We start from the raw sequence: 56,541 nt of genomic DNA, 5'->3' as shown, positions 1-56,541 counted from the left end.
GCGGCGAGTGACCGTGTCCGTGAACACCGGCCCGCCGAGCATCGCCCGCGCGAGGAAGGCATCCACCCCGTACGGGTCTTCCGTCCCAGCCGCCGCACGGACGACCTCGCCGGAGATCCGGATCACGCCGAAGAGCGTCCCGCATCGCAGGAGCGCGACACCGGACTCCCGCCATTCGCTCCGGGCCCAGCTGCTGTCGTCGGCCGCCGACAGCAGCCAGTGCTCCACGGCGAGCGCGCGTCCGGTGGCTGCCGCGATGTACCTATCCTCGGCCTCTTCGTACTCATCGAGGGGCGTGGCCATCGTCACCGGACCTCCCGCAGCGGCGAGGCCAGGAGGCGACTCCGTTCGTCCTCCGGCAGGAGGTACGCCCGTACGAGCATGCTGTCGATGCCAGTGGGGTCGTACACGAGAACGGGCGGCACGGTGGTCGGCCACAGGTGCGGGGCCCGGCGATGACGCGCCAGCGCGAGGATCGAGCCCCACATCCCCGGTGACGGGCAGGCCCCAGTCGGATACGGGCCAGGCTCCGGTGCCACTCCCACACAGTCCCTGTGGCTGGGAATCCGCGGGCCGCGCAGGAGGGCTCTCGCCCTCTTGAGCGCACGTGATACAAGGTGCATTGTCGATCTGCTCCGATCAGGTCGGCCACGCCCCGGGCCGTGACAGCGGCGCCGGGGTTCGACACTTGTTGCGGAGAACCACCGTCACGTGCCAACCGCCCTGAGGAACAGGTCGTTTGGGGAGCCGAACACTTCACTGGCGGGGGACATTTCCCCTTACCTCTCACAGTCGGTCATCATGTGACTACGGTGTATTACCTCGGATTTCCTGGTCCCTCACGGGAGAGAGCTGATGCCCGACCAACCGCAGCCGAATCTCACGTTGCGTCGGCTGATGCGCGAGTACGGATTGACGCAGGAGGGCTTGGCGGAGGCCGTGAACGACGCCGAAGAACGACGGACCGGCGTGCCCGGCAACTGCACCGCACGGCACGTCCGCCGCTGGCTCAAGGGCGAAGTGTCCTGGCCGCACCTGCGCACCCGTGTTCCGCTGGAGAACGTATTCGGTCGTCCCGCGGGAGACCTCGGGTTCAGGGCTCCCGTCGGGCGCAGTCCCGGAGTTACCGTGCGGGCAACACCTACCGCGCCTCCCCAGGAACCGCCCGTGCAACGCCGTCAGTTCATCCTCGGACTCACCGGAAGTCTGCTCACTCTGCCTCCGCTCCCGGAGTCGGGGCGGCTAGGTATGTCCGACGTCGGCCGTATCCAGGCCACCGGCGTCAAACTGCACCAGATCGACGACATCCACGGGGGAAGCCACCTCTCGGACATCGCCGGGCGATACATCGCGTACGTCGAAGACGCCGCCCATCGCTGCACGTACGGAGAAAAAGTCCAGGAGCGCCTGTACAAGGCACTCGGAGAAATGGCCACCAGCGCGGGATGGTTCGCGTTCGACGCCGGGCAGCAGGGCAAGGCCCTCCGCTGGTGGGATGCCGGGCTGCGTTACGCGCTCTTGGGTCGGGACAAACTCCTCCAGGCACGGATCTGGTCGTCGATGTCGCACCAGGCATGGCAACAGGGGCACGGTGGCGAAGCCGTGTCGATCGCCCGTGCGGCGTTGGAGGAGACGAGGGGCCGTCGCGACGGGCAGTTGTCGTCTCTGCTTCACACCAGAGTTGCCCAGGGGCACGCCATCCAGGGCGAGGCCGGACGGTGCGGGCGTTCGCTGCTGCGGGCTGAGCAGGAGTTCGACCAGGAACCCGGTGAGCCGCAGCGATGGCTCACGTTCTACAACTTCGGCGAGGTGTCCGCCACGGCAGCCTTGTGCTTCATGGACCTGCGCCAGTACGGCAAGGCCCTGGATACCTCCCGGTTATCCCTCGACATCGTGGAGTCGAGCCCGTTGCGCCGTAATCGGCTCGCCGCACATGTGCGACTCGGACGGGCCTTGGCGGGAGCCGGGGAGCTGGAAGAAGCCCTGGCCGCCGGGCATCACGCGCTCACCCTGCTTCCAGACGTACGCAGCCCTCGGATCAGCATGCGCATGCGGCAGTTGCGTGACGACCTGATCGAACGCGGTGTGCCTGGCGCCGTGGACTTCTCCGAACGATACGAGGCGGTGGCCACATGACCGTAGATCTCCTGACGACCAGCTACTACACCGGCGAGCGGTTGGCCGAGATCCGCGGGACCATCCTGGACGTGTACGCCGACGTGTACGCGGAGGACATCGCCACCAATCCCTTCTTCTCCATGGGACGCTTCGAAGAGCGACTGGAGGGCCACGTGTCGGCCGGGGGCTGGGGCTGTGTCATCGCCGAAGTCGACAGTGAGGTGGCCGGGTTCACCTACGGCTTCACAGCCCGCGATGACGCCTCCACCTTCAAACTGTGCGAGAACATGCTCCGCGAGAAGTGGCGCAAGCGCGGCATCTCCCGTGTGATGCACGACGACTTGATGAGCCACCGACAGGAAGAGCGGGCAGAGCTGCTGGTGCGTGGGGAGCGTCCGCGTCTTCGCGCCCTGTATGAGAGCTGGGGTTACGAGCACGCCGGGGAGAAACTTCCTTTCCCCGACGCCCCGTTGTACGACGTCATGGTGCTTGACCTGCGCAGCGCCTGATGTGATCCGCAGCCATGACGACTCACCCCGAGACCATGCGGAACCACTGGTGGTGGCGGCCCGGTTGGAGCGTCGGGCGCCGGTTCCATACCTGGCATCTGACCTTCGAGGGGCAGGAGGACGTGCACCGCCTCGCGGCCGAGTACCGGTCCGCGCTCGCCTCGCTCGGAGAGGTCCTCACGCCCATCCCCGACCGATGGCTGCACCTGACCATGCAGGGCATCGGCTTCGTCGGCGAGGTCGAGGAGACAGACGTACGGGCCGTGGCCGACGCCGCCCGGCGGCGGCTCGCGGACGTGCCCGCCTTCGGTCTCCGGATCGGGCCGGAAGTCATCGACCCCGAGGCCGTGCTGCTCCACGTCCACCCCGACGGACCCGTCCGGGAGGTCAGGACCGCGATCCGGGCGGCGATCGGGGACGTGTTCGGACCAGGTCAGGTACCGGAGACGGCCGAGGGCTTCACCCCGCACGTGTCGGTGGCCTACAGCTCCGGGTGACGGACCCGCCGAGCCGATCGCGTGGGTCCTGTCCGAGTTGAAGACAACAGCTGCTCACGTTCGCATCGCCACAGCCGAGTTGATCATCATCCACCGCGACAACCAGATGTACGAGTGGGACACCTATGCCACGGTGCCGCTCGGCTGATCCCCTGCCACGGGCAGTCGCTCTGAGCTTCAAGGTGACGAACAAGTCGGACTGGCGCTCTGCGACCCATGCCATCGGCCGGGGTGCCTCGGCCCGCCAGCCCAACTCCCGCGCGAGCGGCCATACTGGTGCGCGATGTCGCGGCGAGGGGACGTGCAGCGCGTGGGTGAGACGGGGATGCCGGAGCGGATCGGTGGCTATGCCGTCGAGCGGCGGTTGGGTGCCGGTGGCATGGGGACGGTCTATCTGGCTCGGTCCCGGGGTGGGCGGGCCGTGGCCGTCAAGGTGGCTCGTCCGGAGCTGGCCGCCGACCGGCACTTTCGGGAACGGTTCCGTGCGGAGGTGGATGCCGCCCGCAGAGTCGGCGGTTTCCACACGGCTCCGGTGGTGGACGCCGACCCGGAGGCGGAGGCGCCCTGGCTGGCCACGGCGTACATCCCCGGCCCCACCCTGTCCGGGCTCCTTGAGGAGCAAGGACCCATGGACGAGCGGCGGTTGAGGCTGCTGGGGGCCGCGCTGGCGGAGGCGTTGCAGGCCATCCACTCCTGTGGCCTCGTCCACCGGGACCTGAAACCCGGGAACATCATCATGGCCGAGGACGGCCCCCGGGTCCTCGACTTCGGTATCGCGCGGGCTGTGGAGTCCACCCGGATCACCTCCACCGGGGCGGCCTTCGGCACCCCCGGTTTCCTCGCCCCGGAGCAGGCGCAGGGCCTCGAAGTCACCGGCGCCGCCGATGTGTTCGCGCTCGGCGCGGTCCTGGTCGCGGCGGCCGGCGGCAGTGCGTTCGGCGAGGGCACACCCATGGGGCTGATGTACCGCTCGGTGCACGAGCCCGCCGATATGTCCGCCGTACCGCAGGACTTGCGCCCCCTGGTCGCCGAGTGTCTGGCCAAGGACCCGGCCGGGCGGCCCACCCCCGAGAGGCTCTTGGACCAACTCGTACCCGGCCCGGCACCGGACGCGCCCACCGTGGCCACCCCCGCGGAGCCGCCCGTACCGACCATGCCGTTGGGGTCCCGGGAACGGGGCGCCGGAGACCGTCCTGAGGCGGGCCCAGTCACCGCGGACGCCTCCGGCCGTGCCGGGCGTTCACCTGGGCGCGCCTTCGTCATGGCCCTCGTGGCCGCCGGCGTGGCGGCTGCGCTGATCGGCGGCGGGGTCTACCTCACGCAGAACGACAACCGCGCCGGCACTCCCTCCGCCTCGCCGTCCGACACCCCCTCCCCGTCCAAGACCCCGCAGGCGTCGTCGCCCCCTTCGGAGACCGGCGCTCCGACCGGCGAGATCTCCGACGCGCCCAAGGACAGGGTCACGGTGGTGGTCAGCGCCGAGAACGAACGGAGTTGGGTCTCGGCCAAGGACGTCGACGGCGAGCTGCTCTACGACGGTTTGCTCAACGAGGGCGAGACCAAGACCTTCACGGACGAGGAGCGCATCGACCTCGTCCTCGGCGACCCCGGTGCCGTCCGCCTCGTCGTCAACGGCAAGGAGTACCAAGGCGGGTTCCAGCCCGGCCAGGTGGAGCGCTTGACGTTCACCAAGAGCGACTGAGCAAGGCGGACTGGGCCGGGCGAAGCCCCGCTCACGTACCGTGACGCTCCAGCGCGCGCCCTCACCGGGTCCGTCTTACGTTGGCCGAGTAGCCACCCCACCCAAGGAGGAGCCATGGCCGACAAGGGCCGTGCGGACAAGATCAAGGGCAAGGCCAAGGAGATGACCGGCAAGGTCACCGGTGACCGCGAGCAGCAGGTCGAGGGCAAGCTCGAACAGGCTCGCGGCGAGGCCAAGAAGACGAAGGGCAAGGCGCAGGAGCGTGCGCAGGAAACGAAGCGCTCCGTGAAGCGCGACCGCACCTGACCGCGTCCGGCGTGACTGGTGGAAGGGGGCTCCCGTGATCGCGGGAGCCCCCTTCATATGGCCGATGGCCGATGGCCGTATGACCGTGGCCAGTGGCCGCGGGACCGTGTGGCCGTGGCCGCGTTGGTCGCATCGCCGCGGGACTGGGTGGCCGTGGCCGCATGTACGCATGGCCGCGGCCAGTAACCGCATCCCCGTGGCCATGGCCGCATGGCCGCGTGGCCACATCGCCGCACCGCCCGGTGGCCGTGGCCGCCATCACCGGGGCGGTCGGCCATCGCGGCGGGCGGGCGTCAGGGCGGGCGGGCATCGGAGCAGGCAGGCATCGCGGCGGGCGGGCGTCGGGTCAGGGCGGGCGTCGGGTCAGGGCGGGCGTCGGGTGAGGGTGGGCGTCGGGTGAGGGTGGCCGGATCGCGGGTACTCGGTGCGCATGGCTGTTCGGTCGCGGGTCGGCGGGCCGCCGCTGCCTGAGGGCAGGGGTGGGGTTTCCGGTGCCGTTGTCGAGGGGTTGCGGGGGGCCGGGCCGCTGCCCGGTGAGCGGGCGGTCGCGGGGGGCGATCCGTTCGGGGACGATCTGCAGCTGGCGCTGTATCTCTGCTACGAGCTGCACTACCGGGGGTTCGCGGGCGTCGACGACGACCGGGAGTGGGATCCGGAACTGCTGCGGCTGCGGGCGGCCCTGGAGTGGCCTTTCCTCGAAGAACTGCGGGCGGTCGCGACGCGGCACAAGGGCGCCGAGGAGGCGCTGGACGAGCTGCTCGTGGAGCCCCCGGAGGGGGAGGGAACCGGTGTCAGTCACTTCCTGGCGGACGAGGGCGAGCTGTGGCAGATCCGTGAGTACGCCGCCCAGCGCTCGCTCTACCACCTGAAGGAAGCCGACCCGCACGCGTGGGTGCTGCCCCGGCTGTGGGGGCGGGCGAAGGCGGGGATGGCCGCGGTGGAGTACGACGAGTTCGGCGGCGGCCGGGCCGACCGCGTACACGCGCGCCTCTTCGCCGACCTCATGACCGACCTGGGCCTCGACCCGGCCTACGGCCGCTACGTGGACGCCGCCGGCGCCGAGGCGCTCGCGCTGGTGAACCTGATGTCCCTCCTCGGCCTCCACCGCGCCCTGCGCGGCGCCCTGGTCGGACACTTCGCGACCGTCGAGATCACCTCCTCCCCCGCCTCCCGCCGGCTCGCCACCGCGATGCGGCGGACGGGGGCCGGGGCGGCCGCCGCGCACTTCTACGACGAGCATGTCGAGGCCGACGCCGTACACGAGCAGGTCGTACGGCAGGAGGTGGTGAGCGGGCTGCTGGAGCAGGAGCCGCATCTCGACGCGGACGTGGCGTTCGGCGTGGACGCCACGTCGTATCTGGAGGACGCGCTCGCCGCCCGGCTCCTCGGGGCGTGGCGGGACGGCAGGTCGTCGCTGCGTACGCCGCTCACCTCGACCACGACTGTCTGACGGACCTGGAGGCACCTGCCCGTGACCCTGCCGCTCTCCCTGCCCGGCGTCTACGCCCCTCAGGACGACACCGACCTCCTGGTCACCGCCCTGGGGCGGGAGCCGCTCGCCCCGCGGGCCGACGTGCTGGACGTCGGCACGGGGACCGGGGCCGTCGCGCTGGCGGCGGCACGGCGTGGCGCCCGGGTCACGGCCGTCGACATCTCCTGGCGGGCGGTCCTCAACACCAGGGTCAACGCCGTGCTGACGCGGCTGCCGCTGAGTGTCGTACGGGGGAACCTGCTGGACCCGGTGGCCGACCGGTCCTTCGACCTGATCCTGTCCAATCCGCCGTACATGCCCGTGCCAGGCTCGCGCAGTACCGACGGCCGCCCCGCCCGGGGTGTCGCGCGGGCGTGGGACGCCGGGCGGGACGGCCGTCTCGTACTGGACCGCCTCTGCCGGGACTCGCCCGCCCTGCTCCGGCCCGGCGGGGTGCTGCTCCTGGTCCAGTCCACCCTCAGCGACGAGGAACGGACGCTCGCGCAACTGCGGGCCGCGGGGCTCCGTACGGACGTCGTGGACCGCCGTCGCGTCGCCTTCGGGCCCGTCCTGCGGTCGCGGGACGACTGGCTGCGCGGCCGGGGACTCCTGGACCGCGGCGGTGACGAGAAAGAAGAGCTGGTGATCATCCGTGCCGAACGTCCCCGCGGAAGCCGCTGAAACCGCTGAAACCGCTGAAACCGCTGAAAGCACTGAAACCACTGAGCGCCGTCGTATCACCGCTGCCCAGGCCGAGCGCCGTCGTATCACCGTCCAGCGCCCCGGCCCGCTGCTGGTCGAGGGGCCGGTCGAGGTCACGCTGGAAGACGGTACGACCGTGTCGTCGGACCGCTTCCGGGTGGCCCTGTGCACCTGTCGCCGCAGCCGGATCCAGCCGTGGTGCGACACCAGCCACCGGCGCCGTGCTCAGTCGCCCATGCCGTCCATGCCGCCCAGGTGCCGCCCAGGTGAGGGAGAGCCATGAAGCAGAAGTCGTACTGGATCGAGACCGCGCCGCAGCACAGCCCGTACCCGGCGCTCGACGGCGATCTCATCGTCGATGTCGCCGTCGTCGGGGCCGGGATCGCGGGGATCAGCACCGCGTGGGAGCTGGCCCGGAGGGGGCGGCGGGTGGCGTTGCTGGAGGCGGGGCGGGTCGCCGCCGGGGTCACCGGGCACACGACCGCCAAGCTCACCGCCCTGCACACGCTCGTCTACGAGCGGCTGCGGCGGACCCGGGGCCCTGAGGCCACGGAGCTGTACGCGCGCTCGCAGACGGAGGCGATCCGGCATGCCGCCGCGCTGGTGGAGGAGCTGGGGATCATGTGCGACTGGGAGGAGGCGGCGGCCTTCACGTACGCCGAGGACGAGGGGCGTGTCGAGGAGTTGAGGGCGGAGGCGGCGGCCGCCCGGGAGGCCGGGCTGCCCGCCGAGTACGTCACGGGGGCGGAGACGGGGCTGCCGTTCCCGGTGGCGGGGGCGGTGCGGGTGACGGGGCAGGCGCAGTTCCATCCGCGTAAGTACCTGCTGGCGCTCGTCGACGATCTGGTCCGGCAGGGCGGCGCCCTCGTCCATGAGCGGACGCGGGTCACGCGCCTCAAGGAGGGCACGCCATGTCGGCTGACGACCGAGGCGGGGTTCACGGTGACCGCCGGGGACATCGTCGTCGCCACGCACTACCCGGTGTTCGACCGGGCGCTGCTCTTCACCCGGCTCTCCCCGCGCCGCGAACTCGTGCTCACCGCGCCGATCCCGGCAGAGGCCGACCCGAGCCCGGCCGGTGCCGACCCGCACGGCATGTACATCACCCCCGAACAGCGCACCCGCTCACTGCGCACCGCCCCGTACGCGGACGGGCGGCGGCTGCTCGTGGTCACCGGGGAGCACTTCATGCCGGGCACGGGCGACGACGTCGGCGAACGGTTCGAGCGTCTCGCCGACTGGGCCGTCGAACGCTTCGGCCCGCTCGACTTCACCCACCGCTGGGCCACCCAGGACAACGACTCCACCGACTCCGTACCGCTCGTCGGCCCCTTCCACCCGGGCAGCCGGCACACGTGGGTGGCGACCGGGTTCGGGGGCTGGGGCATGAGCGGCGGCATCATGGCGGGCCGGCTCCTCGCCGAGCAGATCACCGGGCACAAGGCGCCGTGGAGCGATCTGTACGATCCGCGCCGGGTGCTCAGCGCCGTACGGGAGGCACCGAGCTTCCTCAAGCACCAGGCCCAGGTCGCCCGCCACTTCGTCGGCGACCGGCTCTCCCCGGCCTCCGACACCTCCGTCGACGCCATCGCCCCGGGGGACGGCGCGATCGTCCGTGCGGGCGGCCACCACTGCGCGGTCCACCGCGACGACAACGGCACCCTCCACGCCGTCTCCGCCCGCTGCACCCACCTCGGCTGCCTCGTCGCCTTCAACCCCACCGAACGCACCTGGGAATGCCCCTGCCACGGCTCCCGCTTCGACCCGGACGGGAACATCCTCCAGGGGCCGGCGACGAAGCCGCTGGAACCACGGGACGTCTAGGGTCCCCGAAGGTCAGGCCCGCGAAGGCCAGAAGAGCAGGCCAGAAGAGCAGGTCAGAAGAGGAGGACGACCTTGCCACCCAGGCCCCCGCCTCGAAGCGCTCGTGGGCCGTGCGTACCGCCGTCACCGGGTGGTGTTCCGCCACGCGTACCCGCAGCCGACCGGCGTCAACCAGCTCCACCAGCTCGGCGAGGTCCTTCTTGCTCTCCTGTACATAGCTCTTGGTGGCACCGGGTACGGCGGGCAGGGGCTCGTCGGCGATCGAGACGTAGAGCCCTCCCCCGGCGAGCGCCGGGGAGACGTCCACGCCCGCGGTGTCGAGTACCGCGTCGTACGTCTCCTCGGGCAGGTCCGCGGGGAGGGCCACCACGGACTCGGCGCCCAACTCCCTTACTTCTTCGACGTGTTCAGGCCGGGACACCAGCCCGTCGACGGTCGCTTCCGGCCCGTCGCGCAAGCTGGACCGCCAGGGCGCCCACCGCACCCGCCGCCCCGGTGACCAGGAGGCGGCTGCGGCTGCTCAACTCCAGCTTGGCGAGGGCCTGCACGGCGGTGGTCCCGGCCAGCGGCAGCGTGGCCGCCTCCGCGAGGCTCAGCGTGGTGGGCGCGTGGGTCACGAGGTGTTCCGGCAAGGCGACCAGCTGCGCCCAGGTGCCGCGTCCCGTGGCCATCTGCGCGGACATGGCGATCACCCGGTCGCCCACGGCGAACTCGGCGGACGAACTCGCGACGACGATGCCGGCCAGGTCCCAGCCCAGCGTCATCGGGAACTCCGGGCCCACGTCCCAGGCGCGGGTCTTCCAGTCCACCGGGTTGAGGCTGCTCGCGACCGTCCGGACCAGCACTTCTCCCGGGCCGGGCACCGGCTCGGCGATCTCCCGGACCGAGAGCACCTCCGGACCTCCGTGGACGTCGATCTGCACAGCGAGCATGACGGGGACTCTCCTTGTGGGCCGGAACAGCGCCGCGGAAATCGCGGAACTCGGTGCCATGCCGGAACGCCAAAGTCTGACATCGGTGTGAGAGTCAAGTCGGCGAGAGGCGGATCCATGCGCATCGGCGAGATGGTGCGACGCACCGGGGTCAGCGAGCGACTGCTGCGCTACTACGAGGAGCAGGGGCTGCTGACACCCGAGCGGCTGCCCAGCGGCTACCGGGTGTACGGCGAGCAGGACGTCGAGACGGTCCGCCACGTCCGGACGCTTCTCACCGCCGGACTGACCACGCAGACGATCGCGAAGGTGCTGCCGTGGGTCCGCGAGGAGGACGAGCGCCTGGTCCCGGTGTGCTCGGAGCTGGTCGCCTACCTGCGTCGGGCGCGGGAGCGGATCACCCACGCCATCGAAGACCTGGAGGCGTCGCGCACCATGCTCGATTCCGTCATCGGCGCGGGAGACGCGGCCGTGCCGGCCGCCGACCGTTCTCGGCTCACCGAGGCCATGGGCGAGGTCCGCGCGATCCCGGGCGACGGGCGGCGCCCCCGCGGAGTACGAGGGGCTGGTGGCGCGGATCGTCGCGGAGTTCGCCGAGGACCGTGATCCGCTGCTGGAGCGGGTGCGGATCGCCGAGCCGGACGGACGGCCGGCGGGGTGCGTGATGTGCGTACGGGACGCCGCGCCGGGGGCCGCGCGGCTGCGGCCGCTGTTCGTCGAGCCGGACGCGGCGGGGGCCGCGCGGCTGCGGCCGCTGTTCGTCGAGCCGGACGCGGCGGGGGCCGCGCATCGGCGACCGGCTCGTGGCGGCCGTCGCCGACTTCGCCCGCGAGGCCGGCTACCGCGAGCTGGCCCTGTGGACGAACTTTCGTTCGGCGTGGATGCGGTGGGCCGGGACCGGCGGCCGGGCCTCCCCGGCACGACGGACGGTGGAATGACAGGGGATGCCGAGTAGGGTCCGAAGGCATGAAACTCGCCTTCTCCACCCTCGGTGTCTCCGGTCTCCCCATCTCCGACGTCGTACGGCTCGCCGTCACGCACGGCTATCACGGCGTCGAGTTGCGCGCCCACCCCGAGGAGCCGGTGCATCCGGGCATCGACGCCGCCGAACGGGCCGACGCGGCCGCCGAGTTCAAGGCGGCGGGGGTGGAGATCCTGGGGCTCGCCGGATACGCGCGGGTCGCGGCGCCCGGCGACGACGGACCGGTACTGGACGAGATCCGGCACCTGCTCGACCTGGCACGGGACTTGGGCGCGCCCTTCATCCGGGTCTTCCCCGGCGCCGACCTCGACGGCGGGCAGCGCCCAAGGGAGGCCGACGCCGTCGCCGCCCGGCGGCTCGGTACGGCGGCGGAGGAGGCGGCCGACCACGGCGTACGGATCCTGCTGGAGACCCATGACTCGCACCGCACCGGCGCCGACGCGATCCGCATCCTCGGCCAGGTCGGCCACCGCAACGTCGGCTCGCTCTGGGACGTGATGCACACCTGGCTCGGCGGCGAGCAGCCCTCCGAGTCCTACGCCGCCCTCGCCCCCTTCCTCGGCTACGTCCAGGTCAAGGACATCGCCTCCGCCGACGACACGACCCCGCTGCCGCTCGGCGCGGGCGTGCTCCCCCTCGCCGAGTGCGTCGAACTCCTCTCCCGCAAGGACTGGGACGGCTGGCTCTGCTGGGAGTACGAGAAGCGGTGGTACGAGGGGGCGGCGCCGCTGCCCGGGCTGCTGGGGGCCGGGCGGGAGCACCTCGGGCGGTTGCTGAACGACGCGGCATAGGACTGACGCGGCGTAAAACCATGACCTGAGCTTGAATTATCAAGCTGGGCAAGGATTTTGACGACGAATCAACCCCCAGTCACACAAAGTCGATCAGCAGCCGGACAGATACCAACAGCAAACTCTTGGAAAACGGAGCGCACCGGCGCACCCCTGTACCAGACTTACCCCCCGCACAACGGCCCCAACTAGTCCGGTCTCGGGGGGATTTGGCATATGCAAGGCACGGTCGACGACTTCAGCTACGGTGCGGTCACCCCGGTGGCCGCCTACATCATGGCCTGCCTCGGCGCGGCGCTCGGACTGCGCTGCGTGGTCAGGTCCGTCTACAACGCACAGTCCTGGAAACCCGGTTGGCTCGCGTTAGGCGCGGCCTCGATCGGCTGCGGCATCTGGACGATGCACTTCATCGCCATGATCGGCTTCCGGGTGAAGGAGAGCCGGATCCACTACGACGTCGGCCTGACCGTGCTCAGCCTCGTCGTGGCGATCTCCGTCGTCGGCATCGGGGTCTTCGCCGTGGGGTATCGCGGTGTCAGCACGGCCACGCTGTGTGCCGCCGGCAGTGTCACCGGGCTCGGTGTGGCCGCCATGCACTACCTGGGCATGGCGGCCATCCGGATGAACGGCTACATCCAGTACGACATCAGCGTCGTCGCGCTGTCCATCGTCATCGCCATCGTGGCCGCGACCGCGGCGTTGTGGGCGGCGGTGTCGATCCGGGGCTTCCTGACCAGCCTGGGCGCCAGTCTTGTCATGGGGGTCGCGGTGTCCGGGATGCATTACACCGGGATGGCCGCGGTGGGGGTACATCTGCATGGCACGAAGGGTGGCGGGGAGTTGACCGGGGAGTCGCCGTTGTCGATTCTGCTGCCGATGCTGATCGGGCCGGTGATCTTTCTGTTGCTGGCGGGGGTCGTGGTGATGTTCGATCCGATGCTCGTGCTGGGTGAAGTGGAGCGGAATCAGCCTGTGGCCGTGGCTCCGGCTCCGGTTGCGCGGTCGCGGGGTCGGCTTCGGCAGGCCGACCGGCCGGATGCGCCGTTGCCCCATCCGGACGACACGCCGGGGTCACTCTTCGAACCGCCGGTTCGGCCGGCGGCGGCGCGACGCGTTCAGGAATGGTGAGTTCTCCTCGCCCCCGCCGCCCCTACCCGTCCCTTCCCCCAGGGGCTGCGCCCCTTCGACCCCCGCGAAAGAGCTCGGGAGGGTCGGTTGTTCGGCGGGTGCGGGTGAGTGGGGGCTGGTCGCGCAGTTCCCCGCGCCCCTTGAAAGCCAGGGGGCGCCCCCAGTTCTTTTAGGGGCGCGGGGAACTGCGCGAGCAACCACGAACCACCCGCGGCCGCCAACTCACCCCCGCCCCCCGAGCTCTCCCGCGCACCCCACACCCCATCCGTACCGACTTCCGGAATTCCCCCCGCCCCGGGAACCCGAACTCACCCCGCCTCGTCCAACGGCCATGCTGCCGGGTGAGTCTCCGCAGAGCGGACCGTCGGCTTCGCTGCTGGCTGCGATCGCTGACCAACCCTCTCCGCCGCCTGCGGCCGGCAGCACGCCGCCACCGGCGCGCCCCCCCTCCGACAGCGCCGGTGGCGGCCCCTTGTCGTCGGCTTCGGCCGGGCTGGTTGGGAATCTCCTTCCTGAGCCTGCGAAGGGAGGAGAGCACTCCAAGCAGGTGCTGTATCCGATCGGGCACGGGCTGACGTATGAGGCCTACGCCGCACACCCGGCGTAACCCCACTAACATGCGCAAAGCGCACGATACGTGTGGCGTGGCCCCCGAGGGCGGGTCACGCTGGACGGGGGTGTGTCGGGGGGTGGCCATGCGAGGGGTGCGTACGAAGCTGTCGGGGATCTCGGGGAGCGTGGCACTGGCCGTCGCGCTGCTCTCGGGGTGCCAGGCGCTGAACGGCGGTGCGGGTGAGGAGCCCGAGGAGCGGACGACCACCACCGCGCCCACCCGGACGGCCGGTTACGGGACGGTGTTCCTCGGGATCGACGAGTGCAGTTCGTTCGGGACGACCGGCTTCACGGAGGTGCCGTGCGCCGGTGAGAGCGCCGCCGCCCGGGTCGTGGCCCGGCACGACGGGCGGGTCGCGCAGGGGCCGCCCTGCCCGGCGACCACCGACTTCGTCCTCCACATCAGCGAGTCCAGGCCCTCCGGCGGCGGGGACGAGGACGGCGACGGCTCGGTGCCCCAGGGCTACGCCTGTATGCGCAATCTTGAGCCGCCGCACCCGGGCGATCCCGGCGGCGGAGGCGGCCCCCGCACCATCGTCGGCGACTGCGTCTACAGCGCCGGACGCGGCGAGGTCCGCGAGACCGCCTGCGACGGCACGGGCGAGCGCGCCCCGGAGTACCAGGTCACGGCGGCGGTCGAGACGAAGCCGCAGTGTCCCGACTCGACCGATCTGTATGTCCGGTTGGGCGGCGGCAAGCCGGTGGGTTGCGCCGTGCCCGTCTGAATTCCGAACGACCACTGCCGAGTTCGGCCACTGCCGAGTTCCGGGTCAAGCACCATTCTGGCCGAACACCCCTCCGTGCTCGCCGTACCGGATCGATATCATCCGCTCACGGTCCGTACGACGGCGACGGCAACGACGGTGGGGGGACGATGGCCCAGGATGCTCAAGGCGCTCCGGGCAAGGAGGAGTTGCCGGAGATTCCCGGTTACCGCATCGACTCCCTTCTCGGCTCCGGCGGAATGGGCCACGTCTATCTCGGCACCTCCCCCTCGGGCCGCCAGGTCGCCCTCAAGGTGATCCGGGGCAATCTCGCCCACCAGCCCGACTTCCGGCGCCGTTTCCGGCGTGAGGTCACCGCCGCCCGGCAAGTCAGCGGGGCGTTCACCGCGCCGGTCGTGGACGCCGACCCGGACGCCGACCCGCCCTGGATGGCCACCCTCTACGTGCCGGGGCAGCCGCTGGACCAGCGCATCAAGCTGGGGCCCCAACTGGGCGCCGCGGAGCTGTACCGGCTCGGCACCGGTCTCGCCGAGGCGCTGCGTGACATCCATCGCGCCGGCATAGTGCACCGCGATCTCAAGCCGGCCAACGTCCTGCTCGCCGCCGACGGACCCCGGGTCATCGACTTCGGCATCGTGCGTGCCGCCGACGCCGACATGCCCACGGGTACGGGGGTCACGGTGGGCACCCCGCCGTTCATGTCGCCGGAGCAGATCCGCGCCCAGAAGGACGTCGGGCCGCGCAGCGACATCTTCTCGCTGGGCTCGGTGCTGACGTACGCGGCGAGCGGGCATGTGCCGTTCGACGCCACGGACGTGTACGCGGTGGCGTACCAGCTTGTCCACGAGCCCCCGGACCTGGAGGGGGTGCCCGACTGGCTGCTGCCGGTGGTCGAGCGCTGTCTGGCCAAGGAGCCGGACGAGCGCCCGGACGCGGACGAGCTGCTCGTCCTGCTGCAGAGCACGTCCTACCCGGCCGTCCCCGACTCCCCGGACACCGTGGTGCTGCGCTCGTCGGCGCCCCGCTCCCCGGCGCGGCCGTCCGTGACCCCCGTGGTCACGGACGCCGGCTCCGCCGCCACTCCCCCGCCCCGGCGGCGCCGGCGGCTCGTCCTCGCCGTGGCCGCCGCGGTGGTGGCGATCGCCACGCTGTCGGGCGGACTGCTGTACGGGCTGCGTGGCGGCCAGGACAACGGCGGGGGCGGGAGTGGCGCGGATGCCGGCGGGGGCCCGAGCGCGCAGCCCGGCCAGAGCGCACGCGCCGTCACCCAGCCGGAAGGGTCCGCCGCGTACGCGAGCACGCAGTCCGGCTCGGGCGGCTTCACGTTCACGTACCACGACAGCCCCGAGCGGCGCCCGGACGGCTGGCGGCAGTGGCAGTACAACCTCCAGAACAGCGACTGCGTGTACGCCGAGTCGTCCCTGGTCTGCGTCGGCGACCGCACGGTCCGGATCGACGCCGCGACCGGCAAGGAGCTGTGGCGGACCGACGAGGCATCGGCGTACGGCCAGAACACCCCGGTCGTCGTCGGCGACACCGCGATCGTCAACATCGGCGACCGCCTCATCGGTCTCTCGCTCGCCGACGGCAAGGTGAAGTGGCGCTACGCGATGGCGTTGCTCACCCAGCGGCTCATCGCCGACAGCGAACGGGTCTACGTGGTCGACCACGGCGGCCTGGTCCTGGCCGTCGACGCCCGTACGGGCCGGGAGGCCTGGTCGGCGCAGGCGCGCACCAACCCCCAAGCCGGCACCGGGCATCCGCCCGCGCTGCGGGTCGTCGGCGACCGGCTCCATGTGTTCACCGGCGTCGGCGGCGACGGGCTCGGCGAGGACTTCGACACGGTCGTCGACACCGGCAGCGGCAAGGAGGTCGCCGAGTTCAAGCTGTCCGCGCCGTGCGAACCCGGCAGCCAGGCGCTGCTGAAGGAGGACGGCGCGACCCGGCTGTACTGCATCGCGGTGAACCAGGACGGCGCGGAGAGCACCCTGTTGAGCCAGAAACTCGCGGCCGGCGCCAAGGGCGTGCGCACCGAGGTCGACGCGACCCTGGGCGGCGGTCAGGTCGGGGCGCCCGAGCTGTCGGTGACGCCCGGCCGGGTGCTGTTCGTGGCCCCCAACCAGACGGGCGGCGAACTGGTGGCCGTCGACACGGTCGAGCGGACCGAGCTGTGGCGCCGCCCCATGCCCGGCCGGGGCCCGGCCGACGCACCGCCCGTCCAGGCCGGCGACCGCGTCTACGTCGCCAACACCCGTGGCGTCGCCGTCTTCGACTCCCGCACCGGCAAGCTGCTCTACCGGCACAGCGTGCCGACCCTGGAGGACGGCAGCGGCATGGACTCCGGCCTGGACACCGAGCCGATGGTGGCGGGCGGCATCGTCTACGTCCCGTCCTCGAAGGCGGGTTGGGTGAGCTTGGACACCGAGGACACCGAGGACACCGAGGACAGCGGGGACAGCGGGGACAGCGGGGACAGCGGGGAGGGGTGAGCCCCCGGTGCCGTGTCACCACGGCACCGGGGGCTCAGCTTCCGTACAGATCAGGCAAGTTACGGATCAAGCCGGTCACGGCCGGAGCGTCAGCTCCTTCTCGATGTCCCGCTTGTCGAGCTTGGAGTCGTACTTCGCCAAGGGCTTCGCCTTGCTCGGGTCGTCCTGGACCGTGGCGGAGGCGACGCCCGCCCACTCCAGGATGCGGGCCGTGGCCAGCGCCTTGTCGGAGTCGACGAGTCGGGAGACGTTGGCGCCGTGGTTGGCGCCGGGGGCCGTGAAGATGTACGAGTCACGGGCCTTCTTGCCCAGGTGGAACGGCTCGGCGCCCCACGGGTCGTTCTCGCCGTACACGAAGAGCATGCGGTGGGCGTTGTTGCGGACCCAGGTGTCGACGTCGCGCATGGCGTGCGGCTGGAACTTCATCGTGATGTCCCGCGGCACGAAGTTCCGCGGCGGCTGGTAGCCGTAGCGGATGTACTTCTTCTCGATGTGCGGGAAGACGATCGCCGGCGCGCCCAGCTGGGTGCCCGCCTGGTAGTAGTACGGCGTGTACGGCTCCAGGCCCTGGTCGGCGTACGAGGAGAAGCCGCCGATCGTGTCGATGGACGTCCAGATCTCGTCGTCCGTGGCCTTCTTGGCGTCCTTCGGGATCAGGGCGTCGTCGCCGCAGTTCGCCAGCTGGTTGTACTGCCAGAAGCCCCACACGTAGTCGAGGACGACCGCCTCGTACGCCTTGTCCAGGCTGCCGACGGTGTTGAAGGTGAGGCCCTCGGCGGCGGCGAACTCCGCGTACTTCTTCTTCAGCGGCTCCCGGCGCACCAGCGCCTCGCGCTGCACCGCGTTCAGCCGGTCGCGGCACTCCTTGGTGCCGACGTTTGCGAAGAACCGGTCGTAGGCCGAGTCCTCCTTGTTCACCACGTCGTTGGGGGCGACGTAGGCGACGACGCCGTCCATGTCCCTGGGGTAGAAGCGCTCGTAGTAGGTGGCGGTCATGCCGCCCTTGGAGCCGCCGGTGGAGACCCACTTCTTGTCGTAGATCTTCTTGAACGCCTTGAAGATGCGGTGCTGGTCGCTGGCCGCCTGCCAGATGTCCAGCTTGGACCAGTTCGCCGGGTCGGGGCGGGACGGAGTGAAGAAGCGGTACTCCATCGAGATCTGGTTGCCGTCCACGATCTGGGTCGGCTCGCTGCGGCGCGGTGTCGTCGAGACGTTGTAGCCGCTGGTGAAGAAGACCGTCGGGCGTGCCGTGTCCTTGTGCAGCATGGTGATGCGCTGCTGGAAGGTGCCCTTCGACGGGCGCCGGTGGTCGATCGGCTGGGTGAAGTTCAGGACGAAGAAGCGGTATCCGGGGTACGGCTTCTCCTCGATCAGGCTCACGCCCGGTATCGCGAGCAGGCGGTCCTTGATGTCGCCGGTCTCCGGCTCAGCGGCGGTGGCCGCTCCCGCCGTGCTCAACGTGCCTATGAGCACCACGAGCGACAGCACCCATGTGAGTGCTTTGCGCATACGTTTCTCCCCTGTGCGGCAGCTATGCGCCGGAAGCTATCCGAGCGTGCTGGTGGGACACCAGGGGAGGACGGGTCAACTGGCGCTGTTTCAGGGGGAGATAGGGAAAACCCTGTGTGGGGCGGCGGTTCGATCAGGGATCAGGCTCACGCTCACGCTCAGCGGAGGATCCAGCCGGAGTCGTACTCCTTCTTGCCGACCCGTGCGTGGATCCATACGCAGCGTCGGCCCGCGTGGACGGTCACGGGGCCGGCGAGGTGGTTGGCGTTGCGCACCCACTCGCCGCGCCACGGCCGCATATGGAGGATCGCCTTGGGGGTCTTCTTCCCGGGCCGCTTCTTGGGCACGAGCACGGCGCAGACATACCGGGTGCCCTTGCGGTACACCCGCACAGTGCCGGCGTCGAAGGTCAGGGTCCGTACCTTGCGGCCGGAGCAGGACGGGGTGGCGGCCTCGGCGCTTGCCGTCGGTCCGGCCAGCGTCAGCAGCCCCGCCGTCGTCAGTACGGCCAGCGCGAGCGCCGTCGGCCGGCGCATCGCTCCCCTCGCTGCCCTGCTCACTGTTGCCCCTCCCGCCACACGGCCCGTACTGATGTACGGACGCAGGAGGTGGGGCCTGCGGTTGCGTGGCTACGGTTCCTACGGCTTGTGCCCGCGGTTCCTACGGCTTCAGGGCCGGCTCTCCCACGAACGTCCGCCACAGCTCCGCGTACCGTCCGTCCCGGGCCAGGAGTTCGTCGTGGGTGCCGTCCTCCGCCACCCGGCCGTCGGCCATGACGACGACGCGGTCGGCGCGGGCGGCGGTGGTCAGGCGGTGGGCCACGACGAGGGTGGTGCGGCGGCCGACGAGGCGGTCCGTCGCCTGGTTGACCTGGGCTTCCGTGGCCAGGTCCAGGGCCGCGGTCGCCTCGTCGAGGAGCAGGATGTCGGGGTCGACCAGTTCGGCGCGGGCCAGGGCGATCAGCTGGCGCTGGCCGGCCGACAGGTTGCGGCCGCGTTCGGTGACCTCGTGGAGGTAGCCGCCGTCGAGGGTGGCGATCATGTCGTGGGCGCCGACGGCACGGGCGGCGGCCTCCACCTCCGCGTCGGTGGCGTCGGGGCGGCCGTAGGCGATGGCGTCCCTGATCGTGCCCTGGAAGAGGTACGCCTCCTGCGGGACGACGCCCAGGCGGTGGCGGTACGACGTGATGTCGAGGTCGCGCAGGTCCGTGCCGTCGACGGTGACCCGGCCGCCGGTGGGGTCGTAGAAGCGGGCGACGAGTTTGACGAGGGTGGACTTGCCGGCGCCGGTCTCGCCGACGAAGGCGACGGTCTGCCCTGAGGGGATGGTCAACGAGACCCCGCTCAGGGCCTCCTCCGCGTCGTCGGCGGACCCGTAGGCGAAGTCCACGCCCTCGAAGGTGATGTCGCCACGCAGGGAGAGGACCTCCAGGGGCTCGGCCGCGGCCTTCGTGGAGGTGGGCTCCTGGAGGAGTTCCTGGATACGGCCCAGGGAGACGGTGGCCTGCTGGTAGCCGTCGAAGACCTGGGAGAGCTGCTGGACGGGGGCGAAGAACAGGTCGATGTAGAGGAGGTACGCGACCAGGGCGCCGGTGGTGAGGGTGCCCGCGTCGACCCGGTGCGCGCCCACGATCAGGACGGCCGCGGCGGCCACCATCGACAGGAACTGCACGAACGGGAAGTAGATCGAGATCAGCCACTGGCCGTGGACGCGCGCCTCGCGGTAGCTGTCGCTGCCGGCCGCGAACCGCTCGCCGCTGTCGCGCTCGCGGCGGAACGCCTGCACGATCCGCAGCCCGGCCACCGACTCCTGGAGGTCCGCGTTGACCACGGCCACCCGCTCACGGGCGAGTTCGTACGCCTTCACACTCGCCCGGCGGAAGAAGACCGTGCAGACGATCAGCGGCGGGAGCGTCGCGAAGACGACGAGCGCGAGCTGTACGTCGATCACGACGAGGGCGACCATGATGCCGAAGAAGGTGACGACGGAGACGAAGGCCGTGACCAGACCGGTCTGGAGGAACGTCGAAAGGGCGTCGACGTCGGTCGTCATCCGGGTCATGATCCGGCCCGTCAACTCCCGCTCGTAGTAGTCGAGTCCGAGGCGCTGGAGCTGGGCGAAGATCTTCAGGCGGAGCGAGTAGAGGACGCGTTCGCCGGTACGGCCGGTCATGCGCATCTCGCCGACCTGGGCCGCCCACTGGGCAATCACCGAGAGGAGGGCGAGGACGGAGGCGGCCCAGACCCCGCCGAGGGCCGCCTGGGAGACGCCGTCGTCGATGCCGTTCCGGATCAGGACGGGCAGCAGCAGGCCCATGCCGGCGTCGGTCGCGACCAGGGCCAGGCTGACGAGGAGGGGCAGGCCGAAGCCGCGCAGGAGGCGTTTCAGGCCGTAGGAGTCCTCCGGGGCGACCGCGCGGGCCTCGTCGATGCCGGGAGTGTCGGTCGCCGGGGGCAGCGCCTCGACCTGGGCGAGGAGTTCGGGGGTGGCGGGGGTGCCGTCGAAGGCGGTGTCCCTGGGCTCCCGGTCGCCGGTCCACAGCCGGGGGGTGATGCCGCGCTCGGCGTCGAACTCGGCGTCCAGTTCGTCCCGTATCGACATGTCCTCGACGGGCTGCGACGGCTGGACGTGGCCGGGCGAGACACCGCCCAGCTCGTCGGGGTCGGTGAGCAGGCGGCGGTACAGGGCGGAGCGGCGTTCCAGCTCCTCGTGGGTGCCGATGTCGGCGAGGCGGCCCTCGTCGAGGACGGCGATGCGGTCGGCGAGGCCGAGGGTGGAGCGGCGGTGGGCGATGAGGAGGGTCGTGCGGCCCGCCATGACGTGGCCGAGCGCCTCGTGGATCTCGTGTTCGACGCGGGCGTCCACGGCGGAGGTCGCGTCGTCGAGGACGAGGAGGCGGGGGTCGGTGAGGATCGCGCGGGCGAGGGCGATGCGCTGGCGCTGACCGCCGGAGAGGGTCAGGCCGTGTTCGCCGACCTTGGTGTCGTAGCCGTCGGGCAATCCGGCGATGAAACGGTCCGCCTGGGCGGTGCGGGCGGCCGTCTCGATCTGCTCGTCGGTGGCGTCGGGGCGGCCGTACGCGATGTTGCTGCGGACGGTGTCGGAGAAGAGGAACGAATCCTCGGGGACGAGCCCGATCGCGGCGCGGAGGGAATCGAAGGTCAGTTCGCGGACGTCCTGGCCGCCGATGAGGACGGCGCCCCGGGTCACGTCGTAGAAGCGCGGGAGGAGGAGGGAGACGGTCGACTTGCCGGAGCCGGACGCGCCGACGACGGCGAGGGTCTCGCCGGGACGGATCTCGAAGGAGAGGCCTTGGAGGACGGGGTGCCCGTCGTCGTACCCGAACGACACGTCGTCGAACTCGACCGTCGCGGGCGCGTCGGCGGGGAGGGTCTTGGTGCCGCCGGTGAGCGTCGGCTCGGTGTCGATCAGCTCCAGGACGCGCTCGGTGCCGGCCCTCGCCTGCTGGCCGACGGTGAGGACCATGGCGAGCATGCGGACCGGGCCGACCAGCTGGGCAAGGTACGCGGAGAACGCGACGAACGTACCGAGCGTGATGTGTCCGCGCACCGCCAGCCAGCCGCCGAGCGCCAGCATCGCGACCTGGCCGAGGGCGGGGACGGCCTGCAGGGCGGGGGTGTACCTGGAGTTGAAGCGGATGGTGCGGAGGCGGCCCGCGAAGAGGCGGCGGCCGACTTCGCGGAGTTTGCCGGTTTCCTGCTCCTCTTGCCCGAAGCCCTTGACGACGCGTACGCCGCTGACCGCGCCGTCGACGACGCCCGCCACGGCGGCGGCCTGGGCCTGGGCGTACCAGGTGGCCGGGTGGAGCTTGGTGCGGCTGCGTTCGGCGATCCACCACAGGGCGGGTGCCACGGCGAGGGCGACGAGGGTGAGGGGGAGCGACAGCCACGCCATGACGACGAGGGAGATCAGGAAGAGGAGGAAGTTGCCGATGGTCATCGGCAGCATGAAGAGCAGGCCCTGGATCAGCTGGAGGTCGCTGGTCGCGCGGCCGACGACCTGGCCCGTGGACAGGTCGTCCTGGCGGCGGCCGTCGAGGCGGGTGATCGTGCCGTACATCTCCGTGCGGAGGTCGTGCTGGACGTCGAGGGCGAGGCGGCCGCCGTAGTAGCGGCGGATGTAGGTGAAGACGTAGACGAGGGCGGCGGAAACGACGAGGGCGCCGGCCCAGGGGGCCATGTCGCGGGTCTTGTCGCCGATGACGTCGTCGATGATCACCTTGGTGATCAGGGGGACGAGGGCCATGAGGGCCATGCCGGCCAGGGAGGAGCCGAGGGCGAGGATGACGTCCTTGGGGTAGCGCCAGGCGTAGGCGGCGAGGCGGTGCGCCCAGCCGGATTTCTTCTCTGCGGGTGCCTCTGTGGGTGCCTCTGTGGGTGCCTCCCCCTGTTGCACAGCCACGTGGTGCCCTCCTTGTTGTCCGGTGCCTTCCGGAAGGCGCAACGCCGGGAGCAGCGGATTTCATCCCGCGCAATATTTCTCGCCCCCGCGGAGGGCTGCCGCCCCCTTCGACCCCCGCCCAGGAGCTCGGGAGATCGGGTTCGTTGGCGACTGCGGGTGGGTGGGGGTCGCTCGCGCAGTTCCCCGCGCCCCTGAAGGGGCGCTCCCACCCACCCGCAGCTTACGAGGCGCTCATTCCGCTGGCCCTGGCGATCGCTTCCACCTCTCGGCGCAGGTACTCGCTCTCCGCGTCCAGATCGGCGCACCGGGGGGTCAGGTGGTCGAGGAGTTTGGTCAGGCGGTGGCCGAATTCGGGGGTGAAGAGTTGCCGCTCTCGGGGGGAGAGGGGGATGTCCAGCTCCACGCCTCGGTGGACCAGCGCCTCGTTCGTGCCCTTGAGGATGCGCAGCAGCAGGTCGTACGACTCGGGATCGAGGGTGCTCTGGAGCTCGGCCAGGTAGAGCACGAACTGTTCGGCGCTCTCCAGGAAGGGATCTTCGTTCATGAGGGCATGCTGGCAAAGGCTCCCTGGCGTTTCGGGGGGTTGACGGCGATCGAGGCGATCGAGTGGTTTTCCTCTGCCGGGCTTGACAGTACGGGGCTGACCTTCGCTATACCGCCGCCTCCGCCGGTTCCTGCTCGGGGGTCGTCTCGGGGTTCTCCCCCGGTGCCTCGTCCCTGCTGACCAGGCAGATGACGGCGCACGCGGCGGCGACGTACCAGTTGGCGCCCGGGACGTTCCAGGAGAGGGCCAGGTCGAAGAGGGCGCCGGCCAGGTGGGAGCCGACCATGTTGCCCGCGCTGCGGAAGAAGTGCATGGCGCCCATGGCCTTGGCGAGGCGGTCCGCGGGGACCTTGCGGGCGACCCAGATGTCGAAGGACGGGACGAAGGGGTCCCGGCGGCCGCCGCCCCGAGGAGGTCCTGGTCAAGGCGCTGGCGCGCACCCTGGAGGCGCACCGCAAGGGCGTGAAGCAGCGCACGCTGTACCAGCACACCATCCGCGCCCACGGCCCGACGCTCGACTACATCAAGCAGGTCACCGAGCTGGGCGTCGAGGTACGCACCGTCGACGAGGTCTTCGACCGGATGATCATCTGCGACCGTGCCGTCGCCTTCATCCCGACATGGGCAAGGACCACGGCACCCACGCCCTCAAGGTCACCGACCCCGGCGTCGTGCACTTCCTGGTCTCGGCGTTCGAGTACGCCTGGGAGCGGGCGAGGCCGGTCGTCCAAGAGCACGACCAGCAACGCCCCCCACTGCTCACCGACGAGACCCGGCTGCATGTGCTCCGGCTCATGGTCGACGGCTACACCGACGCCGCCATCGCGGGCCGGCTCGGTATCAGCACCCGTACCGTCGCCAGTCATCTGAAGAAGGTCGGCGACATGCTCGGCAGCAACAGCCGCGCCCAGCTCGCCTATCTGACCGCCAAGAGCGGCCTGTTGGAGGACGGCGAGCCGGGCGACTGCGCGTGCGAACGCAGACCGTGAGACGGGCACGAACCGATGCAGCCGGGCACGAACCGATGCAGCCCGTCAAACGCCACCACCACACCGGTCAAACGCCCTCGCCACGCCGTCGACGCACGCCACCGCGTCGGCGGCGCGGCTCCGCTCCGCACACCGCCCAGATGGCGAGCACGGCGATCAGAATCCCGGCCCACAGCGCATGGGCGTCCGCCCAGCGCGGGTCGCCCGCTGGTACGAACAGCGCGAAGCGTGGCGGGAGGAGCGCACCGGCGGTGATCGGCAGCGCGAGCACGGCGCCCGCCACGGCCGGCCCCGGCAGCCGGATCTCGCTGAACCGCACCACCGCCCCGGCCAGCGCGAACGCCAGCCCGGACAGCGCGCCGGCCTCGACCGTCAACCCGCCCGACGGCAGCGCGGCTCCTTGCGCGGGATCGGCGCCCGCCCGGACGACGCCCAGCACCACCGTCCACCACGCCGCGCCCACCAGCCACACGACGGCCACGCGCAGCGCCTGCCGCAGCGGACGCGGTACGGGGGGACAGCGGTGGTGTGCCGGGCGGGATCGTCCAGGACGAACGCCATCCCCACCGCCCCGCACAGCGCGGCCGCCCGCACCACGTTGACCAGCACCTCCGCCGAGAGCTCCATCGAGAACAGCACCGGTACGGCGGCGACGGCCAGCCCCAGCCCCCAGCCGGCGGCGAACAGTGTCCACGGCAGCGACCGCAGCGTGGGCCGTACCAGAGCCGCCACCACCAAGGCCCGCCGCCTCATGCGCACCGCCACTCGCGGTCGTCGGCCGTCTCGGCCGGGGCGGTGACGCCCAGCAGCGCGGCCGCGCGGTCGGTGGTCGTGCCGGGGGCGGAGAGCTCGGCCCAGGACGCCTTCACCCTGCGATCCACTTCCGGCCGGGGCTCGGCGAGCAGCCGCTGGACGACGGCGTACTCGCGGCCACGCAGGGAGAGCGCGAAGACCGGTGCCTGGATCACGCCGGGGCTGTTGTAGTTGTCCCCGGTTTTCTCGAACAGGGCCTCGCCGTCCCGGGTCGCGCGGATCGCCAGCCAGACCATCAGCACCCCCCGCGCGTCGCAGTACGCTCCCCCGTACTGTTCGTGCCCGACCACCAGCCCCCGGGCGACGCTCGCGGCGAACTCCAGCTCCCGCTCACCGCCCCACGCCGTGCTCGCCGTCAACTCGCCGGGCCCGGCGGGCGAGAGGTTCGACCTGTCCGACGGTCCGTCGACTGCGGCGACCTTCTGCCGTACGGTCAGTTCCCGCGTCCTGTCCGGATCGCCGGCCAGCGACCGCGCCCTGTCCGTCACCCGGGCCCATTCGTCGATCCAGGGGGTGAACTCGGGAAAGGCGCAGTACGTCGTCGCCTCGCGCCGCTCGCAGTCCTGCACCGCCGCCGGGTCACGGGTCGCCACCTTCCGTGCCTCGCGCACCGCGTCCGACGGCGCCATGCCCTGGAACACGACGGCGGTCACAACCGCGCCGAACGCCGCCACGGCGGTGACCCGTACGGCCCGCGTCCGGCCACCGCTCACCAGGGCCGCGCCGGCCGCCGCCAGCACCGAGAGCGCCAGCAGGTACAGCGCGTGCCATCCCGCGGGCCGCCCCAGCAGGTCGTACGGCAGCGGTCGCGCACCCTCGTCGAACAGCACGGGCGCCATCCCGCGCAGCCAGGCCGGGCTCTGCGAGTCGGCCACGAAGACCATGCTGATCGCGAGGAAGGCGACCACGGCCAGCGGGGCCGCGAAGGCCGACCGGACCACCCGGCCCAGCAGCACTCCCAGGATCGCGGGCAGGAGGATCAGCAACGGCCCGGTCGCCAGCTCGAACACCGAACCGTGGCCCACCGCCCCGGGCTTCAGCGCCTGGGCAGTGAACTGGCCCGCCACGATCAGCGCCCCCACCAGCACCGTCGGCAGCACCGACAGCGCATGCGCACAGGTGCGCTGCCACGGCAGCACCACCAGCACCCCGAAAGACCCGTCCGTGCCCCGCCGGTGGGAGCGCAGCACCGCCAGGTTCGCGGCGATCATCACCGCGAGCCCCAGCATCAGCTGTCCCAGCTGTGTCTCACGGTCGATGTCCTGCAGGACCGGATAGGCGTCCTCCGGCTCGCCGCCCGGCCACAGCACGAGCGTCAGGTAGGCCACCAGGGCGGCCAGGACCAGCGGATGCAGCAACAGGCGCCGTGCCTCCACCCGGGCCAGCGCGAGCACCGCCCGCCGCCCGTCCGCGGCCCGCGCCGGAGCCGGTGCCACGGCCCGGGTCTCGGTCACGGCCGTCATGCCGCCGCCCCCGTCCCCGTCCCCGTCCCCGTGTCGCCGCCGAGCGCCAGCAGATAGCCGTCTTCCAGCGTCGGCTCGACCAGCCGGGCGCCCGCCGGCGGATCGCCGACGTTGCGGAACTCGCCCGTCCCGGTGCGCCATCCGGCTCTGGCGCCCGGCTGCCGCTCCGCGCTGCTCCACACCCGGCCGTCGGCGACCGCCGTCAGCTCGGCGGCCGTGCCGTCGAACCGCACCCGGCCCTTGACCATCACCACCACCCGGTGGCACAGCATGGCCACGTCCTCCGTCTGATGGGTGGACAGCAGCACCGTCCGGCCCTCGCCGGCCTCCGCGATCAGCTCCCGGAACCGCATCCGCTGTTCCGGGTCCAGCCCGACCGTGGGCTCGTCCAGGACCAGGAACCCCGGATCGCCGACCAGGGCCGCCGCCAGCGCCACCCGCTGCCGCATACCGCCGGAGAGTTTCCGGATCCGCTTGCCGCGCACCTCCGCCAGACCGACCGCGTCGAGGACCCGCCGGGCCTCGGCGTGCCGGGTCCGCCGGTCCGTCAGCTCCTTGAGGATCGCCACGTAGTCGACGAACTCGAAGGCGGTGAAGTCCGGATGGAAGCCGGGGTTCTGCGGCAGATAGCCCAGTGCCCTGCGTGCGTCCTGCCGTCCGCGGACCGTGCTGGGGTCGTGCCCGAGGACGGTGAACGCCCCGTCGTCCGGCGGCGTCGCCGTCGCCAGGATCCGCAACAGCGTCGTTTTGCCCGCGCCGTTCGGCCCGAGCAGACCCGTGACGCCTTCGGTGAGCCGCAGCGTCACGTCGTCCACCGCCCTCGTACCGCGATAGCTCAGGGCCAGCCCGGCGGCCGAGACCGTGGGACGTGTGACCGTGGGTCGGGTAACCGCGGGTCGTGTCATGACAGCCTCCTGGCTGCGATTCGAAGGGATCGGAGGGATCGGAGGGATCGGAGGGATCGAAGGGATCGAAGGGATCCGAGGGAAGGACCGAGCGGACGGCCGCTGTCGAAGCGGTCCCGCGCCGCCACCAGCAGCACCGTCGCCACCACCGCGATCGCCGCCGCCGCGCCCTGCCCTTCGGCGGTGAAGGGCAGCGGCGTACCGGACGTCGGCAGGCAGCTCAGCACCACCAGGGCGGTCCAGCCGCCACCGACCAGCGCGGGCGCGAGTACGGGCCCCAGCCGGGGCGTCAACGCGACCCCCGTCGAGGTCAGCGCGAGCGCCGGCAGCAGCCAGCCGAGCGCCGCCAGGCCGTACGACGGCAGCGCCAGGCTCGCCAGCCCGCTCAGTGCCGTCGTCGTCGACAGCACGGCGACGGTCCGGACCATCAGCAGCCGGAAGGTGTGCATCGGCGCGACCACGGCCATCTCGTACGTCGGGTCCAGCCCGGGGCCGAACGACACCGCCACCCCCACGAGCGGCAGCAGCGGCGCCGTGGCCAGCAGCATCAGCGGCGACGCGGCCAGTCCCACGCCGACCGCGAGCAGCAGGGTGAGCACCACGGCGCCGAGCCAGGAGCGGCGCAGCACCGGAGTCGCCGCGAGCAGCCGCGCGGTGTGGTCGGCGACCCCCACCCGGATCAGCAGCGACTCCACCGCGCCGGGCCTCGGGGCATCCAACTCGGCGTCCAGCCGGGCCCAGCCCCCGTCGATCTCGGCGGACGGGACATGGGCCGAGAGCGCCGCCCGGCAGTCCGCGCAGGCGGCGAGATGGGTCTCGACGGACCACAGTCGAGGCGCCGCCAGCATCCCGTGCGCGTACTCCCGCAGGTCCCCGTCATCGGCGTGCCAGCTCATGTCAGGCCCTCCCGCAGCTGCTTCCGGGCGCGCATGGCCCGGGTCTTGACCGTGCCCGGCGGAATGCCCAGCAGGACGGCCGCCTCACGCGTCGTCAGGCCGTCGATCACCGTGGCCTGCAACACCGCCCGCAACTCCGGCGAGAGCCCGGCCAGCGAGCCCGCCAGGTCGCCGTGCTGCACCCGGGCCAGCACCTGTTCCTCCGCGGACGCCTCGTCTCGATGACGCAGCCGGGCCAGTGCCTGGCGCAGCCGGCCGCGGGCACCGTCGCCACGCAGCGCGTCCACCAGCCGGCGCGACCCGATCCGCCACAACCAGCCCGCCACATCACCTTCACGGCGATAGCGGGCGGCTCCCCGCCACACGTCGAGGAACGTCTCCTGTACGACGTCGTCGACGAGCACCGGATCGGCGCACCGCCCGCGCAGCCGCAGCACCAGCCAAGGAGCGTACCGACGGTACAGCTCCTCGAAGGCGCGGCGGTCACCGTCCGCGACGGCGCGCAACAACTCTGCGTCGCCCGGGCTCCCCCGGTTCATTTCGCTCACACACCTTCATCGGACGAGGGGCCCCCGGCGGTTCACGCGGTGGCTCCCTCGTCAGCGAGATCGGCGAGGGCGTTCTAGGCGGCGAGGGCGTTCAAGGCGGCGAGAGTACGGCCTGTCAGCCCAGGCGGACGCGAAGCGAGTAGAACCGTGTCGTCTGGGCGGCGTTCTGGTTGTCGTCGCTGACGAGCAGCACGTTCAGCCGGCCCCCGTGCCGCTGCTGCCCGGTGACGGTCATGCCCTCGATGTTGTCGAGCAGCGGGTTCGGCTGCGGCTGCTTGGCGGTGGCGCCGAGGGGCGGGCAGTTCACGAGGTCGGCGAGGAGCGTCTTGTGGACGAGTCGTACGCCGTCGCCGTCCTGGCCGGTGAGGACGTCGACGCCGGTGGTGTCCGTGGCGTGGCGCGTGTCGGCGGCGTAGAGGCGGACCGTGTTGCCGACGCCGGCGGTGAAGCCGCGCTCCAGGACGAGGAGCCGCCCGCCCGGCAGCCCGGTGGCCTCGACGACTCCGAGCCCGCTGTCGGCGCGGTAGCCGTACTGGGCCGCGAGCCGGAAGTCCTTGCCGATGCCGTGCCGTTGCCAGGTCTGGAAGCGGACGACACCGGTCGTGTCCCCGGTGAGCGCGCCCTCCATCGTGGCGAGCAGCGTACGGCCGCCGGGGAGGAGGGTGAGCCCTTCGAAGGTCTGGTTGGTGGCGGCGCGCCCCGCGGGGGCGACCTTCAGCGCGTCCGGCACGGGAAGGTTGTTGAGTGGCCGGCCCTCGCGGTCGTAGCGGCGTACGGTCGGCTCGGTCTCGGAGCTGATCAGCCGGGTGCCGTCCCGGTCGACGACCAGGCCCTCGGAGTCGAGCGCCGCGCCGGTGTCGGTGGCGAGGGGGACGACGCCCTTCGGCTGGAGGGTGCGCGGGTCGAGGGAGAAGAGGGAGGACCGGTCGGAGACGGCGAGCAGGGACCCGTCCCGGTCGACGGCGAGGGCGGAGAAGTTGCCGACGAAGGTGCCCTCGTAGGTCGTCTTGTCGAGGGCGTCGGAGAAGCCGTCTATGGAGACGGACGGCGAACAGGCGTGGGGCGCGGTGGCGTTGGCCGGGCCGGCGGCGGACAGGCAGGTGGCCGCCGCCAGACCGGCGGTGACGGTCGCGAGTACGGTTCTCAGGCGGGATGTCTGACGCATGGCCGTCACCGTAGAGCCGCCGTAGAGCGACTCGATGCCGTCGAGGTGGATTGTTCGTGAACCGGGCCGACGCCGGGCCGACGGGGTCAGCCGCCGGTGGGCACCGCCGGGATCGCCTCCTGCGGCGTGGCCGTCGGCTGGTACCGCTGCACGGACGCCGACACCGGCACCAGGTCCTTGTGGATGACCTTGGCGACGTTCTGGATGGTGCTGACGCCGTAGTTCATGTCAGGGTTTCCGTGGGTGAGGACGGTGATCGTGTAGTCGCGGCCTCCGCCCTTGAACGCGCCGACGCTGTGCACCCGCCAGCCGTGCGTGGCCCGCGGCAGCCAGCCGTTCTTGACGTGCACCTTCACCGTGGACGGCGCCCCGGCCGGGGTCCCCCAGCGCTGCGAGGAGACGACCTTGTTCATGAGCTTGAGGACGTAGGCGCGGGCGTTGTCGCTGAGGACGGAGTTCTTCGCGGTGAGGAGCGCCAGCAGCCGCTGCTCGTCCCGGACGGTGATCTGGGTGAGCCCCCAGTAGTTGTTGGCGCCCGGCTTGGTCTGGGTCATCTTGGCGGCGGTCAGGAAGGCCTGGATCTTCTTCACCCCGAGCTGCTTCCACAGGGTGCTGGTGGAGGCGTTGTCGGACTTGGTGATCATCGCGGTGGCGAGCTTGGTCTCGCGGTCGGTGAGGTACCGGTTCTGCTTCTTGGCGTCGTAGAGCAGCGCGGCCAGCACGGTCACCTTCACGACGCTGGCCGAGTCGAACGCGGTGCCGCTCCGCAGGGTGCAGGTGGTGTTGGTGGCCCGCTCGAACAGCCCGACCGCCACGGTGCCCTTGCGCTTGGCGAGCGCCGCGGTGATGTCCTTCCGCAGCTTCTCGGCCAGCCTCGCCTGGCCCGACGTACAGCTGACCTGCGGCGGCGCGGCGGAGGCCGCGGGTGCGGCGGCGACCGACAGCGGTATGAGCACCCCGGCCCCCAGGGCCGCGGCGAGCACACGGGTACCCGTGTGAGTCATGAAAGTTCCCCCATCCTTTTGGGCGACAGCGAACGCGCCGGTGGCCCATTCACTTCAGTTGACTCGCAATGACGATCGAAAGTTGTACACGAGTTCGCATGACGGGAGCGCGGGGGGGGTGCCTCTATGTCTTTCGTCAAGGCGCCCAGGTTCGTTTTGGGATGGTGTGGCTTGTGGGGGTCGTGCGGCGAGTTCGACGCCCTCGAGGATGCGGGGTTCGTAGAAGGTTGCCGTCTCGGAGCATGGCCAACAGGACGCTGATGCGTTGACGGGCCCGGTGGCCGGCGGCCCCGTTGCGGGACCGCGGAAACCATAAGGGGGGCGGGGTGGGCGGCGACGCCATGAGGCATGAGCCGCCGCCGTGCGTGGCACACGTGGTGAACATGAGCACCACCGACGTGAGGCGGGGCGAGCCGGTCACCACGGTCCTCACCGGGGAGGTCCGCCCCGGCCGGGAGCAGGAGTTCGAGGTCTGGACCCACGGGATCACCCGGTGCGCCAGACGGTTCCCGGGCAACGAGGGCGTCTCGTGGCTGCGCCCCGAGAAGGGCCACCGCTTCCACGCGGTGCTGCGCTGGTCCGATCCGCACCGGCTCGCCGCGTGGCTGGAGTCGGACGAGCGGGCGGCATGGCACGCGAGGATGGCGGGCGTCGCCACGGAGATCGGCAGCGAGCGGCAGTCGACGTCCGGGATGGAGACCTGGTTCAGCCTGCCCGGCACCACGTGCAGTCCCCGCCCCGCTGGAAGATGGCGCTCACCACGTTCCTCGGCGCCTATCCCTGCACCCTGCTGATCCAGTGGCTGGTGACGCCCCACACGGGTACCTGGCCCCTGCCGCTGAAGGCCGCCGCGTTCCCGCTGGTGCTACTGCCGACGCTGACATACCTGGTGATGCCGCGACTGAGCCGCCTGCTGCGGCGGTGGCTGTATCCACCGCCGCAGAACTGACGCCATGGCCCGGCGACGGGCCTTTGAGAGGCGCGGGCCCTGAGGGGCACGGGGCTGTGTCGATGTGCGGCTCCGCCGCGTGGGCGCGAACAACCCCCACTCACCCGCGGTCGCCAACGCACCCGAACCGGCGAGCCCTTGGGCGTGGCGGGCGGCGCCGGCGGTCGCGCGGCCGGCGATCCTGCGGCGCCTCAGCGCACCTCAGCGCACCTCAGCGCGCCTTCGCGCAGAGGGCTGCGTCCACCGCCCTGGTCCGCGGCCCGGCCGACACAGCTGGACCGGTCGACTCGGTGATCCACCGAGGCCCCCCAAGCCCCCAAGCCCCCAAGCCCCACCCGCTCGATCATTTGCCCCCCCCGAGTCCGCCCTGCGCACAGCCCTCTTGACACTCCGGTAGCCGGCGCCAAGGGGCTGCGTCCCAAAGGGAGGCGCCTCCCCGGGAGGTGTCCCTTTGGGAGGTGTCCCTTTGGGAGGTGTCCCTTTGGGAGGTGTCCGTACATACAAGTCCAGTTCTGGTCAAATCTGTTCGTGCATCGACAGCGCCTGCCACTCCAGTGCCACGGCCCAGACCGAACCCGATCACCCCAGGCACACGACCCGATGGCCCAATGGCCCGATATCAGCCACCACCGCCAACAATCGCTCGATCATGACTGAAACCGATCAAACTCTTACGCACCATCACCTCTTCTTTGCGCTTGCCGTGCTTCGATGACATCAACGCGACGGGGGCGTACGTGAGTTGATGACTGCTCCCTCGTCGGCCGTGACCAACACGCGGGGGTACAACTTGAAAGCGAAGAAGCATCTCATAACGGGCACTGTGGGGATGGGTCTGCTGATCACGGCGGCGGCCCCGTCGGCGACAGCCGCCCCGGCCGGCATCGAGGCGAGCGCCGCACAGCTGCGGGTCACCGTCGGCTCGGCCAAGGGCAAGGCAGGCGCCCTGGCCACTCCGACCGCCAACGCCACCTGCACGATCAACCGCATCACGGTGAACCGCTTCAGCTCGTGCGAGTGGGTCACCGTCCACGTCGACGTCATCAGAGTCGTCAACGGTCGCCCGGTCATCGAGGGCACCGCCGACTTCAACGTCAAGCACCAGATGACCCTCAAGACGAATTCCGCCAACTGGGGCGAGAAGTTCACCGTCTCCAAGGCGAAGACCACGGGCAAGGGCAAGGGCGTCCGGGTCAACATCAGCGCCACCTCCGGCGGCGGCACCAAGCCCACCGTCAAGTTCCCGCAGGGCCGCACCCTCGACAGCGTGGGCAACGGCACCGTGTCCTACAAGTCCGCCGCCATCGCCCCGAAGAAGATCAAGCCCAAGGCGAAGACGACCTACAAGTACACCTTCACCAAGGCCGGTTACCGCCCCGGCGGCGTCTCCTACGCCTCCGCCACCTACCGGTGCGACAACTACTACGGCAGCAGCCGGACCAACCGCTCCGGGTGCGCGTTCCCCGAGGCCCCTACGGCGGTGAGCATGGTGGGCCTGGCCCGTATCGACGAAGGCATCCGCAAGCTGCGCGCCCGCGGGGGCCACTACGGTGACCCCAACGGGGGCAAGCCGCTGCACTGGATGATCAACAAGACGCAGGAGGGCAAGAACCGGGCCGCCGTGTGTCCGCGTTCCGCGCCGGCCGACATGAAGCGCGTCGGCCGCACCTCGTGCGACGAGTACCCCTTCGCCTCCTCCTATGAGGGCGGCACTCACCTGCCCGCCAACCAGCGGACGATCACCTGGGTCAAGGTCCAGGAGAACAAGTCCCAGGGCGGTCGTATCACCGCCTGGCGCGGCCAGATGCACGTCATGGACCGCGACCCGTTCTACGTGATCACCTCTTGATCACCCCTTGATCGGTACGTGATCGGCTGAGCGCGTCTACACTCCCACCGCCAGACAGGGTGCCCCCTCCCGACCCCTCGGGAGGGGGCACCCTGCCCCGCTCAAGGAGGCTCAAGGAGGCTTCCCTTGCTGGTCCACGCGTCCTCGTTCACCGTCGACCTCGGTGAGAACGGCTATCTCATCGGCTTCACCGACGACTACGACTACCCCCGCGAGATGCCCTTCGGCTGGCGCTGCGGCCCAGCCACCGAAGCGAACGCCGTCGTCCTCACCACCACCGACACCGGCCCCCTCCAGCTCACCGTCCAGGTCCACGACGCCCCACCGGCCCCCGAACCCGGCGGCGACTGGGAGCCCGCGGAGGAGCTGAGCCTCCGGGCCGACCTCCCCCGCGTCTGCCTCGCCACCCTCGAACAGGGCGACATCCTGGACGCCTGGCCGGACGACGAACCCCCTCTCCAGGCCCCGACCTCCCCCGGCGCCTTCGACGGCTGGGTACGCATGCGCCTGTACTGCCACGCCGACGACCCCGAACCCGGCATCGGCGACCACGGTGAGCGCCATCTGATCCAGTTCTGGCCCGCACCCGAAGCCCCTCCGATCCACCCCGAGATCACCGAGGAGGACCGCCAAGCCCGCGCCGACTACGCCGCGGACATGGCCATACCGGTGGAGGACTACACCACGGCCTACGCCGCCCCTCACACCGACGAGCACGACTGACGCCAAGGACGACGCATTCCCAGCAGGAAGCGGGTCGGGCGGGTTCTGCGGACCGCGTACTCGTACAGCGCGAGGATCACGATCAGTGAACCGGTCACGATCGCCGCGTACTTGACGACGATGGGCGCGGGCCAGCCCACCACCCCGTAGGCGAAGGCGACGACGACCGGCTGGTGCAGCACGTACAGCGGCATCGCGGCGAGGGCGAGATACGCCCACAGCCGCTCGGGCCGGCCACCGCCACGGAGTTCGCGGAGTTCACGGGGGCGGTCGAGCAGCCCCAGGATCGCCGCCACCCAGCACCAGCCCGCCGCCCCGAACAGCGCGCGGGTGGCCAGCGCCAACGGGGTCGTGTCGGTGAACGGGTCGCCGTCCGCGGTCATGAACCCGGGCGCGGTCGTGGCGAACAGGACGAGGCCGAGCACCCCGACCGGTACGGCGAGTCGGCGCAGGGCGGCGCGGACGCGGGGGTCGTCGGCGAGGGCGTGGCCGCAGAGGAAGAACAGCAGGTACGCCCAGCGGTTCCAGCCCGCGAACCCCTCCTCCATGCCCTGCAGGGCGTTGATCGCGGCCAAGGGCAGTGCCGGCAGCAGGAGCAGACCGGGGTGACGTGACACCGCCGTCGCCGCGCGCTCGCCGCCGGCCGCGAGCGCCGTGGCGAACGGTACGAGGAGCAGGCAGAACGTGAGGAGGAGTACGACGAACCACAGGTGGCCGGTGTCGAAGTAACGGCCGTCGAGGACGAACGGGAAGTCGGCGAGGTCCAGGTGGGCGCTGAGGAAGCGGGGCCAGAACCGCCAGTACGACTCGTCGTAGGCGGGGTCGGCCGCCCGTAACCGCAGCCACTGCGGGAGGGGATTGAGGGCGATGGTCACGAAGACCAGCGGAACGCCGAGGCGCAGCAGACGTTCGCGGGCGAAGCCGGCCGGGCCGCGCCGGCGTATCGAGTGCCGGGCGCCGAGCCCGGCGACCAGGAACAGCATCGGCATAGCCCACACCACGGCGAGCCCGGCAAGTACGGTGACGGCGTCCGTCGTCTCCGCGTTCTTGACGTAGAAGTCGTCGTCCGGGGAGAAGACGAGCGCGGCGTGGAAGAAGACCAGGCCGAGCACGACCACTACGCGCAGTATGTCCAGTTCGCGACGCCGGGGAGCAACCGCCGACGTCTCGGCCTCCGCAGTCATCCCCCCAGTGTGGTCAGGACCGTGGATGGAGGACAGCGTTCCTTCACCGGCACCGGGCGCACACCGCCCCCTCAATGCCACGCCGGCACCGGCCAGGTGGGGGTCAAGGGGTCACAGCATGTCCAGGGCCTGTCCCACGGATCACACGACCCGGCGGACAGGCCCTGGTGCCCCTGCGTGAACCACCGCGAGGACGAGCGCGAGAACTACTGGTGGAGCTTGTTGCTGCCCGCGCCGCCGGAGAGGGTGTCGGTGCCCTGGCCGCCGTACAGCACGTCGTTGCCGCTGTTGCCGTACAGCGCGTCGTTCTCCTGGTCGCCCCAGAGGGTGTCGTTGCCCTGCTCGCCGTAGACCTTGTCGTCGCCCCGGTTGCCGTGCAGCCTGTCGTTGCCCTTGCCGCCGAAGAGGCTGTCCCGGCCCTGCTTGCCGTGGATGACGTCGTTGCCGGAGTCGCCGTACATGTTGTTGAGCTCGGCGTCCCCGGTGAGGGTGTCGTTGCCGGCGCCGCCGTAGCAGGCGTAGGCGCAGGCGGTGATCGTGTCGTCGCCCTTGCCGCCGTAGGGACCCATGCCCCAGCCACCGCCGCCGCCGTGGAGGCGGTCGTTGCCGTCCTCGCCGTAGAGGACGGCCGAGAGGCTGTTGTCGGTGAGGGTGTCGTTGCCGGGGCCGGCGTAGACCGTCGCGTCGGCGTTGTTGTCGGGGTCGAGCGTCACGGTGTCGTTGCCGTCGCGAACGGTGACCTCGTAGCGAGGGCTGTCGTCGGAGCCCAGGGAGACCGGGGCCTCGCACTGAACGACGGTGCGGTCACTCGCCGAGGGGTACGCACACCGGTCCACCTCCGCCGCGCGGGCGTCGATGGTGATGTCGAAGCGATCGTCGAACGTGACGACGTAGTAGTACTCGGGGAACCCGTTGGAGTCGGTCCTCTCCTCGGTCGTGTCGGTGATCGTCAGTTGGTTGTTCTGTCCGGGGGTGGCCTTGTACCAGAGCCCGGAGCCTTCGTGAACGACGGCGCCCGAGGTCGTCGTCGCCGCCTGGGCCGTGGGCACGGCGAACAGAGCGCCGCCCAGGGCGAGTGCGGCAGTCGCCGTGGCGACGATGGTCCTGTACGTGCGCATGCAGAAGTAACCCTTCGCGAATGCGGATGGGGATCGGAGTTGGGAGTGAGATGGAGGGGGTGGCAGTTGCTTCAGTCGCCTATTTAGACAGCGGGCCCGGGGCGGGGGTTGCACCGAGAACCGGCTCGGTCCTGGAGTGGCCGGAAGCGTGCCCGTCAGGTCCGGCCGGCCGCCCGAAAGGGCACCGGGGTGACTCCCCGGGCCGCGGGCCCCTGCACGAGCACACCAATTGGCAGCTGCGTCTCGGCAGTACGCCCCGAACGAGACGTATCGCCGAGACTGAACCGCCAATCACCGCCCGCCCACCGCCACCCGGACCCCTCCTCGGGCCGTACGCAACACACCTGATTTCCCACGTCAATTGGGGTCTCCCCTTGAACCGGGGCACGGAAAGAGCAGCGGGGGCACGGGGGTTGCCCCATTTCCCGTAACGTCATCAAATCGCCCTCTCCTCGTAACACACGGACTGACCCGTCCATGCCAATCTCTCGGTTACCCACACAGTCAACCCGCGTAGACCGAGGCTCCCCGAACCAACTCCTCGCGCTGCGCGGCCCTCTGGGAAGGGACACCCACATGCCCGCTGCGCGGATACGCAGTTGGAAGACGGTCGCACTCGCGACGTCGGCCGTGCTCGTCGGTCTCGTCCTGCCGACGGCCACCGCCGCCCCCGCCTCGGCGACGACGACCGCGTACGACGACACGTACTACGCGAACGCGATCGGCAAGACCGGTACGGCCCTGAAGTCCTCGCTGCACACGATCATCAGCGACCAGACGGCGATCTCGTACTCGGCCGTCTGGAACGCGCTGAAGGTCACCGACCAGGACCCGAACAACAGCAGCAACGTGAAGCTGCTGTACAGCGGCATCTCCCGCAGCAAGTCCCTCAGCGGCGGCAACACCGGCAACTGGAACCGCGAACACGTGTGGGCCCAGTCCCACGGCGACTTCGGCACCTCCGCCGGCCCGGGCACCGACCTGCACCACCTCCGCCCCGAGGACGTCCAGGTCAACGCCCGCCGCGGCAACCTCGACTTCGACAACGGCGGCAGCAGCTTCACCAACAGCGGCGGCAGCCTCATCGACTCCAACTCGTTCGAGCCCCGCGACGCGGTCAAGGGCGACGTGGCCCGCATGATCCTCTACATGGCCGTCCGCTACGAGGGCGACGACGGCTGGCCCAACCTGGAGCCCAACGACTCCGTCAACAACGGCGGCACCCGCTTCCACGGCCGCCTCTCCGTCCTGAAGGCCTGGAACGACGAGGACCCGCCGGACTCCTTCGAGGAGCGCCGCAACGAACTCATCTACAGCAACTACCAGGGCAACCGGAACCCGTTCATCGACCACCCGGAGTGGGTCGAGGCGATCTGGTAGAGGCGCGTGAAACGAGCCTCCCGGCCCCCGCCGGGGGGCTCGTCGTGTTCAAAGGGCGCCTTTTACTGCGCGCGAGTCGTCCCGCAGCGATGAGCACGCCGGCAGCTGCCTCGAAGTCCTCGACAACCTCCCCTCCGGCGTCCCCGTCCGAGACTCCAACCGGAACTGAGGCCTCGTCGGCCCCTCGTTGCCGCACCTCGGGCAGGGGCGCAGCCGAGGTACCACGGGCGGCATACTTTGGTCGGCCGTGGTGAGACCGAAGACGGATTTCCTGGCACCGGGCGCCTTCCTAGCGTGGTCGTGTGATGACGACCGAGACCAAGAAGGCCAAGAAGGCGCCGCTGCGGCGCGGGGCCGTTCAGGGTGAGGAGCGGGCGCTGGCGCCCGATCTCGCGCGCGGGATGATGCTCTTGCTCATCGTCCTGTCCAACACCGCCTTCCACCTCTGGGCGGCTCGGCACGGCCCTTCGGGGTGGCAGCCGGTCGACGGTACGTGGGCCGACCGCGCGGTCCAGTTCACCATGATCACCGTATTGGATCTACGGGTCTATCCGCTCTTCGCGTTCCTCTTCGGCTACGGGATGATGCAGCTCTACCTGCGCCAGACCGAGGCCGGGACCTCGGAGCGCGCTGCGGTGGGGATCCTGCGCAGGCGTAGTCTGTGGCTGATCGTCATCGGGTTGTCCCACGCCACCCTGCTGATGGCCGGCGACATCGTCGGCTACTACGGGCTGCTGAGCCTCGTCCTTGGCTGGCTCTTCGTCAGGCGCAGTGAGCGTGCCCTTAAGTGGTGGATCGGGATCGCGGCCGCACAGCTGGTGTTCTTCACGGCACTGCCAGTGATAACCGCCTTGCTCCGGGGCGAGTTGGGATCTCTGGGGGACTCGGGAGCGGAGGCAGGCTTCGAGGCGTACGCGTCGGGAGAGGAGAACGGGCTCACGGCGCTCGGTACCCGGCTGACAACCGGCCTGTTCGTCACCTTCGCCGGTGCCCCGCTCGCGCTCATCGGCGGCGGCTACCTGGTTTTCCTGCTCGGCTTCTGGGCGGCACGCCGTCGCGTCCTGGAGGAGCCTGGTCGCCATCTGCGGCTGCTGCGCCGCACCGCGGTCAGCGGCATTGCGGTCGGCTGGCTCGGCGGGCTGCCCGCCGCGCTCGCCCACGTCGGCGCGCTCAGGGTGCCGGACGACGCACAGAGCGAGGAGGGGGCGCTCACCATCCTGCGGGATTTCACCGGCAACGCCGCCGGGATCGGCTATGTCGCCGCCGTCGCGCTGTTCGCGCACTGGTGGACCCAACGGGCCGGCCGACGGGGCCGACTGGGCCGATGGGGCGCAACGGCCGTCGTCGCGGTGTCCGCGGTCGGCAAGCGATCGCTGTCCTGCTACCTCGCGCACTCGCTGATCTTCTCCCCGCTGTTGGCGGCCTGGGGCCTCGGCCTCGGCGAGCACCTGACCAGCGCCACCATGGCGGTCTTCGCGGTCGGCGTCTGGCTGGTCACGGTGGCCGGGGCGTACGCCCTGGAACGCGCCGGGCGACGCGGCCCGGCCGAGACAGTCCTGCGTCGGCTGGTGTACCGGCCCTGATGTGGACTGGCCCGTACCGCTGACTCACGAGAGCCCCTGGACGAACTCGCGCCCAGGGGCTCTTCCGTCAGTTACTCATCCATGACATTCACACATACAACCGGTGAACGCTCACTCGTGTCGGACTACACGGACGCGGCGCTTCCGCCACGCCGGACCCCACCGACCTGAAAGGCACATGCATGTCACGAGCAGGAGCAGGAGTACGACGCGGCACCCGCGCGGCACGAGTGAGCGCGCCCTTGGCCACGGTCGTACTGCTGACCGGAGGCCTGACCGCCTGGTCGCTCGGCCCGGCCTCGGCGGCCCCCGCATCGGTGGACGTGGCGGACGACTTCAACGGGGACGGGTACGCCGACCTGGTCATAGGCGCCCCGAACGCCACGGTGTCCGGTAAGGCCAAGGCGGGCTACGTAGCCGTCATGTACGGCTCGAAGAGCGGGGTAGCGACGACGAGAAAGAAGCTCGTCAGCCGTTCGACGAGCGGCGTGCCCGGCTCCGCCACCACGAACCAGCGCTTCGGCTCGACGTTCACCAAGGGCGACCTGGACCGGGACGGCTACGGCGACCTGGTGATCGCGGGCGGTACGGCGGGCTCCGTGATCGTATGGGGGTCGGCCTCCGGGCTGACCGGCGGTACGAGCATCGCCGGGTTCGGGGCGGCCCCGCAGGCCGGCGACTTCGACGGCGACGGCAAGACCGATCTCGCGCTCTTCTCCGCCCAGTCCGTCGGCGGCGACGATCCCGAGGGCGCGCCGGCGGCCCTGTGGAAGGGCCCGATCTCCCGCGCCGGCAAGCCCACCGCCGTACTGAACCTCCTGGACAAGTCGCTGTGGTGGGGCTGGGACGAGGACGGCGCCTCCTGCGCGAGCGGTGGCGGCTGCGAGGACGGCCCGTCCTCCATCACCGGCCCGGTCGTCTCCGGCCAGGTCGGGGATGTCAACGGCGACGGCAGGGACGACCTGGTCCAGTGGCATTACACGGGCGACGGCACCTGGGGCAACCGCCTTCTCCTGGGCGGAGCTTCGGGCTTCACCCGCGGCTGGGTGCCCGGGGACGACGTGAGCCGCGACCCGGCGGGCACGGGCATGGGCGACGTGAACGGCGACGGCTACGACGACGTGGTCGTGGGCGCGGACGGCTGGTCCGACCAGGTCCGCGTCGCCTACGGCTCGCCCACCGGCCCGTCCGAGGCGAACACCCAGATTTTCGACCAGGACCTCCCCGGCTTCCCCGGCGCGCAGGAGGACGGCGACCTGGTCGGCTCGGCCGTCTCCGTCGCCGACGTCACCGGCGACGGCTACGCCGACCTGGCCCTCGGCATCGCGTACGAGGACATCGGCGGCATCGTCAACGCCGGCTCGGTCGCCCTCGTCCGCGGCACCGCCTCCGGCATCACGGGCACCGGCACCCAGGTCTTCCACCAGAACACCGCTGGGGTCCCCGGAGTAGCCGAGAACGACGACAAGTTCGGCGCCACCACGGCCCTCCTGGACGTCAACGGCAACGGCCACCCCGACCTCGCCGCCGGCGCCCCCGCCGAGAACAGCGACAACGGCGCCGTCTGGATCCTCCCGGGGACCACCACCGGCCTGACCACCACGTCGGCCCTGGCCTTCGGCCCCGGGGACGTGTCGGGACCGGCCACGGACGCGATGTTCGGAGCGGCCCTGCGGTGAGACCGGTTGCGGCGCGCGTGCCCGGCGGTGCCGGGTACGCGCGCCGCACAACGTCGGCGAGCGGCCGTCAGGCCGTGTGCCGCAGGATCTCCTCGGCCAGGCGAGCGTCCATCGCCCTGGGCAGGCTGTGCCCCAGACCCTCGATCATGACCAGCCGGGCTCCGGAAATGGCGGCGGCGCTGGCTTCCGCGTGCGCCGGCGGGAACATCGGGTCCTCGGTGCCGTGCAGCACCAGCGTCGGCGCGGCGACGGAGGCCAGGTCCGCCGTGTCGTCCCCGCCGGCCGCCCCGGCGAGCGTGTGGTTGAACCCGGCCGCCAGATCACGCGCCCGCTCGAACACCCGCCGCTCCATGGCCCGGTACTCCTCCTCGTCGAACGGCAGCACCGAGCCGTGCAGCACCCGCCACAGCGGAAGGCGGAGGGCGAGGTGGCCCTCCAGGCCCGCCTCCGGATCGGGGAGGGTGCTGGCGAGCGCGGCAAGCAACTCGGTGCTGGGCGGCGGCAGTTCACCGGGCGCCGGGGGCTCCCCCGCCATGGCCCGGCGCACCACCGCCGCGGTGTCCGTACCCAGCGGCTGGGACGACAGGATCGTCAGGGTCAGCACCCGCTCCGGGTCGGTGACGGCGAGTCGCTGCGCGATGATCCCGCCCAGCGACGCCCCCACGAGATGCGCCCGCGCCACCCCGAACGCGTCCAGCACGGCGAGCGCGTCCGAGGCCATGTCGGCGACGGTGTACGGCCGCACGGCGAAGTCGACGACGGAGGACCGCCCGGTGTCCCGATGGTCGTACCGGATGACCCGACGCCCGCCCTCGACCAGCCGCCGAACGATCCCGTCGTTCCACTGCACGCCCTGAGCCTGCGCACCCATCACCAGCAGCACGACCGGATGCTCGGGGCTGCCGAACTCCTCGGCCCACAGCTCGATGCCGTCCATGGGGACGACCCGCTCGCGGCCGACCAGCTCTTCGTTCATCACTTTATTTTCCTGCATGGTTGTTCAAGATAATGAGTCGACGCGGATCGCGCACGGGTTTTCGAGGTGGACGCCCCACCACCCCACCCGGCACCCTGACCCTCATGGCCGGAGTCAAAGGACAGGTACAGAAGCGGGGCGTGGAACGCCGACGCGCGATGGTGGACGCGGCAATCAGCCTCTTCTCCCAGCAGGGCGTACGAGGCACCGGCGTCGCCGCGATCGCCGAGCAGGCCGGCGTCACCCCATCCGCCCTCATCCACCACTTCGGCAGCAAGGACGGCCTGGTCCAGGCGGTCCTGGAGGAGGCCGACCGCCGGGCCCTGGCCCGCCTGTCGGCCACCCCATCCTCGGAACCCACCCTCGCCGAGGCCTTCGACTGGTTCGTGCGGGACGCCGAGCACACGGCAGCCGCCGAACGCGAACTGACTGCCCTGCACACCACCTTGACGGCCGAGAACCTGACGCCGGGCACCGCCCTGCACACCTGGTTCCGCGACCGGGGCCGAGCCCTCCGCACCCAGCTGACGGCCCTCTTCACCCGCGCGGCGACCGACGGCTCGGCCCGCATCGACCTCGACCCGCCCCTCCTGGCCATCGAGGTCGCCGCCTTCCTGGAGGGCGCCCACCTCCTCTGGCTCCTGGACCCCGACCAGGTGGACCTGCCCGCCGTACACCGCGGCTACTTCGAGGGCCTGGCCTCCCGCCTCCGGCCCTGACACACGCCGAATGACTGGACTTGGGGAACGGCCCCACGATCAGGATCGAATGTGCGGAAGGCGACCATCACGACACGACCGTCTTCACCGAGGACACTCCGGCTCGTGCGCGACAGCGATCCTTCCCTTGCACCTGATTCTTTTGCACCGGCTCTACTGACGGCCGAGGGGCCTCGCCGGACTCTGATCCGGTGAGGCCCCTCTGTCACCACTGAAGCACTGCGGACGGGGGTGGAGGGCAGGCCGCCCAGCCCCTTCTCATCTATTCGATCCGAGCACGTACGAGGGAGTCGATAGCCCTGGACAGGGCCTTCTTCAGCCTCTCTCGCTCGTCGCATACCTGGTCGACCTTTCTACCGGCCGCCTGGTAGGCGGTTTCGAACGCGATCCACGCCTCGTAGGCCACAAGCAGCGCCTCGGAAGAGGGCCGGCCTCGCTCGAATCGCTGCCGAAAGCCCAGGGGCGGCTCATGACTCCCGATCCACAGTTCGAGCCGGGCATGTTCGGCCATGTATTGCGCGGCGAGTTCGACCACGTCGTTACCGACGATGTTGCTGCCGATCACCCGCACACCGAGATTGAGCGCAGGCGATGCCGTCGGAGCGCGCAGTTGCTCAGGCACGTCGCTGGAGGCTTGCAGACCCCGCAGCCACTCCCAGTCGCCCGCCATCACAACCTCCTTCGCTCGAAGCTTGTTTCGAGGAGCCAGCTTGCGATTCCATCGAGTTCGAGACCGGCATTTCATAGCCCCCCGGCCTTGAGGATCTTCGCACAGAAGGTCATACAGTTGTTCGTGTTGTTGTCGTGCGGTCCCAGGTTGCTGTCATCCAGGAAATACTCCTGCGCCTGCTGTGCTCGCCTCGCGTTCGGCAGAGGCACTCGAATGACGTCAGCGCCAGGAGAATGAGCAGCCTCCCGCGAGGCGACGATGGAGTCCTCACCCACTCGGGAACCCGCCTCGGTGTGAATCGTTCTGCCGTTGTACGTCAAAGGACCGGGGTTGCGCAGCACCCCGCGCCTCGCCGAAGGGGAGGGTGCGGCGCTACGTGATGGCCGAGGCCGCCGACGGCGATCTCCGCGGTGCCGTTCTGGCCGCCGACCAACTCCTGCCTGCAGCGCGACGACGGCGACGATCCGCCGCTGTGCGGAGCCACCGTTCACTGATGTTGCCGTCAAACAGCGCTGAAGCCCCACCAGTCACGGTGGGGCTTCAGGTTTGCTGCCCCGATTGAATGAACCCGGGCGGTGGCGTGAACGGCAGCCTTACACCTCTCCTATTCCTCTCGAAATTTGGAGAGCCGCATCACCGCCACCTCGCTCCATACGGTCGAACCCTCCGCCTCGAATTCCTCCAAGAGGGCCTGCCGAATTTTATTGATCCGAAACGGTAGGTGTTCCGGGTCGTTGATCCCTGTGTGAGTGAACTGGTGGGGGACGCACGGCAGTTGTCGCCGAGCAGCACACCCACACCCTCGCCCCAGCCCGTACCGTCGGCGCCCGCCGCGAACGGCTTGCAGCGGCCGTCCGGCGCGAGCCCTCGCTGCCTGCTGAACTCCACGAAGATGCCCGGCTCCGCCATGACGGTCGCCCCACCCGCGAACGCGAACGAACACTCCCCTCGCCGCAGCGCCTGGACGGCAAGGTGCAGTGCGACCAACGACGACGAGCACGCCGTGTCCACGGTCAGCGCCTGCCCGCGCAGGCCGAGGGTGTAGGCGATACGCCCACTGGCCACGCTGCACGAGGTTCCGGTCAACAGATAGCCGTCGACGGCCTCAGGGGCCTCGTGCAACGCGGGCCCGTACTCCTGCTGCATGAGCCCGACGAACACCGCACCATCGCCATCGCGCAGCGTCTCCGCATCGATACCGGCCCGCTCCAGCGCCTCCCATGACGTCTCCAACAGCAGCCGCTGCTGTGGATCCATGGCGACAGCCTCACGCGGCGAGATCCCGAAGAAGCCGGCGTCGAACTCACCCGCGTCATACAGGAACGAGCCGCCACGCGCATACGTCGTCCCGTGATTCCCGGGGTCGGGGTGGTACAGGCCCTCCAGGTCCCAGCCCCGGTCTGCCGGAAAGTGGGAGATCGTGTCACTGCCGCTGGAGAGCAGCGCCCACAACTCCTCCGGCGTGCGGATGCCCCCCGGCAGCCGACAGCCCATGGCCACGACAGCGATGGGTTCCTCGTCGGCGGCAGAACGCCGACCCGTGGGCGTCCCACGGTCCTCCCCGGCGTCGCCACCGAGCAGACCACGTATATGACGGGCCAGCGCCTGTGGCGTCGGATGGTCGAAGAGGACGGAAGCGGGCAAGGGCAGCCCGGTGTCGGCGACCACCCTGTTGCGCAGCTCGACGGAGGTCGCCGAATCGAATCCCAAGGACTTGAACGTGAGCGTCACATCGACCTCGGTAGCGGATGCATGACCAAGGACGACGGCGGCATGCCCCCGTACCCGCTGAAGCACATCGCCGTACCGAACCGACACCTCTTCGGCCACCCCCGCGGGCGTTTCCACCGAGGTGACACGACGCGACGCCACGCCGTCGAACCAGTAGCGACGGCGTTGGAACGCATACGTGGGCAGAGCGACCGGACGAGCCTGCTGCCCGGCGAGGACTGCGGTCCAGTCGACGGGGATGCCGTGTACCCAGGCTTCGGCGAGTGAGGTGAGGAAGCGGTCGGCGTCACCGTCGTTGCGACGCAGGCTGCCTACGACGATGGCGTCGTCGGTGGCTTCCTGTACGGCCATGCCGAGTACGGGGTGGGAGCTGACCTCGATGAAGGCGGTGTAGCCCTGCTCGGCAAGCGCGTCGATGGTGTCGGCGAAGCGGACCTGTTGGCGGAGGTTGCGGTACCAGTAGCCGGCGTCCAGTCCGGCGGTGTCGATGATCTCCGCGTCGGTGGTGGAGAAGAACGGCACCTCGCCGGTGCGGGGCTCGACGGGGTCGAGGACGTCGGCCAGCTCTGCCTCGATTTCCTCGACGTGCCAGGTGTGCGAGGCGTAGTCGACGGGGATGCGGCGTGCGCGGATCTCTTCGGTCTCGCAGTGGGCCATGAGTTCGTCGAGGGCGTCCGCGTTCCCGGCCACCACGACGGAGCCGGGGCCGTTTTCGGCGGCGATGTCGATCCGGCCGGTCCAGCCGGCCAGGAGTTCCTCAACCTGCGGACGGGACTGGGCAAGAGACACCATGCCACCACGCCCGGCGATGGCGCGGATCGCTTTCGACCGCAGCGCCACGACCCGGGCGCCGTCCTCCAGTGACAGGCCCCCGGCGACCACAGCCGCCGCGATCTCTCCCTGGGAGTGGCCGATGACAGCCGAGGGTTCGACCCCGGATGCACGCCACAGTGCGGCGAGGGACACCATCACAGCCCATGTCACGGGTTGGACGACATCCACATCGGTCAACTCGGCACCGGAGCGGACGATGTCGGTCAGCGACCAGTCCACGAACGGTGCGAGCGCGTCCTCACACGCCTGCATGGAGGCGGCGAACACGGGCGAGGCATCCATCAACTCCCGCCCCATGCCAGCCCATTGAGCCCCCTGCCCCGGGAACACGAACACCACCCGGTCGGCGTCACCCGCCACCGCACCACGCACCACACCGGCAGGAGCAACGCCGCCGGAAGCCAACGCCCCGAGTCCATCGACGAGTTCATCGCGCCGTGTACCCAGGACGACGGCCCGCTGCTCGAATGCCGTACGAGTCGCCGCCAGCGACCACGCCACATCCACCGGCCGCACGTCATCCCCGGCCGACTCCACGAACGAGGCCAACCGCCCGGCCTGCCCGGCCAGCCCGTCCGCACCTCGCCCGGACACCACCCACGGCAGCACACCCCCCTCGGCGAACACCGAAGAACCAGCCAGGCTTTCCCCACCGGACCTGGCCGCGACCTCGGTTCCGCTCCCCGGCGGCCCCTGCAAGACCACATGCGCATTGGTCCCGCCCATCCCGAACGAACTCACCCCGGCCATGCGTGGGGCATCCGACCGGGTCCGGGGCCAAGCCCCGAGAGCCGTCTGCACCCGCAGTCCGAGGGCGTCGAGAGGAATCCCGGGATGGGGGATCTCGTGATTGAGGCTGGCCGGAAGTTCACCGTGCTCAAGCGCGAGGACCGTTTTGAGTAACCCGGCGATGCCCGCCGCACCCTCCAGATGACCGATGTTGGTCTTCACCGAGCCGACGCGAAGGGGCTCGTCGGCGGGCCGTCCGGAGCCCAGGACGGCCCCCAGGGCGGCGGCCTCGACGGGGTCCCCGACAGGCGTTCCGGTGCCATGGAGTTCGACGTACTGGAGGTCGTGCGCGGCGGCCCCGGCATTGCGCAGGGCACGGCGTACGACTTCTTCCTGGGCGCCCCGGTCGGGGGCCGTGAGGGTGTCGCCGCCGCCGTCGTTGTTGACGGCGCTGCCACGGATGACGGCCCGCACGGGGTCGCCGTCGGCGAGTGCCCGGTCGAGTCGCTTCAGTACGACGAGGCCACCGCCCTCGCCCCGGACGAAGCCGTTGGCGCGGGCGTCGAACGTGTAGCAGCGCCCATCGGGCGAGAGCGCCCCGAAACGCTGGAGGTACAGGTCGCCGTCGGGTGTGAGCCGCAGGTTGACGCCGCCCGCGAGGGCGATGTCGCTGTCGCCGGCGCGCAGGCTCTCGCAGGCGAGGTGGAGAGCGACGAGGGACGAGGACTGCGCCGAGTCGAGGGTGAGGCTGGGGCCGCGCAGGCCGAGGAGGTAGGAGAGGCGGTTGGCGATCAGGGCGCGGTGGGCGCCGGTGAAGGTGTGGGGCGTGATGTGATCGTCGCCGAGCCGGTGGAACAGCGTGGCGTAGTCGTCGTGGGCGGCCCCGATGAACACGCCGGTACTCGTGCCGTCGAGCGTGTCAGGAACGATGCGGGAGTCCTCCAGGGCCTCCCAGGCGAGTTCGAGAACGAGCCGCTGCTGGGGATCCATGAGGTCGGCCTCCCGAGGGGAGACCCCGAAGAAGCCGGCGTCGAAGCGGTCGACGTCGTCGAGGAACCCACCCCAGCGCGGCACCTCTTCGGCGGTCGAACCATCGGCATCTGCATCGGTGCCGAAGGGCTGCAGCCGGTCGGCGGGAGTCGGCCGCACCGCGCTGTCCCCGGCCCGCAGCAGCCGCCACAGGGCCTCGGGGTTCGGGGCGCCGGGCAGCCGACAGGCCAGGCCGATGACGGCGATGGCGTGCCCGGGCACGGCGTCGAGCCCGTACGGTGTGCCTTCTGACTCGCTCATACCACTCCACCAGCTTGTTCCGGCCCAGCCCACTGGGACCACAGACATCGGGACATCGGGTACCGCACATGCACGGCGGCGGACGGCCGCCGGCTCCTCACGCTAGGGGCGCGGGTACTAGGGCAGCCCCTAGACTCCGCCCGGCCCCATGCACTTCACAGGTTCGGCTCGCCGCTCGTTTTGGGAAACGACCAGACATCGCGCCGAGGAAGAAGCAGGTATTGCGCGCACCCGGGTCTTCCTCCTCAATAGGCCTCCGACCCGTCCGAAGCGGCGGGAGTGGCATGCCCGGAGACGGAGGTACGCATGATGCGCGCGGAACTCGCAGAACTGGTGGAAATTCGAGGCGCTTTGACGAAACTACGCGGCGCCCTGGACGCGCTGCGACTCGTCCAGGGCGATTCTCCGTACGTCCGCAGGTTGGCGAACGATCTGGACCGTTTTCAGCTGGACCTGGAGGACGACGCGGAATCTCAGGGAAGCCTGGCCTCGATGGCTGCCTCGGTGGCCACGATGACGTCGATGGCCGTGGCGAACATCGGCCGCGATGCCGCCCGCGATGTCGCCCGCGATGCCGCCCGCGATGTCGTCCTGATAAAGGAGGCGTCCGACCACGACGCGCCCTGGCACGACGCGGACGACGAGGGGATCGGCGGCCACCGGCGCTGAGCGGAGACCGGGCCGTGCGGCGGCCGCCGGGACTGTCGACCCCGACAGCCGGGCGGTCGCTTGTCGTCGGTTATTTCGGTTACTTCGGCTACTTCGGCTACTTCGCTTACTTCGCTTACTTCACGAAGTCGGGCAGCGCGCGGGGCGGCCAGCTGCCGACGGTGAAGACGCCCATGGAGTAGGCGCGGGAGACCAGCGCGGCCCGGTTGGGCGCCTTGAAGCGGCGTAGCATCAGACCCACGTGGTACTCGACTCCCTGGCGGCTCAGGTACAGCCGCGAGGCCATCTGGATGGTCGAGGCGCCGGTGGCGACCCCCTCCAGGATGCGGGCGTCGAGAGCCGTCAGCAGGGGCGCCGGCTCCGGAGCCGGGGCCGCCTCGGACAGGTCGTCGTCGGGGGTCATCAGGACGACGACACCCGAGATCGTGTCCCCCTCTCCCCGAACGGCTATGCCGGTTAGCTCCGTTGAGAAGACCCGGTCATGGCCGCGTTTCGCGACCACTCGCTCCACGAATCGGCTGCCATGGCCGTCCGAGAGATGACTGAAATGCTTGGGCAGGATGTTGCGGGCGCTCGGGTGCAGCACGTCGTAGATGCTCTGCCCGCAGATTTCCCGTGAGGGACGCGCGACATGGCGGAAGAAGTCGGCGTTTGCTGCTTCGATGTTGAGCTCGGCGTCAAGGCTCGCCATACAGGTGACAAGGTGTGGCCCGTTTGCCCGGCGATTTCGGCGAACGGTGTTTCGCATGGATGACGGAAGGCCGCCGGCCATTGTCGTTCGGTCGGTGTTCTGGAGCATGAAAACCTCTCCCAGGCGTCGGCTGAACGATAAATCCGCAGCGGAATCGGCGCTGCTGCAAACCAAGGGGAAGAATCGAATGCGCTATTTCCGCGCCGCTGCCGGTGACATTAGGGTCGGCTGACTTCACGAGTCAACGATTCACCTGACCCGCACCGGAAATACTGCGGTGCCCCCGCGCGCCCGGTTCGGTCATCGCGCGTAGCGGGGGTTCGGTACGGAGGTTCGGTACGGTGCCCGGCGTACGGGCCACGCAGCGCATCCGTACACTTCACGCACTGTAATATATCGATCCAGTAACAATGCCTACACGTCTATGGACCATCTTCCGTTCCTGACGTAGGCGTCCGGAAGGCCAGGCGTCCAGCCCACCCGCAGCGAGCAGTTCGGCCACGTCACTCACCAATCCCCTGCCTGCGCCATCGGCATTGCCGAGTTGCGCCTCGAATGCCCTGAGGCCGCGAAAGACCTCGGCGTACGCGGCCTGTTCCGCCAAAGGGAGTTGGAGTACCTGCAGACGCCGGATGTCGACCCGCGACGAACTGGAGGCGGGGTGCCTGCCTGACGTCCGTTGGAGGGCGCGCGTGCAGACAGCCGGCGAGGAAGTGGGCGTCGAGCTTCGCCGGGTCCACCCGCAGGGCGTAGAGCTGAGGCCCCAGGGCTGTCGGAGGACCTTCGTACAGCCATGCCTTGAACGCGCGCACGACACCGGCGACCACGACGTCGCCCTTCTCGGCGATCGCGGACGCCGATTCGGTGGCGACGAGCCCGCTGGGAGTGTCGTCCGTCAGCAGATCGGCGACGGTGAGGAGAGGCACGCTTCGCTCACCAATCGTTCCTTTGCCTGAGATTGCTCGGCCTGGGGGAGTTCAGTCCCTGCGCGCCAAGTCCAGCGCCGCCGTCGTGACGAACCAGTCGAGCACGCCACAGATTTCGTCACCGTGCTCCGCGAACACCCGTACCGGGAAGGAAGGACGAAGTTCCAGCTTCGCCTCGGGCAGATCGATCCCCTCGATCTTGTTGAGGCGGTTCAGGAGCTCGCGGCGCTGTTCCGTGTCGTCGAAGGGGGCGCGGTCCTTGAGGTACTGGAAGACGACCTCGACCGTGCCGCTCACCGGGTAGATCGCCACCGGCCAGATCAGATGGGGCCGGCGACTGGTCCCGGAGTCCAGCATCGGGAAACAGCTCGTCTCCTCGTACCGGCCGTAGGTGACGTAACCACCCTGAAGGCGCCAGAAGTCGAGCGCTGCCAGAACACCGGCGGACGTGTTCGGCCAGTTCTCCTGCAACTGCGCCCGGAACCGCTCGGCCGCTGCCGCGTCCTCCCCGTCGGGGAGCGGGTCGTGCGAGACGGGCTGTGTGACGTCCTTGCCCAGCAAAGTGGCCAGCTCCGCGGCGGTCAGACGCTGCGAACCGTGAGCCCGGCCCGACGGGTCGAACCGCACCCCTTCGCTCTCCAGCAGCTCCTGCGGCGGCTGCCGGTCACTGCCCTCCGCCCAGCGGAACGCCGGGGAGATCTTGCCCTCCGCGGTGAGGACCCGGTACGCCCCGATGACCGTCGCGTTGGAGCCCAGGTACGCGCCGACCGGCACCGGGTGGCTGCCGATGAGCTCGGCGACATCGCCGTACGTCGTCCATGTGCCGCTCGGCATGGCCACCAGGGCCGCCCGCAGCTCAGCCCACCCCGGCCACTCCTCGCCGGCCGGCTTGACGCCGCCGATGGGGCCGGGCCAGAGCGTCACCGCCCGCTCCGTCAGACGGTCGGCGCGGGCCAGGATCTCGGCCTTGCCCCAGCGCTGCGCCGAGGCGATCTCCTGGTTCATGCGCAGGGCGCTCGAGTCGAGGATCTGCTGCTTGCGCTCGAACGGGCTGTTGGACAGCTTCGCGTTGTCCCCGGTGAGGGTCAGGTTGCCGAGCGTGTGCACCAGCAGGTCGTGCAGCTCCTGCGGAGTCTGGTTCGGCTCGGTCTCGTCGGCGAGCAGGTCGAACCACGCGGGGGCCGGTCGCTGCGGGAGAACGTGTTCCACGCTGAGGGACGCCTTGACGAAGTCGACGGGCTCGCTGGAACCGTAGCTCTCCTCCAGACGGCGCAGGATGTAACTGCGTTGCGGGGGACGGCCACTCCAGTAGAACGGCTTGCTGTGGATCGCCTCGCGCAGCTCCTCGTCGCTCGGCCAGCGGCGGCGCCGGCCGGACAGGAACCGCCGGACCGCCTCCGCCGCGGGCCGGTCGGTCTCCAGCTCCTTCGGTGCTTCCATGAAGATGCGGTTCAGGTTGCTGGTCGGTGTCTGGCAGATCAGACGCCGCACCAGGTAGGACTCGACGTACAGCAGGGCCTCCGCCGCGTCGTCGGGCGTGGTGCTTCCCGCGTCCACGAGGTCCAGCAAGTGCAGCGCGAGCGGATAGTGGGTCTGACCACCCCAGGCTGCCAGTCTCTCCAGCACCGCACGGAGTGCGGACGACGTCTCTCGCTGAGGATCGATGATGCGCAGCAATCGCCGTCCGCGCTCGGTGAGTTGCGCGATCTCTCGATGCAACGAGTCCTCGTCGCCGGCCAGCGGCTGGAGCCGCTTCTGCTGCTCCCGGTAGATCTCGCTCTGCTTGGTCTTGTAGTGGCCGCGCACCACCAGGTCGAGCCAGACGAGGAGTTCGAGGTTCTTGGGGCCGAGGCTCTGCTGCATGGGCAGCCACAGCTCCTGGTAGACCCGCTCACCCCGCTTGGGCAGCAGCATGAACACGTAGTTGCGCAGCAGGTCGCTCTGACTCAGCCCGACGCCCGTGTTGTTGATCGACTCGAAGATCCGGTACACGTTGTCACCGGGCTCCGCGGTGATCTCCACGATCGACAGCAGATCCTTGAGGACGGTCTCGACCGTCGCGATCCACCGATCGTCGGAGGTGGCCTCCTGCCCTTCCGCGAGCGCGCCGAGGAAGAACCGGTACGCGGCACCGATGTTGTCGCTGCCGCCTGCCTCCGCCCGCGACTGGACGCACGCCGTGTACGCCTCGCGGTCCGCCTGCGTCGGCAGCAGCCGGTAGTGGTCGAGGCCCTCGTGGAATTCGTTCACGAGTATCTGCCGGTGCACCCTGTCCACACCCCGCGGGTCACCGGTCTTCGCGAGATGGTCGCGCAACGCGGTGAACGCCAGCATCAGCGTGGTCAGCCGCTGTTGGCCGTCCACGACCAGCCACCGCTGCACACCGCCGGCCTGTATCTGGCCGGGAGCGAGCACCACGGAACCCAGGAAGTGCGGGGCGGCGGCCTCTCCCGACAGGTGCTGGTCGACGAGTTCGCCGACATCCTCCCAGAGCCGCTGCAGCTGCTCCCTGCCCCAACTGTACGTCCGCTGATACAGGGGGACTTGAAACTGCTTGTCCCCCTGGACGAGTTTGAGGAAGGTGATTTCCTGCGCGCGCATGCGCTTCCTTTCCCTGCCGGACGGGCGGGGCGTGACCCATTGTCCGGCGCCTTCGGGCCCCTGGTGACGGCGGTGACTCAATCTACAGTGAACTCAGCCAACGGTGCTGAGTTCATTGGCCTTACGGCTGCTGGGGGTACCCCGATCGCGCGGCTCGGCAGCGCGGAGAGCTTCGAGGACGCGATCGTCGAGGGACTCGGACACCTGACCCGAGTGTTCGGCACCGTACCCCTGACTCCTGAGGTCGGCCGCGAACGGCTGGCGGCCCTGCAGGAGCAGTGGACGGCTCTCGGGAACGCCACCCAGAGCTGGAGCCGAGGCCAACCAGCCTCAGGGGTGCGACCGCGATGCGCGGTCGCACCCCTGCGAGAGCAGACGCCACAGGCGGCTATGGGGCGTGGGGCCGGGGATGGCCAGGTTGGTGAGGAAGGCGAACGCGATGCCGGACTCCGGGTGGCGAAGGCCAGGTGTCCGCCGAGGCTGGTCGGCGTCGCGGATGCGTGGACGTCGGGGTGCTGGGTGCGGCGCTGGGCGACCTCGGGGACGATGCCGATGCCGCGATGGGCGTGGGCGGATCGGTCAAGAGCGCGGTCCTGTGCGTCCACTTCAGCCCCTGCGGCCTCCTCGGCGGCCCACGTCATCGCCGACGGTACCCGCGGAGCAGGTCCTCACGGTAACCGGAAGGCCTTGTTCAGGCGTCGTACGTGTGGAAACCGCGGCCGCTCTTGCGGCCGAGGTGGCCTGCGGCGACCATACGGCGTAGGAGGGCGGGGGGCGCGTACAGCGGCTCCTTGAACTCCTCGTACATCGACTCCGCCACGGCCTGGGCGGTGTCGAGGCCGATGAGGTCGAGGAGCCGCAAGGGCCCCATGGGGTGGGCGCATCCGAGTTCCATGCCCCGATCGATGTCTTCCGGCTGCGCGGAGCCCGACTCCACCATCCGTACCGCGCTGAGCAGGTAGGGCACCAGGAGGGCGTTGACGACGAAGCCGGAGCGGTCGGGCGCCTGGATGGCCTGTTTGCCCAACTGCTCGGCCAGGTCGCGGGTGCGCTGCAGGGTGTCCGCGCCGGTGATGAGAGCGGGTATGAGCTCGACCAACCGCTGCACGGGCACAGGGTTGAAGAAGTGCATGCCGATGACCTGCGCGGGCCGCTCGGTGACCACGGCGAGATCGACGACGGGGATCGAGGAGGTGTTGGTGGCCAAGACTGCCGCAGGGTCCTCGACTGCCTTGTCCAGGGTGCGCAGGACATCGGCCTTGATGTCGCGGTTCTCGGCGACGGCCTCGATGACGAACTGACGGTCGGCCATGTCGCTGAGGTCATGGGTGAAGGAAAGCCTGGTGAGGGCCTGGTCTCGCTGCTCCTCGCTGAGCTTCCCGCCCCGTACGCCTCGGTCCAGGGAGGTGGTGAGTCGGCGGCGGCCTGCCTCGAGCGCGTCCGGCGTGGCCTCGGCCACACGGACGTCGATGCCGCTGAGGGCGGCGACTTCGGCGATGCCGGAGCCCATGAGGCCGCATCCGACGACGCCGAGCCGGGTTACGGGATCCATCTGAGGTCCTCTCTGATGAGTCGCTGCGTGGGGTGTGCGGGGCTGGGTCAGACGTTGCGGCGGTACTGGCCGCCGACCTCGAAGAAGGCCTCGGTGATCTGCTGAAGTGAGCAGACGCGGGCGGCGTCCATGAGGACGGCGAAGACGTTGTCCCCGCTGACCGCCGCCTCCTTGAGGGTGGTCAGGGCGGCGTGGGCGCGCTCTTGGTGGCGGGCCTGGAAGTCCCGGACGCGCTCCAGCTGGGACTGCTTCTCGTCCTCGGTGGCGCGGGCGAGTTCGAGGACGGCGGGCACGGCGGTGTCGGCGTGCGGGTCGCGGAAGGTGTTGACGCCGATGAGGGGCAGGGTGCCGTCGTGCTTGCGCTGCTCGTAGAGCATCGACTCGTCCTGGATGCGGCCGCGCTGGTAGCCGGTCTCCATGGCGCCGAGCACACCACCGCGTTCGCTGATCCGCTCGAACTCGGTGAGGACGGCCTCCTCAACGAGGTCGGTGAGCTCGTCGATGATGAACGAGCCCTGGAGGGGGTTCTCGTTCATCGCCAGGCCCCACTCGCGGTTGATGATGAGCTGGATGGCCAAGGCGCGGCGCACAGAGTCTTCGGTGGGGGTGGTCACCGCCTCGTCGTAGGCGTTGGTGTGCAGGCTGTTGCAGTTGTCGTAGATCGCGATGAGCGCCTGGAGCGTGGTGCGGATGTCGTTGAAGTCCATCTCCTGGGCGTGCAGGGACCGGCCCGAGGTCTGGACGTGGTACTTCAGTTTCTGGGAGCGGTCGTTCGCGCCGTACTTCTCCTTCATCGCCACCGCCCAGATCCGGCGGGCGACCCGGCCGAGCACCGAGTACTCGGGGTCCATGCCGTTGGAGAAGAAGAACGACAGGTTGGGGGCGAAGTCGTCGATGTGCATGCCCCGGGCGAGGTAGGCCTCGACATAGGTGAAGCCGTTGGCCAGGGTGAAGGCGAGCTGGCTGATGGGGTTCGCGCCGGCCTCGGCGATGTGGTAGCCGGAGATGGACACCGAGTAGAAGTTGCGGACCTGGTGGGCGATGAACCACTCCTGGATGTCGGCCATCATCCGCAGGGAGAACTCGGTGGAGAACAGGCAGGTGTTCTGGCCCTGGTCCTCCTTGAGGATGTCGGCCTGCACCGTGCCGCGCACCTGCGCCAGCGCGTGGGCGCGCAGCTGAGCCGCCTCCTCGGGGGAGGGGTCGCGGCCCTCGGTGGCGCGGAACTTCTCGGTCTGCTGGTCGATCGCGGTGTGGAGGAAGAACGCCAGGAGGGTCGGCGCGGGCCCGTTGATGGTCATGGAGACCGAGGTCGTCGGCGCGACGAGGTCGAAGCCGTCGTAGAGCGCCTTCATGTCCTCCAAGGTGGCCACCGAGACACCGGAGGTGCCGACCTTGCCGTAGATGTCGGGGCGTTCGTCGGGGTCGCGGCCGTAGAGGGTGACGGAGTCGAAGGCGGTGGACAGCCGGGTGGCCGGCTGGCCCTCGGAGAGCATCTTGAAGCGGCGGTTGGTGCGGAACGGGTCGCCCTCGCCGGCGAACATCCGCGCCGGGTCCTCGCCGTCGCGCTTGAAGGGGAACACCCCGGCCGTGAAGGGGAAACGGCCGGGCAGGTTCTCGGCGCGCCAGAAGCGCACCAGTT

At 70.3% G+C, this 56,541-nt stretch carries 51 protein-coding genes (2 of these 51 running past the window's edge); 25 read left to right on the top strand and 26 right to left on the bottom strand.

Features of this window, described 5'->3' with window-relative positions; translation table 11 throughout:
- Positions 1-303, bottom strand: the 5' portion of a protein-coding gene (locus CES90_RS35160; protein WP_189787480.1) for a hypothetical protein. Its footprint begins 255 nt before the window's first position; 303 of the gene's 558 nt are visible here — the first part of the coding sequence; it begins with the start codon at positions 301-303; its stop codon lies off the left edge, out of view.
- 2 nt (positions 304-305) lie between these two features.
- Positions 306-539 carry a hypothetical protein gene (locus CES90_RS35155; protein WP_229914363.1) on the bottom strand — a complete coding sequence of 78 codons (234 nt, stop codon included), beginning with the start codon at positions 537-539 and terminating at the stop codon, positions 306-308.
- A 316-nt stretch (positions 540-855) separates the two neighbouring features.
- Between CES90_RS35155 and CES90_RS35150 the strand changes: the two genes are divergently transcribed.
- From CES90_RS35150 to CES90_RS35110, 9 genes are all read left to right on the top strand, one after another.
- Positions 856-2,136, top strand: a complete 1,281-nt coding sequence (locus CES90_RS35150) for a hypothetical protein (RefSeq protein ID WP_189787479.1) — start codon at positions 856-858, stop codon at positions 2,134-2,136.
- Positions 2,133-2,627, top strand: a complete 495-nt coding sequence (locus CES90_RS35145) for a GNAT family N-acetyltransferase (RefSeq protein WP_189787478.1) — start codon at positions 2,133-2,135, stop codon at positions 2,625-2,627. Before CES90_RS35150 ends, CES90_RS35145 begins: the two co-directional genes overlap by 4 nt.
- A 14-nt stretch (positions 2,628-2,641) precedes the next feature.
- Positions 2,642-3,124, top strand: a complete 483-nt coding sequence (locus tag CES90_RS35140) for a 2'-5' RNA ligase family protein (RefSeq protein ID WP_308437925.1) — start codon at positions 2,642-2,644, stop codon at positions 3,122-3,124.
- Positions 3,125-3,407: 283 nt separating this feature from the next.
- Complete coding sequence (locus tag CES90_RS35135; RefSeq protein ID WP_268257063.1) at positions 3,408-4,826, top strand: RodZ domain-containing protein; 1,419 nt, start codon at positions 3,408-3,410, stop codon at positions 4,824-4,826.
- A 114-nt stretch (positions 4,827-4,940) separates the two neighbouring features.
- Positions 4,941-5,132: a CsbD family protein gene (locus CES90_RS35130; protein ID WP_189787476.1), complete on the top strand. Its 192-nt coding sequence runs from the start codon at positions 4,941-4,943 to the stop codon at positions 5,130-5,132.
- 430 nt (positions 5,133-5,562) lie between these two features.
- The gene (locus tag CES90_RS35125) at positions 5,563-6,582 is read left to right on the top strand and encodes an iron-containing redox enzyme family protein (protein ID WP_189787475.1); all 1,020 of its coding nucleotides are present in this window, start codon (positions 5,563-5,565) and stop codon (positions 6,580-6,582) included.
- A 15-nt stretch (positions 6,583-6,597) separates the two neighbouring features.
- On the top strand, positions 6,598-7,284 hold the full coding sequence (locus tag CES90_RS35120) for a HemK2/MTQ2 family protein methyltransferase (protein WP_189787502.1): 687 nt from the start codon (positions 6,598-6,600) through the stop codon (positions 7,282-7,284).
- Positions 7,285-7,339: 55 nt separating this feature from the next.
- The gene (locus tag CES90_RS35115; RefSeq protein WP_189787501.1) at positions 7,340-7,588 is read left to right on the top strand and encodes a CDGSH iron-sulfur domain-containing protein; all 249 of its coding nucleotides are present in this window, start codon (positions 7,340-7,342) and stop codon (positions 7,586-7,588) included.
- Positions 7,585-9,129: an FAD-dependent oxidoreductase gene (locus tag CES90_RS35110; RefSeq protein WP_189787474.1), complete on the top strand. Its 1,545-nt coding sequence runs from the start codon at positions 7,585-7,587 to the stop codon at positions 9,127-9,129. Before CES90_RS35115 ends, CES90_RS35110 begins: the two co-directional genes overlap by 4 nt.
- Here the strand turns inward: CES90_RS35110 and CES90_RS50270 are convergent.
- Both CES90_RS50270 and CES90_RS50265 read right to left on the bottom strand, forming a co-directional pair.
- A complete protein-coding gene (locus tag CES90_RS50270) occupies positions 9,017-9,436 on the bottom strand; it encodes a zinc-binding dehydrogenase (protein ID WP_229914366.1) in 420 nt (139 codons plus the stop codon). The two genes, CES90_RS35110 and CES90_RS50270, sit on opposite strands and share 113 nt — an antisense overlap.
- A gap of 100 nt (positions 9,437-9,536) precedes the next feature.
- Complete coding sequence (locus CES90_RS50265) at positions 9,537-10,061, bottom strand: alcohol dehydrogenase catalytic domain-containing protein (protein ID WP_229914362.1); 525 nt, start codon at positions 10,059-10,061, stop codon at positions 9,537-9,539.
- A 117-nt stretch (positions 10,062-10,178) separates the two neighbouring features.
- Here CES90_RS50265 and CES90_RS35100 point away from each other — a divergent pair, with 117 nt between their 5' ends.
- From CES90_RS35100 to CES90_RS35075, 6 genes are all read left to right on the top strand, one after another.
- Positions 10,179-10,667: a MerR family transcriptional regulator gene (locus tag CES90_RS35100; RefSeq protein WP_189787473.1), complete on the top strand. Its 489-nt coding sequence runs from the start codon at positions 10,179-10,181 to the stop codon at positions 10,665-10,667.
- On the top strand, positions 10,630-11,016 hold the full coding sequence (locus CES90_RS35095; RefSeq protein ID WP_189787472.1) for a hypothetical protein: 387 nt from the start codon (positions 10,630-10,632) through the stop codon (positions 11,014-11,016). Before CES90_RS35100 ends, CES90_RS35095 begins: the two co-directional genes overlap by 38 nt.
- 11 nt (positions 11,017-11,027) lie before the next feature.
- Positions 11,028-11,834: a sugar phosphate isomerase/epimerase family protein gene (locus CES90_RS35090; RefSeq protein ID WP_189787471.1), complete on the top strand. Its 807-nt coding sequence runs from the start codon at positions 11,028-11,030 to the stop codon at positions 11,832-11,834.
- A 216-nt stretch (positions 11,835-12,050) separates the two neighbouring features.
- A complete protein-coding gene (locus CES90_RS35085) occupies positions 12,051-12,962 on the top strand; it encodes an MHYT domain-containing protein (RefSeq protein WP_189787470.1) in 912 nt (303 codons plus the stop codon).
- Between the two features lie 695 nt (positions 12,963-13,657).
- Complete coding sequence (locus CES90_RS35080; protein ID WP_189787500.1) at positions 13,658-14,299, top strand: hypothetical protein; 642 nt, start codon at positions 13,658-13,660, stop codon at positions 14,297-14,299.
- Positions 14,300-14,448: 149 nt separating this feature from the next.
- On the top strand, positions 14,449-16,788 hold the full coding sequence (locus CES90_RS35075; RefSeq protein ID WP_189787469.1) for a serine/threonine-protein kinase: 2,340 nt from the start codon (positions 14,449-14,451) through the stop codon (positions 16,786-16,788).
- 75 nt (positions 16,789-16,863) lie between these two features.
- Here the strand turns inward: CES90_RS35075 and CES90_RS35070 are convergent, their stop codons facing one another.
- The 5 genes from CES90_RS35070 to CES90_RS35050 form a co-directional block, all read right to left on the bottom strand.
- On the bottom strand, positions 16,864-18,297 hold the full coding sequence (locus CES90_RS35070) for a S28 family serine protease (RefSeq protein WP_189787468.1): 1,434 nt from the start codon (positions 18,295-18,297) through the stop codon (positions 16,864-16,866).
- A gap of 158 nt (positions 18,298-18,455) precedes the next feature.
- A complete protein-coding gene (locus CES90_RS35065; protein ID WP_189787467.1) occupies positions 18,456-18,833 on the bottom strand; it encodes a hypothetical protein in 378 nt (125 codons plus the stop codon).
- Between the two features lie 124 nt (positions 18,834-18,957).
- Positions 18,958-22,713 carry an ABC transporter ATP-binding protein gene (locus tag CES90_RS35060; RefSeq protein ID WP_189787499.1) on the bottom strand — a complete coding sequence of 1,252 codons (3,756 nt, stop codon included), beginning with the start codon at positions 22,711-22,713 and terminating at the stop codon, positions 18,958-18,960.
- A gap of 226 nt (positions 22,714-22,939) precedes the next feature.
- The gene (locus CES90_RS35055) at positions 22,940-23,263 is read right to left on the bottom strand and encodes a hypothetical protein (RefSeq protein ID WP_189787466.1); all 324 of its coding nucleotides are present in this window, start codon (positions 23,261-23,263) and stop codon (positions 22,940-22,942) included.
- Between the two features lie 106 nt (positions 23,264-23,369).
- Positions 23,370-23,585: a hypothetical protein gene (locus tag CES90_RS35050; protein ID WP_229914361.1), complete on the bottom strand. Its 216-nt coding sequence runs from the start codon at positions 23,583-23,585 to the stop codon at positions 23,370-23,372.
- 298 nt (positions 23,586-23,883) lie between these two features.
- Between CES90_RS35050 and CES90_RS50260 the strand changes: the two genes are divergently transcribed.
- A complete protein-coding gene (locus CES90_RS50260) occupies positions 23,884-24,252 on the top strand; it encodes a helix-turn-helix domain-containing protein (protein ID WP_229914360.1) in 369 nt (122 codons plus the stop codon).
- A gap of 67 nt (positions 24,253-24,319) precedes the next feature.
- On the opposite strand, the gene CES90_RS35040 is transcribed toward CES90_RS50260, so the two are convergent.
- The 8 genes from CES90_RS35040 to CES90_RS35005 all read right to left on the bottom strand — a co-directional run bounded on the left by CES90_RS35040 (position 24,320) and on the right by CES90_RS35005 (position 31,046).
- Positions 24,320-24,733 carry a hypothetical protein gene (locus CES90_RS35040; RefSeq protein WP_189787465.1) on the bottom strand — a complete coding sequence of 138 codons (414 nt, stop codon included), beginning with the start codon at positions 24,731-24,733 and terminating at the stop codon, positions 24,320-24,322.
- A complete protein-coding gene (locus tag CES90_RS35035; RefSeq protein WP_189787464.1) occupies positions 24,625-25,005 on the bottom strand; it encodes a hypothetical protein in 381 nt (126 codons plus the stop codon). The genes CES90_RS35040 and CES90_RS35035 overlap by 109 nt, the downstream gene beginning before the upstream one ends.
- On the bottom strand, positions 25,002-26,528 hold the full coding sequence (locus tag CES90_RS35030; protein ID WP_189787463.1) for an ABC transporter permease: 1,527 nt from the start codon (positions 26,526-26,528) through the stop codon (positions 25,002-25,004). The genes CES90_RS35035 and CES90_RS35030 overlap by 4 nt, the downstream gene beginning before the upstream one ends.
- Complete coding sequence (locus CES90_RS35025; RefSeq protein WP_189787462.1) at positions 26,525-27,433, bottom strand: ABC transporter ATP-binding protein; 909 nt, start codon at positions 27,431-27,433, stop codon at positions 26,525-26,527. The genes CES90_RS35030 and CES90_RS35025 overlap by 4 nt, the downstream gene beginning before the upstream one ends.
- The gene (locus tag CES90_RS35020; protein ID WP_229914359.1) at positions 27,430-28,329 is read right to left on the bottom strand and encodes a cupin domain-containing protein; all 900 of its coding nucleotides are present in this window, start codon (positions 28,327-28,329) and stop codon (positions 27,430-27,432) included. Before CES90_RS35020 ends, CES90_RS35025 begins: the two co-directional genes overlap by 4 nt.
- Positions 28,326-28,868, bottom strand: coding sequence for an RNA polymerase sigma factor (locus CES90_RS35015; RefSeq protein ID WP_189787461.1), 543 nt, complete (start codon positions 28,866-28,868; stop codon positions 28,326-28,328). The genes CES90_RS35020 and CES90_RS35015 overlap by 4 nt, the downstream gene beginning before the upstream one ends.
- 124 nt (positions 28,869-28,992) lie before the next feature.
- Positions 28,993-30,042: an esterase-like activity of phytase family protein gene (locus tag CES90_RS35010; RefSeq protein ID WP_189787460.1), complete on the bottom strand. Its 1,050-nt coding sequence runs from the start codon at positions 30,040-30,042 to the stop codon at positions 28,993-28,995.
- An 86-nt stretch (positions 30,043-30,128) separates the two neighbouring features.
- A complete protein-coding gene (locus tag CES90_RS35005) occupies positions 30,129-31,046 on the bottom strand; it encodes a serine hydrolase (RefSeq protein WP_189787459.1) in 918 nt (305 codons plus the stop codon).
- Positions 31,047-31,429: 383 nt separating this feature from the next.
- Here CES90_RS35005 and CES90_RS35000 point away from each other — a divergent pair, with 383 nt between their 5' ends.
- The 4 genes from CES90_RS35000 to CES90_RS34990 all read left to right on the top strand — a co-directional run bounded on the left by CES90_RS35000 (position 31,430) and on the right by CES90_RS34990 (position 34,567).
- Entirely contained in the window at positions 31,430-31,840 is a 411-nt protein-coding gene (locus tag CES90_RS35000) for an antibiotic biosynthesis monooxygenase (protein WP_229914358.1), read from the top strand.
- Positions 31,795-31,995: a hypothetical protein gene (locus tag CES90_RS50255; RefSeq protein ID WP_229914357.1), complete on the top strand. Its 201-nt coding sequence runs from the start codon at positions 31,795-31,797 to the stop codon at positions 31,993-31,995. Before CES90_RS35000 ends, CES90_RS50255 begins: the two co-directional genes overlap by 46 nt.
- An 829-nt stretch (positions 31,996-32,824) precedes the next feature.
- On the top strand, positions 32,825-33,844 hold the full coding sequence (locus CES90_RS34995; protein ID WP_189787458.1) for a NucA/NucB deoxyribonuclease domain-containing protein: 1,020 nt from the start codon (positions 32,825-32,827) through the stop codon (positions 33,842-33,844).
- Between the two features lie 126 nt (positions 33,845-33,970).
- Positions 33,971-34,567, top strand: coding sequence for a hypothetical protein (locus CES90_RS34990; RefSeq protein WP_189787457.1), 597 nt, complete (start codon positions 33,971-33,973; stop codon positions 34,565-34,567).
- Here CES90_RS34990 and CES90_RS34985 read toward each other — a convergent pair.
- Positions 34,546-35,751: an acyltransferase family protein gene (locus CES90_RS34985; RefSeq protein WP_189787456.1), complete on the bottom strand. Its 1,206-nt coding sequence runs from the start codon at positions 35,749-35,751 to the stop codon at positions 34,546-34,548. The genes CES90_RS34990 and CES90_RS34985 overlap by 22 nt on opposite strands.
- 206 nt (positions 35,752-35,957) lie before the next feature.
- Positions 35,958-36,869, bottom strand: a complete 912-nt coding sequence (locus CES90_RS34980) for a calcium-binding protein (protein WP_189787455.1) — start codon at positions 36,867-36,869, stop codon at positions 35,958-35,960.
- A 576-nt stretch (positions 36,870-37,445) separates the two neighbouring features.
- On the opposite strand from CES90_RS34980, the gene CES90_RS34975 reads away from it, so the two are divergent.
- The 3 genes from CES90_RS34975 (at position 37,446) to CES90_RS34960 (ending at position 41,511) form a co-directional block, all read left to right on the top strand.
- Positions 37,446-38,249: an endonuclease I family protein gene (locus CES90_RS34975; RefSeq protein WP_189787454.1), complete on the top strand. Its 804-nt coding sequence runs from the start codon at positions 37,446-37,448 to the stop codon at positions 38,247-38,249.
- Positions 38,250-38,554: 305 nt separating this feature from the next.
- The gene (locus CES90_RS34965) at positions 38,555-39,832 is read left to right on the top strand and encodes a DUF418 domain-containing protein (RefSeq protein WP_189787498.1); all 1,278 of its coding nucleotides are present in this window, start codon (positions 38,555-38,557) and stop codon (positions 39,830-39,832) included.
- A gap of 182 nt (positions 39,833-40,014) precedes the next feature.
- Entirely contained in the window at positions 40,015-41,511 is a 1,497-nt protein-coding gene (locus CES90_RS34960; RefSeq protein WP_189787453.1) for an FG-GAP-like repeat-containing protein, read from the top strand.
- A 67-nt stretch (positions 41,512-41,578) separates the two neighbouring features.
- Here the strand turns inward: CES90_RS34960 and CES90_RS34955 are convergent, their stop codons facing one another.
- A complete protein-coding gene (locus CES90_RS34955) occupies positions 41,579-42,487 on the bottom strand; it encodes an alpha/beta fold hydrolase (protein WP_229914356.1) in 909 nt (302 codons plus the stop codon).
- 104 nt (positions 42,488-42,591) lie between these two features.
- Here CES90_RS34955 and CES90_RS34950 point away from each other — a divergent pair, with 104 nt between their 5' ends.
- Positions 42,592-43,206 (top strand): TetR/AcrR family transcriptional regulator, encoded by a 615-nt coding sequence (locus CES90_RS34950; RefSeq protein WP_189787451.1) that lies wholly within the window; start codon positions 42,592-42,594, stop codon positions 43,204-43,206.
- Positions 43,207-43,468: 262 nt separating this feature from the next.
- Here CES90_RS34950 and CES90_RS34945 read toward each other — a convergent pair whose 3' ends face one another.
- Together CES90_RS34945 and CES90_RS34940 are read right to left on the bottom strand one after the other, a co-directional pair.
- A complete protein-coding gene (locus tag CES90_RS34945) occupies positions 43,469-43,876 on the bottom strand; it encodes a hypothetical protein (protein WP_189787450.1) in 408 nt (135 codons plus the stop codon).
- Positions 43,877-44,509: 633 nt separating this feature from the next.
- Positions 44,510-48,460, bottom strand: a complete 3,951-nt coding sequence (locus tag CES90_RS34940) for a type I polyketide synthase (protein ID WP_208921480.1) — start codon at positions 48,458-48,460, stop codon at positions 44,510-44,512.
- Positions 48,461-48,766: 306 nt separating this feature from the next.
- Here CES90_RS34940 and CES90_RS34935 point away from each other — a divergent pair, with 306 nt between their 5' ends.
- The gene (locus CES90_RS34935) at positions 48,767-49,129 is read left to right on the top strand and encodes a hypothetical protein (RefSeq protein WP_189785740.1); all 363 of its coding nucleotides are present in this window, start codon (positions 48,767-48,769) and stop codon (positions 49,127-49,129) included.
- A gap of 115 nt (positions 49,130-49,244) precedes the next feature.
- Here CES90_RS34935 and CES90_RS34930 read toward each other — a convergent pair whose 3' ends face one another.
- The 4 genes from CES90_RS34930 to icmF form a co-directional block, all read right to left on the bottom strand.
- The gene (locus tag CES90_RS34930; protein ID WP_189785739.1) at positions 49,245-49,820 is read right to left on the bottom strand and encodes a helix-turn-helix transcriptional regulator; all 576 of its coding nucleotides are present in this window, start codon (positions 49,818-49,820) and stop codon (positions 49,245-49,247) included.
- Between the two features lie 977 nt (positions 49,821-50,797).
- Positions 50,798-53,347 carry a GmrSD restriction endonuclease domain-containing protein gene (locus CES90_RS34925; RefSeq protein ID WP_189785738.1) on the bottom strand — a complete coding sequence of 850 codons (2,550 nt, stop codon included), beginning with the start codon at positions 53,345-53,347 and terminating at the stop codon, positions 50,798-50,800.
- 691 nt (positions 53,348-54,038) lie between these two features.
- Entirely contained in the window at positions 54,039-54,899 is an 861-nt protein-coding gene (locus tag CES90_RS34920) for a 3-hydroxybutyryl-CoA dehydrogenase (protein WP_189785737.1), read from the bottom strand.
- A gap of 47 nt (positions 54,900-54,946) precedes the next feature.
- A protein-coding gene (gene icmF, locus CES90_RS34915) for a fused isobutyryl-CoA mutase/GTPase IcmF (RefSeq protein ID WP_189785736.1) crosses the window boundary here: on the bottom strand, positions 54,947-56,541 show its final stretch. Its footprint extends 1,633 nt past the window's final position; only the last 1,595 of its 3,228 coding nucleotides appear in the window; its start codon lies off the right edge, out of view — the gene reads right to left on this strand; the stop codon is at positions 54,947-54,949.

This window comes from Streptomyces capitiformicae, from assembly GCF_002214185.1.
In the GTDB taxonomy this organism is placed as follows: Bacteria; Actinomycetota; Actinomycetes; order Streptomycetales; family Streptomycetaceae; genus Streptomyces; species Streptomyces capitiformicae.
This window is presented reverse-complemented; position numbering and strand designations above follow the sequence as displayed.

What these genes read in the sequence shown, in the direction of transcription:
- CES90_RS35070 (WP_189787468.1), bottom strand. Translation starts at nt 18,297, where the DNA reads ATGCGCAAAGCACTCACATGGGTGCTGTCGCTCGTGGTGCTCATAGGC.
- CES90_RS35055 (WP_189787466.1), bottom strand. Translation starts at nt 23,263, where the DNA reads ATGAACGAAGATCCCTTCCTGGAGAGCGCCGAACAGTTCGTGCTCTAC.
- CES90_RS34955 (WP_229914356.1), bottom strand. Translation starts at nt 42,487, where the DNA reads ATGAACGAAGAGCTGGTCGGCCGCGAGCGGGTCGTCCCCATGGACGGC.
- CES90_RS35035 (WP_189787464.1), bottom strand. Translation starts at nt 25,005, where the DNA reads ATGAGGCGGCGGGCCTTGGTGGTGGCGGCTCTGGTACGGCCCACGCTG.
- CES90_RS34940 (WP_208921480.1), bottom strand. Translation starts at nt 48,460, where the DNA reads ATGAGCGAGTCAGAAGGCACACCGTACGGGCTCGACGCCGTGCCCGGG.
- CES90_RS35080 (WP_189787500.1), top strand. Translation starts at nt 13,658, where the DNA reads ATGCGAGGGGTGCGTACGAAGCTGTCGGGGATCTCGGGGAGCGTGGCA.
- CES90_RS35140 (WP_308437925.1), top strand. Translation starts at nt 2,642, where the DNA reads ATGACGACTCACCCCGAGACCATGCGGAACCACTGGTGGTGGCGGCCC.
- CES90_RS34995 (WP_189787458.1), top strand. Translation starts at nt 32,825, where the DNA reads ATGGGTCTGCTGATCACGGCGGCGGCCCCGTCGGCGACAGCCGCCCCG.
- CES90_RS34925 (WP_189785738.1), bottom strand. Translation starts at nt 53,347, where the DNA reads ATGCGCGCGCAGGAAATCACCTTCCTCAAACTCGTCCAGGGGGACAAG.
- CES90_RS34930 (WP_189785739.1), bottom strand. Translation starts at nt 49,820, where the DNA reads ATGGCGAGCCTTGACGCCGAGCTCAACATCGAAGCAGCAAACGCCGAC.
- CES90_RS35030 (WP_189787463.1), bottom strand. Translation starts at nt 26,528, where the DNA reads ATGACGGCCGTGACCGAGACCCGGGCCGTGGCACCGGCTCCGGCGCGG.
- CES90_RS35075 (WP_189787469.1), top strand. Translation starts at nt 14,449, where the DNA reads ATGGCCCAGGATGCTCAAGGCGCTCCGGGCAAGGAGGAGTTGCCGGAG.
- CES90_RS34945 (WP_189787450.1), bottom strand. Translation starts at nt 43,876, where the DNA reads ATGGCGGGCGACTGGGAGTGGCTGCGGGGTCTGCAAGCCTCCAGCGAC.
- CES90_RS34950 (WP_189787451.1), top strand. Translation starts at nt 42,592, where the DNA reads ATGGCCGGAGTCAAAGGACAGGTACAGAAGCGGGGCGTGGAACGCCGA.
- CES90_RS35010 (WP_189787460.1), bottom strand. Translation starts at nt 30,042, where the DNA reads ATGCGTCAGACATCCCGCCTGAGAACCGTACTCGCGACCGTCACCGCC.
- CES90_RS34960 (WP_189787453.1), top strand. Translation starts at nt 40,015, where the DNA reads ATGTCACGAGCAGGAGCAGGAGTACGACGCGGCACCCGCGCGGCACGA.
- CES90_RS34980 (WP_189787455.1), bottom strand. Translation starts at nt 36,869, where the DNA reads ATGCGCACGTACAGGACCATCGTCGCCACGGCGACTGCCGCACTCGCC.
- CES90_RS35005 (WP_189787459.1), bottom strand. Translation starts at nt 31,046, where the DNA reads ATGACTCACACGGGTACCCGTGTGCTCGCCGCGGCCCTGGGGGCCGGG.
- CES90_RS34920 (WP_189785737.1), bottom strand. Translation starts at nt 54,899, where the DNA reads ATGGATCCCGTAACCCGGCTCGGCGTCGTCGGATGCGGCCTCATGGGC.
- CES90_RS50255 (WP_229914357.1), top strand. Translation starts at nt 31,795, where the DNA reads ATGGCGCTCACCACGTTCCTCGGCGCCTATCCCTGCACCCTGCTGATC.
- CES90_RS34935 (WP_189785740.1), top strand. Translation starts at nt 48,767, where the DNA reads ATGATGCGCGCGGAACTCGCAGAACTGGTGGAAATTCGAGGCGCTTTG.
- CES90_RS35110 (WP_189787474.1), top strand. Translation starts at nt 7,585, where the DNA reads ATGAAGCAGAAGTCGTACTGGATCGAGACCGCGCCGCAGCACAGCCCG.
- CES90_RS50265 (WP_229914362.1), bottom strand. Translation starts at nt 10,061, where the DNA reads ATGCTCGCTGTGCAGATCGACGTCCACGGAGGTCCGGAGGTGCTCTCG.
- CES90_RS35015 (WP_189787461.1), bottom strand. Translation starts at nt 28,868, where the DNA reads ATGAACCGGGGGAGCCCGGGCGACGCAGAGTTGTTGCGCGCCGTCGCG.
- CES90_RS34965 (WP_189787498.1), top strand. Translation starts at nt 38,555, where the DNA reads ATGACGACCGAGACCAAGAAGGCCAAGAAGGCGCCGCTGCGGCGCGGG.
- CES90_RS35025 (WP_189787462.1), bottom strand. Translation starts at nt 27,433, where the DNA reads ATGACACGACCCGCGGTTACCCGACCCACGGTCACACGTCCCACGGTC.
- CES90_RS35145 (WP_189787478.1), top strand. Translation starts at nt 2,133, where the DNA reads ATGACCGTAGATCTCCTGACGACCAGCTACTACACCGGCGAGCGGTTG.
- CES90_RS35065 (WP_189787467.1), bottom strand. Translation starts at nt 18,833, where the DNA reads ATGCGCCGGCCGACGGCGCTCGCGCTGGCCGTACTGACGACGGCGGGG.
- CES90_RS35050 (WP_229914361.1), bottom strand. Translation starts at nt 23,585, where the DNA reads ATGGGCGCCATGCACTTCTTCCGCAGCGCGGGCAACATGGTCGGCTCC.
- CES90_RS35130 (WP_189787476.1), top strand. Translation starts at nt 4,941, where the DNA reads ATGGCCGACAAGGGCCGTGCGGACAAGATCAAGGGCAAGGCCAAGGAG.
- CES90_RS35090 (WP_189787471.1), top strand. Translation starts at nt 11,028, where the DNA reads ATGAAACTCGCCTTCTCCACCCTCGGTGTCTCCGGTCTCCCCATCTCC.
- CES90_RS34985 (WP_189787456.1), bottom strand. Translation starts at nt 35,751, where the DNA reads ATGACTGCGGAGGCCGAGACGTCGGCGGTTGCTCCCCGGCGTCGCGAA.
- CES90_RS35135 (WP_268257063.1), top strand. Translation starts at nt 3,408, where the DNA reads ATGTCGCGGCGAGGGGACGTGCAGCGCGTGGGTGAGACGGGGATGCCG.
- CES90_RS35020 (WP_229914359.1), bottom strand. Translation starts at nt 28,329, where the DNA reads ATGAGCTGGCACGCCGATGACGGGGACCTGCGGGAGTACGCGCACGGG.
- CES90_RS35085 (WP_189787470.1), top strand. Translation starts at nt 12,051, where the DNA reads ATGCAAGGCACGGTCGACGACTTCAGCTACGGTGCGGTCACCCCGGTG.
- CES90_RS35100 (WP_189787473.1), top strand. Translation starts at nt 10,179, where the DNA reads ATGCGCATCGGCGAGATGGTGCGACGCACCGGGGTCAGCGAGCGACTG.
- CES90_RS35150 (WP_189787479.1), top strand. Translation starts at nt 856, where the DNA reads ATGCCCGACCAACCGCAGCCGAATCTCACGTTGCGTCGGCTGATGCGC.
- CES90_RS35000 (WP_229914358.1), top strand. Translation starts at nt 31,430, where the DNA reads ATGAGCACCACCGACGTGAGGCGGGGCGAGCCGGTCACCACGGTCCTC.
- CES90_RS50260 (WP_229914360.1), top strand. Translation starts at nt 23,884, where the DNA reads ATGGGCAAGGACCACGGCACCCACGCCCTCAAGGTCACCGACCCCGGC.
- CES90_RS35125 (WP_189787475.1), top strand. Translation starts at nt 5,563, where the DNA reads ATGGCTGTTCGGTCGCGGGTCGGCGGGCCGCCGCTGCCTGAGGGCAGG.
- CES90_RS34975 (WP_189787454.1), top strand. Translation starts at nt 37,446, where the DNA reads ATGCCCGCTGCGCGGATACGCAGTTGGAAGACGGTCGCACTCGCGACG.